The organism is Bifidobacterium breve DSM 20213 = JCM 1192, assembly GCF_001025175.1.
Lineage (GTDB): Bacteria > Actinomycetota > Actinomycetes > Actinomycetales > Bifidobacteriaceae > Bifidobacterium > Bifidobacterium breve.
Window position 1 is genome coordinate 1,722,559 of the sequence record NZ_AP012324.1, and the last position, 57,671, is coordinate 1,780,229.

A 57,671-nucleotide genomic window follows, 5' to 3' on the forward strand; every position below is an offset into this window, starting at 1 on the left:
TGGTGGCGTTGTTGTGGCCGGACTTCTTGGCATTCTTGGCGTTCGCCACGCCGGTGGTGCCGTCCGAAGTGCCATTCTTGTGGGCGACTGCGGCCTGTAGGTCGCGTTCGGCGGCACGCTTGGAGGCCTCACGCATCGACTTGGTGAGATTCGGGTTGGCGGCCATGGTCGTATCGAGCAGAATCTGACGGCCTGGAGTCGGCGCGGTGGAACCGGTCCTGCGGAAACCGATGGACTTAGGGCCCTGCACGGTCTTTGCGGCGGTAGCCTGAGACGTCTTGACGGCATCCTGCACGGCCTTGGCTTCGGCATCGACCTTCTTCTGCGCGGCTTCAACGGCGGCCTGCGCTTCAGCAAGTACGGCCTTGGCCGCTTCAAGATCGGACTCGGCCTTGACCTTGGCCTCTTCAGCGGCACGTTCGGCGGCGGCCTGCTTGTCTTCCAAGGCCTTGGCAGCAGCTTCTTCACGAGCCTTATTGGCTTCTCGTTCCTCGACGGCGGCCTTGAGCGAGCGCAGTCGAATCTTGGCTGCACCCAGGTTGGAGACCTCGTCAATCTTGAGCAGCGTGTACACGTCCGCCTTGTCGGCCAGAATCTCGGCCACCTGATCAGTGGTGATGGCGTCGAGGCCGCAACCGAAGGAATTGAGCTGCACAAGCTCGAGGCCCGGATACGAGGCCACGAAGTGTGCGGCCGCGTACAGGCGGGAGTGGTAGGCCCACTGGTTGGTGACGCGCAGCGGCATCTTGGTGACCGTGCGGTCTCCCACGTGGCGGAATCCGGCGGCGTTCTTGAAACGCGGATCGGCTTCGCCCTCGGAAAGGAATTCGGTGAGGTTGAGCTTCTCCCCCGGCTGCAATTCGCAGATGGAATCCTCGGAGAGTACCACCATGCCGAGCGAGCAGATGGTTTCGGGGATGCCGTGGTTGATTTCGGGGTCGATGTGGTAGGGACGGCCGGCGAGCACGATGCCTCGGCAGTTGTGCTCTTTCATATAGGCAAGCGCGGTCAAACCTTCCTGCTGCACGTCATGCTTGAAGACCTTGTCTTCGGCATAGGCGGCCTTGACCGCGGTTTCGGCCTCTTCGCGGGTCACGTTGGCCCACGCAAACTCTTCGACGATGCGGTCAACCATGAGCTCATGGTTGGCAAGGTTGAAGTACGGGTGCATGTAACGCACGTCATCCTCGCGCAGCTCAGGCATGTTGGCGCCGACGACGAGCGGATAGTTGGCCACAACCGGACAGTTGTAATGATTGTCCGTGTTGGGCACGAGGTTCTCCTCGTAGCTCACGCACGGGTAGAAGATGGTCTTGATGCCCTTGTTGATCAGCCACTTGATATGGCCGTGGACCAGCTTGGCTGGGTAGCAGATGTTTTCGGAAGCGATGGATTCGATGCCGGTCTCGAACAGTTCATGGGAGCTACGGCCGGAAATCATCACCTTGAAGCCCAGCGAGGTGAGCAGCGTGAACCAGAACGGATAGTTCTCGTACATGTTGAGGGCGCGCGGAATGCCGATCTCGCCACGAGTGGCCTTCTTGTCGGTCAAACGGCGGTAGGCGAAGCAACGCTTGTACTTGTAGTCGTACAGGTTCGGACGGTCGGAACGCTTCTTCTTGGCGTCACCACCGCGTTCGCAACGGTTACCGGTCACGAAGCGCGAACCATCAGAGAACGTGGTGATGGTGAGCTTGCAGTGGTTCTGGCACAGCTTGCACACGTCACGCTCGGTGGTCATGCTCATATTGTCGAGTGCGTCGCCGGTCAGGATGGAGCTGGCGGTGTGGGTCACACCGTCCACGACAACGACATGGACTTCGGGCTTGGCCGGCTCAGTCTTCTTGAAGGCTGCGACCTTGGGCTCGGACTTGAGTGCGGGCTCAGCCTCGGACTGTTCCTCGGACCCATCGGCCTTAACCACCACATCCAAGTGGTCGGCCTCATCCTGATAGTGCATGCGGGCGGTCAGGGCGGCACCGAACGCGCCCATGAGGCCGGCGATATTCGGGCGGGTGACCTGACGTTCGGTGAGCAGCTCGAAGGCGCGCAGCACGGCGTCGTTGAGGAACGTACCGCCCTGGACCACCACAGTGTCGCCGAGTTCGCCGGAATCACGCAGCTTGATGACCTTGTACAAGGCGTTACGCACCACGGAGTAGCACAGCCCTGCGGCGATGTCCTCGATGGACGCGCCTTCCTTCTGCGCCTGCTTGACCGAGGAGTTCATGAACACAGTGCAACGCGAGCCAAGGTCCACCGGATGGGTGGATGCCAAAGCCTTTTGCGTGAATTCCTGAATCGTCAGCCCCATAGACATGGCGAAGGTCTGCAGGAACGAGCCGCAGCCGGACGAGCAGGCTTCGTTGACGGCGATCGAGTCGATGACGCCGTCGGTGATGGCCAGATATTTCATGTCCTGGCCGCCGATGTCGATGACGGCGGTGACGCCGGGGCTGACCATTTCGGCACCACGATAGTGGGCCATGGTCTCCACCACGCCCTCATCCAGGTGCAGGCCGGTGGTGATGAGGCCTTCGCCGTAACCGGTGGCGCAGGAGCGTGCGATCCATGCGCCTTCGGGCAACTCGGATTGGATCTTCTTGACGATGTTGATGGCGGCGGTCAGCGGGCTGCCTTCGTTGTTGGCGTAGCTGGACCAGACGATTTCACGGTCGTCGTTAACGAGCGTGGCCTTGATGGTGGTGGAACCGGCGTCGATGCCCAGGAAGTGCGGGCCATGCGCGCCTTCGAGGGTGCCGATGTGGATGTGTTCCTTATGGTGGCGCTTGTTGAAGTCCTCGCGGTCGGCCTCGGTGGGAAACAGCGGCGGCATGGTGGGCGTGTTGGAGGGCAGGTTTTTCAGCTCGTCCAAACGCTTCAGGATTTCGTCGCAGGTGTAGGCCTTGAAATGGTGGCCCTGATCGTCGGAATCCGTGTCGGCCTGCAATGCCGAACCGTAGGCCACATACAGGTGGGCGTCGGTCGGCACGATGAACTCGTCGACCTTGCCTTCAAGGGCACGCTGGAAGGCGGCGCGCAGTTCGGACATGAAGAACAGCGGGCCGCCGAGGAAGATGACGGTACCGTGGATCGGGCGGCCAGAAGCCAGGCCGGCGATGGTCTGCGTGGCCACTGCGGTGAAAATAGAGGCGGCGAGATCAGGCTTGGCCGCGCCGTCGTTGATCAGCGGCTGCAGATCGGTTTTGGCGAACACGCCGCAACGCGAGGCGATCGGATACAGGTTCTCGTAGCTCTTGGCCATCTCGTTGAGGCCTGCGGCGTCGGTGTCAAGCAGCGTGGACATCTGGTCGATGAACGCGCCGGTGCCGCCTGCGCACGAACCGTTCATACGCTGTTCAGGGGTGGGTTTCAGGTAGGTGATTTTGGCGTCCTCGCCGCCGAGCTCGATGATGACGTCGGCTTGCGGGTACTCCTTATCAATCGCCTCGGTTTCGGCGATGACCTCCTGAATGAAAGGCACATGCAGATTGTCAGCAAGCGCCAGACCGCCGGAGCCGGTGATAGACAGGCGAATCGGTTCATCGCCTCGACCTAGTTCCACGAGCTTCTTATGGATGTCCGCGAGCAGGCCGGCAACGGTGGCACGCACATTGGCATGGTGACGTCGGTAATCGGAAAATAGGGTGTCTTTCAGGGAATCGGACTGATCAAGCACCACGGCCTTGACGGTGGTGGAACCGATGTCCAATCCCACACGCAGGGGCTTCGGGTGTGAAGCGGGCTTTACGCTCGCGTCAGTGACGATGTCAACCATGTGTTCCTCTTAATTCCGACTTCCGGGAGTGCACGTCACGAGGCATCAGGAACCGTTTCGGGACGGCTGGCAGATACCCTGCGGACGGCTTCGCCCGGCTACTTCTTACGGAATATTAGTCCGACCACCTACCCAACATGACGCGGGCAGAGGTGATTTCGCTCACGGGAAGGGCGTTTCCCAACAGTTTCGACGATATTGCTGAGTGCGAGTTAATGAAAAGCTACTACGAGGCTTGATGGTCTTCGCCGGCTTCGCGATCTTTCAGATAAATAGAAGGAATGTCGCGTTCCTGATCGTGCAGTTTGGCCCAGATGATGGGCTTGCCGGCCGCAAGGGATTTGGGCACGTCAAGGATGCGTTGGTTTCTGGAACCGCGGAATTGCAACAACGAGTCTTTTTGGTCTTTGAGATAGCGACCGTCGACAAGGATGTCGATAAGGTGCAGCAGTTCGAGTTTGTCTGGGGTTTCACCCGGCCGCATGAGTTCTTCCCACGTGTAGCCGGTCCATGACCAGATATCTTTGGTATGACCGAATTCCTTGCGAATGCGCTGTGCGAGAGGTACTAGCACAGGGGTGTTGAGGAACGGCTCGCCACCAAGAAACGTAATGCCTTGCACCCATGGGGCTTTGAGATCTTCGATGATCTTGTCTTCGAGTTTCTGCGTGTACTCGTGGCCGGCCTGGAAATCCCAGATGGAGGCGTTGAAGCAATTGACGCAGTGGAAAGGGCAACCGGAAACATAGATGGAGTTGCGCACGCCTTCGCCGTCGGTGACGATGAAGGTCTTGTAGTCGGCAATCATGCGCTTGGACATGCGCCGGCCATCCCATTGACCGGCTTTCGGATCATTGGCCAGGCCATTGGAAGGTACGGAGGGGCCGCGTCCGGTCTCGCCGGCCGCAAAGTCATGGCGCTTGGGTTCGGGCTTGGTTGTCACGGCCATGATTCCCTCCTTGCGGAAAATGCACTGGCTCCCGCTGGCGGGAGCTGTCCGTCATCAAACGGACTGAGGGTGGTCAACACTATAAGGATAACCACCCTCAGTCTCGCTTACGCTCGACAGCTCCCGCCAGCGGGAGTGAGTATAAACCTTACTTAGCTTCCTCGAACCACTCGCGGGTGGTGCCGTCGTCCAGGGTCACGCGGCCAGTTTCGCCGCTCATGTGCTTGACACGGTGGGCAATCTCCTCGTGACGGCCGTGCACCATCGGGCGCTGGACCGGGCTGCCGAGGTAGCCGCAGGTACGCTTGGTGACATTGCACTTGTCCGGGTTGGAGTTGCCGCACTCCGGGCACTTGAAGCCTTCCTCGGTCGGCTCGAAATCACCCTGGAAGCCACACACGAAGCAGTGGTCGATCGGGGTGTTGGTACCCAGATAACCGATGCCGATGTTGTAGGCGTAATCCCATACGGCTTCGAGGGCCTTCGGGTTGTCCTGCAGGCACGGGTACTCGCAGTAGTTGATGAAGCCACCGGAAGCGTAGTACGGGAAGTCCTTCTCGTAGTTGAGCTTCTCCATCGGAGTGGGCTGCAGCCATACCGGGTAGTGGAAGGAGTTGGTGTAGAAGTCGTGGTCGGTCACGCCCTCGATACGGCCGAACTTCTCGCGATCCATGCGGTTGAAGCGATCGGTCAGGGACTCCGCCGGGGTGGAGTACACGGAGTAGTGGTAGCCTTCCGACTTGCTCCACTGCTTGCACAGCTCGTTCATGCGCTTGACGATGGACAGTGCGAATTCCTTGCCTTCCGGATCCCAGCCATGGTCACGGATCCAGTTCTTGCCGTAGAAGACCGCAGTGGTCTCGGCAAGACCGATGTAACCGAGCGAAACGGTGGCGCGCTCATTCTTGAACAGAGCGTCTACGTTATCGTTGGCACCGAGACGACCGAAAGCACCAAAACGGAACAGTGTCGGAGCATTGACCGGGGTGGCTTCCTTGCAACGCATGATGCGGAACTGCAGAGCCTGGTGAGCCACTTCCATACGCTCGTCGAACAGCTTCCAGAAGCGGGCCTTGTCGCCGTGAGACTCGATGGCGATGCGCGGCACGTTGACGGTGACCACACCGAGGTTCATACGACCGTCTTCCTCGTCCTTGCCGGTCTCAGGATTGATCCAGCCCTGCAGGAAGGAACGGCAACCCATCGGGGCTTTGAAGGAACCGGTGATCTTGACGATGTTCTCATAGAACACCACGTCCGGGTACATCCGCTTGGTGGCGGATTCGAGTGCCAACTGCTTCAAGTCGTAGTTCGGGTCGCCCGGATCGGCGTTCACGCCGTGCTTGACGGTGAAGACGAGCTTCGGGAAGATGGCGGTGTGGTGTTCCTTGCCGAGGCCGCGGATGCGGTTGAGCAGAATGGCGCGCTGGATCTCACGGGAGAACCAGTCGGTACCGAGACCAAAGCCGACGGTGACGAACGGGGTCTGGCCGTTGGATACACGGTTGGAGTTGATCTGGTATTCCATGGTCTGCATGGCATCGTAGATGGCCTTGCGGGTACGAATCTTGGCGAGGATCTCGCGCTCCTGCTCCAGCTCGTCAACGTCAGTGTGGAACGGAGTGTCCATCGGCAGCGGCTCGCGGGAACCGAAGTGCAGCTTGGCCGGCTCGTTCTTCTTGGCGCTCTCGACCTGACGACGAGCGAATTCAACCGGCATGCCGTCGGGGATGGTCTCACGGGCTTCCTCAAGGAACTTCTCGTAGTCCTTCTTGGCGTACCGAGCAAGGTGCTCGTCGGCACGGTTGGCGGTCTGGCCACCATACTGGCTGGAAGCCACATCCTTCATGATCTGAGTGATCTGGGTGGCGGCGATGGCGATGGACTTCGGGGATGCCATCGGAGCGTTGCCCAGGGTGAAACCGTTGGCCAGCATGTCCCAAAAGTTCGGCAGGGAGCAGTTGGACTGGGCGGTGAACGGCGAGTAGTCGGCATCGTGGAAGTGGATGTCGCCCTTCATGTGGGCGTTGGACACGGCCGGCGGCAGCATGTTGAACGCTGCGGCCTTGGACACGGCACCAGCCAGCAAATCACGCTGGGTGGAGTAGACGTTGGAATCCTTGTTGGCGTTCTCGTGGATTAGGGTCGGATCGTGGTTGATGAAGCGGGAGACGGCCTCGTTGACATCGGTGGCCTTGGCACGCTGGATGTCCTTGTCGAGACGGTAATTGGTGTAGGCACGAGCCACGTCGTACAGGTGGGCATCAATGAGGGCGTGCTCAACGAGGTTCTGGATGTCCTCGATCTTGGCGGGACCAGCGTAACGCTCCTTGATCTCGCCTTCGACCTGATCGGCGAAGCCGCGGATCATGGCATCTTCCTCGGGACCGACTTCCTTGTTCAGGTCGCCGAAGGCGGACTTGATCGCAGAGATGATGTTGATGGGGTCAAAATCGACCACACGACCATCACGCTTCTCAACGAGAACGGTGGAGGCCTTCGCGGCCGCCTTGGTCCCATTGTTGGTGACGTTCTCCTCCAGCACCTGTGCGCCCATCGGGCACCCCTTTCCTCATCCCGCGCGGCCTTGCGGACCCCGCGTTTTCAGCCGCACTCGTCGTGGGCCATACGAAATTACATTGATGTCGTTTTCTTGAACCTCTAGAAGAATACGGCAAGCTCACCCCTATATCTAGTGTCCAACAAGGGTGTGTTGAACTATTTATAGTGGTTTTTGGCTATTTTCCGCCAAAACTACATTTGTGTGATTAGCGTAACTGTTTCTTCCCTCGCGTGTCGCACTCCACCTTCCATCGATTCCTCTCCTTTCGGCAGTACCCATCTTCTTGGACGGGACAACAAAGCGTCGTCACCGCCTCCATACGACAAGCATGACGCACCCATCACAGGACCGGTAGATTTCTACCGCCATCGCCCACCGCACTTATAGTTAAGGGCATGACTACTGCAATGGGTTACTCGAACACGGGCCAGTCGCCGACCGCCGCATCTTTGGCCTCGGCCGGTTTTGGGCCCAACACGGCCACCGAAGCCGGGCAGGGAACCGTCAACCTGCCCGACGGCCCGCGGCCGGTCGACCAGCTCCCAAGGCTTGCCGCAGAGACCACCGCGCAGAATCCCTGGCCGGTCAGCATGCTGAGCCAGAAATTCTATGGGGCGGTGGAGCGCTGGCCGTCCGCGTGGGTCACGGGCCAGATTACCCAGATCAACACCAGACGGGCCGGTTCGGCGTATATCACCCTGCGCGACGATTTCGAAGACATCGCAATGGAGGTCAATGGCTTTGGACGGTTTGCCGACACGGCCCGGCAATTCGTTCAAGGCGATCGCGTGGTCATTCACGGCAAGCCTAACCTGTGGATGAAGCGCACCTCCCTCTCTTTGCGCGGAGACACCATTCTCAAAGTCGGCGCAGGTGGCAGCCTCAAGGCCATGATCGACGAATTGCGCAAGCGACTCAAAGGAGAAGGCCTATTTGACGCAGACCATAAACTCCCTCTGCCCGAATTTCCCAAGACCATTGGCCTGATTTGCGCCCCACAGGCACGAGCCGAGGGAGATGTCATCACTAACGTGAATCTTCGCTGGCCCTCGGTCACCTTCAAGGTTGTTCATGTGCATGTGCAAGGTGAGCAATGCCCCGGCGAAGTCGCACAAGCGATTGCACGACTAGACACCGATCCAGATGTGGATGTCATTATCGTGGCTCGAGGAGGCGGCTCATTCGAGGACCTCATGGGCTTCTCGGATGAACGCGTAGTGCGTGCCGCATATGCCTGTACCACACCATTGATTTCCTCCATCGGACATGAAGACGATTGGACCCTCCTGGACCTGGTTGCCGACCTGCGTGCTTCAACCCCTACGGACGCGGCCAAACGTGTGGTGCCGGACGTCAACGAACAGACGCAGCTCATTACCGGAGCCATCGACCGTATGCGTCTGAGAATTCGCTCACGAGTGGATAACGAAGATCGCCTCATCGAGGGATACGCAAACCGCCCCAGCCTGACGCAACCTCTCACCATGCTGGAGCCGCATCAGCGCTTGATTGACGATTCCATACAGCGCCTTGATATCGGCCTGCGAAGAATCGTGGACGACGCTCAGCTCACCGTCGAGAAGGCGCATGCCTCACTGACCGCCCTCAGCCCCCAGTCCACACTCAACCGTGGCTATGCCGTGGTGCAATCCGCCGATGGCACCGTACTCGATGACGCTTCCACCGCTCATATCGGAGACGACATCACCGTAACCTTGAAGAAGGGTGTCATCACAGCCACAACCACATCCGCCGCAGCGTAAGAACGCTCGCAGAGCTGCTGCAAGAGAAACTCAATGCGTATATAGATAAGGAGCACACACCATGACCGACAACACCATCCCCGCGTCCTCACTATCAGACAAAGAACGCGAGCTCATTGCGCAGATGCCTTATGAGGAGGCTCGAGATAAGCTCATCCAAGCCGTTCAGTCGCTGGAAACCGGCGGACTGAATCTCGATCAATCCATGCGCCAGTGGGAAATCGGTGAAGCATTGGCCAAACGAGCCCAGAGCCTGCTCAATGATGTACGCGCCAAGCTCGATCAGGCTCAGGCCGATCAGGCTGCTAATGAAGCCACAGCAGGAACGCAATCCAATCTGGACTGATTCCAACATCAATTCATGCAATCGTACCGTCGGCAATACGCCGACCACATGAGAAAGAACAAATCAATGTCAACACTGATTCTTGTATTCCATCCCCACCTGCAGAACGGCTCCCGCGTCAATGCCCGCTTGATTGCCGAGCTGAAGGCTCAAGGCGAAGAAGACATCACCATCCGCGACGAGTACGCCGAATACCCCAATTTCGCCGTCAACGTCGATCACGAGCACGAACTGCTCGAGGCAGCCGATAGTGTGATTCTGCAATTCCCGTTCTACTGGTATTCCTCCCCCGCCCTGCTGAAGGAGTGGGAGGATCGGGTCATCACCGCAGGATGGGCCTATGGTGGCAGCTACGCACTGCGCGGCAAGGAACTCAAACTGGTGGTCACCACCGGTTCCGGTGCTGCCAAGTATCAGAAAGATGGCGAATACGGCCGCACTATGGATGAGCTACTGAGCCCATTTGAAGTTGTGGCATATAAGGTCGGCATGGAATACGCCAAGCCGTTCCTGGTGCAGGGTACGGCCACCATCACCGATGACGCCCTTGACCAAGCCGCCGCCGACTACGTTTCGGCGATTCTGGACTGAATGGAGCTGAGGCCAGGTGCGCGATACACCTGGCCTTATTGTTTTTCACGGATGAGCCGCAGCTCTCTCCCTCAGTCTCACTGCCGCTCGACAGCTCCCTCTTCAGAGGGAGCTTGTTTCCTGTAAACTTACTGGTTACTTCTTGAGCGGCACGTAGATTACGCTGTCGATGAGCTCCTGATAGTGCTTGACGATTTGCGCGCGACGAGTCTTCAGACTCGGAGTGAGCATACCGTTGGCTTCGGTGAACTCATCGGGCAGAATCTCGAACTTACGAATCGATTCGGCACGCGAGACACCTTCGTTAGCGGCATTCACCGCACGCTCAACTTCGGCATGAACAATGGCGTTCTTGGCCAAGGCATCCAAATCCGGCTCCGGCTTGGCACCTTGGGATTCCAGCCAATTGTTGGCATCCACCAAATCCAGCGTGACCAAGGCAGCCACGAACGGCTTCTTGTCTCCAATAACCAAGCACTGGTTGACCACCGGAGAGGTCATCACAGAAGCCTCCAGAAGGCCAGGCGACACGTTCTTGCCGCCAGCGGTGATGATGAGGTCCTTCTTACGGCCAGTGATGGAAATGAATCCGTCTTCGGAAATATCACCCAAATCACCGGTATGCAGCCAACCATCAGTGATCTGCTGGGTAGTGACCTCAGGGTTGTTGTGGTATCCCTTGCACACCAGCGGTCCCTTGACTACCAGCTCGCCATCCTCGGCGATGCCGGCGGTGATGCCGCACATCGGCATGCCGATGGTGCCGATGCGATTGTCTTCCGGCAAGCTCACGCACACCGGACCACAGGTTTCCGTCATGCCGTAGCCTTCCAGCACCGGCATGCCAATGCCGTTGAAGAAGTGAGAGAGCTCGGAATCCATCGGGGCTCCACCGGTGATGGCAAAGTCGGCGTTCGGGCCAAAGATGGTACGAATCTTCTTGTACACCACCTGCTCGTAGAAAGCGTGAGCAACACGACCGGGAAGCGGCAGCTTCTCGCCCTTCTGCTCGGCCTTGGACCATTCACGCGCGTTTTCGACGGCGCGCATGAACATCTTGCCCGCAAAACCGCTGCCGGCACGCTGGGAAGCGGCGTTGTAGACCTTTTCGTACACACGCGGCACGGCAAGCAGCAGCGTGGGACCAAAGGTCTCGAAGTCCTTGACCATGGTCTTCATATTGGAGCTCAGGGCCAGAGAAATGGTGCCGCCAAAACTGAAGAATTCCATGAATCGGGCGAACACATGGCTCAGGGGCAGGAACAGCAGCAGACGGCGGTTGGGCCATGCGCCGGCACGAGGCATGTACTGCAGGGCGGAGCGCACCAGGAACGCGAAGTTGCGGTGGGTGAGCTCCACGCCTTTCGGGGTGCCGGTGGAGCCGGACGTGTAAACGATGGTGGCGCGGTCGTCGCCGTGGGAGGCGTTCTTGTATTCCCAGAATTCGGCATCGGTGACGCTTTCGCCATAGGTCTTGATGGCGTTCAGGCCGCCTGCTTCGATGACGAACACGTTGCGCAGGGTGGGTACCTCGCTGCGCACGGATTCAATCTTGTCGCGCTGACCGTCATCCTCGGCGATGGCGAGCGTGACCTTGGAATCGTTGAAAATCCAGCTGACCTGGCTGGCGGAGTTGGTCTCATATACCGGCACGGTGAGTGCGCCGATGGACATGATCGCCATATCCAGAGCGGTCCACTCCCAACGCGTGCGAGACACGATGGCCACGGAGTCGCCCTTGTTGACGCCCAGACCAATCAAGCCTTTGGCCAGATCGATGACCATGTCACGGAAGACCAGGGCGCTGTACGGCTGCCAGGTGCCATCCTCAGTTTTATATTCGATCATGGCGCCATCGGGATCGCGCTCGGCTCGCTCATCGAGCAAATCGAACAGGTTGATGTCGCTGTCGATCGGCTCCTTGACGGGATTGGTGAACTGCTTGACGATACGAGTATCGTTATTGGCCTTATCGGCGATGTTTTCAGGCATATTCCCATGTAACTCCACGGAGGATACAAAACACGCCGATTGACGCTGCACGCCCAATGCAAATGGCCTCGCACACCGGCATCCACTGGAATGCGAGGCCATGCGGCAACTCAATGTTTACATGCCCAGTCCAGACTCAGCCAATGGAGCCGTTGCTCTTTTTCAGCTCGTCGCGAATCTCCTGCAACGTGGCGAGCGTCTGTTCTTCGACACTTGGGCCTTCTTCCTTGGCTTCGGCCTCATCTTGAGCGGCGGTCAGGTCACGCAACTTGTTGATAGGCAGAATCACGCAGAAGTATACGGCCACACCGATGAGCAGGAAGTTAATCAAAGCATTCAGAATAGCGCCGAACGAAATGGTCGAGTTATTGAACGTAATGGTCAGCAGACCAGACAAATCCGGCACGCCACCGATCATGCCGATCAGCGGGCTGATGAGGTTATCGACAATGGAAGTGACCACGGTGGTAACCGCGGAGCCTATAACCACACCAACGGCCATATCAATCATCGAACCGCGGGAAAGGAACTTTTTGAAGCCGGCAAGCGGGCCTTTATCGGTCAACGCAACGACCGCATGAGTGGCGCTGCCCGCACTTTTCATAAGATTGTCGGCAATATTGGATGGGGACTGATTCGCCATGATATCTCCTTAACAGCGCAAATCCGCGAACCGACCCGATGACCTGGGCTCGCCTTTCATTCGCCATTATGCTTCACGAGAAACCGTATGCGCGGTTATTCGACAACATATCGGCAGAAAACCAGTATTCATGCGCGGATTTACGCGGGCAATCACCACTGACCACCCGCGTTGCGACTCTCACGTTTCAGAACTGAATATAGTCGATCTCCGTATGTTCGCCGGTCTCCAGATACTTTGCCACGTCATCCGGCCCAGCGAATACCAGCTCGACCGCCTGCGCAATCATCAGATTCACGCGATCCATCGGCGTCAGGTTTTCGAAATAGCCGTATACCGGAATACCAAGCGCGTGAGCATACCCGACCTCGAACATGGTGCCGGGGTCTTCATCCATAAGATTGGCAACAACCGCTTGGGATGCGTTGATGCCCTGAATGTCATCGTTGAAGCAGCCCTCGGGGCCGACCTCCTCGATTTGGCTGGCGAATCGCGGCTTGAACAGTGTCCTGCCGTGATCCTCCAGCACCTTCTCCAACCGTTCCATGCTCGCCGTCTGTTCGGGATTGAAAAACGGGCCGGCCACATAGAAGTCATACTGCTTGTCTTCACTCATGGTTTCCAGTCATAGCGCAGCATCGTCCATTCGCGGGCCACAAGTTCAATGCATGGATAGCCGTCCGCATAATGACCATCAGGAGCGCAAGTGCCCGAGATCGGATTCGAACCGACGACACCCGCTTTAGGAGAGCGGTGCTCTATCCACTGAGCTACTCGGGCAACGACGTTTCATTGTACACGGGCAGTCGCCCAGCCCACAATTCGTGCCGGTTTGGTACGGAACCGCGATGCCGCCGCCGGCGCAATGCCGATTCACAAGTCGAACAAGGTACAGTGGCAGGTCATGGGACAAGCTGCATCACCATGCATCGACGTTCCTCACAAAGCAGATCAACGCAGGAAAGGCGATATGGCACAGCCACGGAACACCACCAGAGGAACCGCAACCAAAGGGAAGTCCGCACGCCCTCAAACCACCCGTTCGCAGTCCAAGTCCGCGCAACGAAACAAATCCCATTCCCGTCCCGTATCACAGTCGGCACCCAAACCTCATGAGCGTCACCATTTCTTCGGCACGCTGACATTGCTGCTGGCCATGACTGCCCTTATCTGCACCGCCGCACGCGCCTTGCCCTCGGATATCCAAGCCTGGCCGTTCATCCCAATCGTAGTGTCGGCAACACCATGGTTCACCTTGCTTGCCCTGCTTGCACTGTTGCTGGCCATGCCATTGCGCCGCCCATTGGCGGCATTGATTGCCGTTGCCGCCCTCGGACTGAACGTCTACTGGCAGCACCCGTTTTTCTTCCCGACCAACTCACTTTCCCAAGACGCACAGAACGCCGTAGCCGCGGCCGAAGCGCACACCGCCGACGCCTATGCCCGCGTGATGACCTTCAATGTCTACAAGGGGCAGGCCGACGCCCAATCCATCGTCAATCTGGTACGCGATCAGCGCGTGGAAGTGCTCGCGCTGCAGGAGACCACGGATGATTTCGTCAAGCAGCTGACCGAAGCCGGCATTGAACATTATCTGCCGTATGCGCACGTATCCTCGTCCGATGGCGTGTATGGCAACGGCCTCTGGTCTGCGGCACCGCTTAAGGACGTGGTCGACGACGAGGTGAATTCCAGCGCCTCATTCATGCCCTCCGGCACAGTGGACATGGGAGGCAACCAGATTCGTTTCGTCTCCGTGCACACCACCGCACCCGTGCCCGGATACTGGGGCCAATGGAAACGTTCGCTTGACGAACTTGGCCTGATGCGCAGCCACACGGACGCCCGCTATATTTTCATGGGCGACTTCAACGCCACCTACGATCACACGCCATTCCGCGAATTTCTGGGCAATCGATTCGTCGACGCAGCCCACCAGTCCGGACATGGCTTCACGTTCTCCTGGCCGACCAACCGCAGCTATCTGCCAACGTTTGCCGGCATCGATCATGTGGTGCTGGACACTGGTATGACGGCCGGGCAATGCCAAATCGCCAAAATCGCAGGCTCCGATCACGCGGCACTACTCGCTACGATTTCGGTAGGGTAATACTTGCTCCCGCTGGCGGGAGCAGAGAAAGCGTCAAAAACCGAGACGGGTGCGGCCGAACTGGTCGAGCCAACGCAGGATGGCGCCTTCGCGCAACGCCCACGGGCAGATTTCGACTTCCTGAATGTTCAGGGCCTTCATGATCTCGTCAGCAACCACGCCACCGCCCACAATCTGCATTGTGCGCTCAGGCGTGATACCGGGCAACGCCACGCGCTGTTCGGGAGCAATCGCCGCCAGGCGAGGAATCCAATCCTCCAGCTGCTCGCGGGTCATGATCCACGTATCTTCACGCCCAGGCGCACGCATCACCGCGCCGCACAAGCGAGCCAGCGAACGGAAGGTCTTGGACGTGCCAACGGCATGGTTCGGATGTTTGGATTGCGGGAACACCTTGACCATCGGCGCCAGAATCTTACGCACATCTTTGCGCACGCCCTCCAGCTCCTCGGGAGTAGCCATACCAGAAGGCAGGAACTCGGTGGTCACACGGCCGGCACCTGCCGGCACGGAAAGCGCCACAGTCGGCTCTTCATCGGAGCCCATCGCCACTTCGAGCGAGCCGCCGCCAATATCCAGCACCAGCAGTCGGCCGGCATCCCAGCCATACCAGCGGCGTGCGGCCAGGAACGTCAGACGCGCCTCATCATTGCCTGACAGCACGGTCACGCCCTGACCGACCATCTCTTCAATCTTATGAATCACCTTGTTGCCGTTCGGCGCCTCGCGCAAAGCGGACGTGGCCATGACCAGCAACTGAGTGATCTCATATTCTTCAGCCAGTTTCATGCACTGGGCAACGGCGGCCAGAATCGCCTCGATGCCGGACTTCTTGATTGAGCCGTCATCCTTGAGATACTTCATCAGGCGCACCGTTGATTTGGTACTGGCCTCGGGATCGGGACGCGCGCCCGGAGCTGCATCGACAATCAACATATGGATGGTATTTGAACCGATATCAAGCACACCGAGTCGCGTGGTATGCGAACGCAGATTGACCATGATTCCTGACCTTACCTAACACAAACGCGACTACTGTACACATCCACGCCCATTACAGCGATTCGACGAACCTGTCGAGTCGCTCCAAACCTTCGGACAACGCCTCGCGAGAAGCGGCATAGCTCAGCCGAACATGCGTATCGGCGGTGGCGGCGCCAAAATCACGGCCGGGAGTCAACGCCACGTGAGCCTCGTCCAGCGCACGCTCGCAGAACGTCCATGCATCCAATCCGGTACGGGAAATGTTGAAGTAGGCATAGAACGCGCCGTTCGGCTCCACTTCGACCGGCAGTCCGATGCGCTTCAAACCATCAATTACGATGCGCCGACGGCTCAGCAGCTCCTGACGGCGGGCTTCACACTCAGCCAGGCTCTCCGGCGTGAAACAGGCGAGCGCCGCATGCTGGGTGGGCGTATGCGCACACAGGTAATAATTGGTGGCCAGATCATCGACCGCCTCCAGCACGGTGGAATCATCCGGCAGAATGGCCCAGCCAAGACGCCAACCGGTCATGCCGAAGAACTTGGAGAAACTGTTGCACACGATGGCGCCAGGGTCACAAGCCAGCACCGATTTGACCTCAGTGCCGTCCGGCTCATGATCGGCCAGATCAAGATAGGTCTCGTCCACGATGCGCCATGCGCCACGCTTGGCGGCCAACTGGCATACTTCATCCAGCACGGCGAAGTCGATGGTGGTGCCGGTGGGATTGGACGGCGAGGTGATCATCACGGCCTTGGTGTCGTCCGTCCAATATTGGCGGCATAGGTCGGCGGTCAGATGGAACCGCGTGGCGGCCGATGTCGGCACATCGACAACCCGGCCTTCAAAGGAACGCACCAGCTCGCGGTTGCACGGGTAGGAGGGATCGGCCACGATCACGTCATCACCGGGATCCACGGTCAGGGCTGTGGCCAACAGCAAAGCGGCGGACCCACCGGCAGTCACGCAGATGCGTTTGGGATCGATATCCAGATCATGGCGTTCTCGATAGAAACCGGCGATGGCTTGGCGCAGTTCGGGCAATCCCATGGCTGCGGTGTAGGGCAAGGCACGGCCATCGTATTGTTCGCGCATGGCATCGCGTACGGCAGGCGGCGCACCGAAATCGGGCTCCCCCAGACTGAGCTTGATGACACTGACACCGGATGCGATCATCTTGTCCGCTTTCTCGCCAAATACCATGGCGCGGAAGGGATTGGCCTCGCGCGCGCGACGAGACATAACCGGGGACACGGGCTGCTGCACTGCTTCGTTTTCCATAGTTTGGTTCTATCCGCTCTCGGGGACAAGGTTTTTCCGTGGCTTTATAATCGCTGGGGAGACCGGTTACCACCTCAACCCAAGTTCAAGGAGGAATGATGAGCCGATTCAACGGCAAACGTGCCGAATTCGAGGCCAGCGGCGAGAAAATCAACGTTGCTATTCTGGGCGCAGGACGTATAGCTCACACCATGGCCAATACCTTGGTCGAAATGGCCACCGACCCGCTGTATTCCTCATGGATTCACCCGTATGCCGTGGCTGCCCGTGATCTGGATCGTGCACAGGCATTCGCCAATCAATGGCATCTCGACAAAGCGTATGGTTCGTATGAGGATCTGGTGGCTGACCCGGATGTTGATTTGGTCTATATCGCCACTCCTCATAATCTGCATGCCGAGCAGGCGATTTTGTGCATGAAGGCCGGCAAGAACGTGCTCGTGGAGAAGTCGTTCACCGCGAATACCGCACAGGCGCGCGAGGCTTTGGCCGTATCCAAGGAAACAGGACTGCTGTGCACGGAAGCGATTTGGACGCGTTACATGCCAAGTCGTCAACTCATCAATGAGGTCATTGCCTCCGGAGAAATCGGCGAGGTGAAATCCGCAAGCGCCAACCTGTGCTATCCAGTGTCCGGCAAGGCCCGCATGATCGATCCGGCCTGCGCCGGCGGCGCGCTGCTCGATGTAGGTGTGTATCCGCTGAACTTCTTGGATATGGCGGTGGGTGCTGATCACGGCCGCACATTGGATCATTTCAGCACCTCGATGGTGCCGTATGAAACCGGCGTGGACGCACAGAATTCCACCACGCTGTATTACAGCGACGGCACGATGGCGGTATCCACCAGCTCGATGCTGGTGGCCTCCGATCGCGGCGGATATGTGTGGGGCACCGAGGGATATCTGGAAGTTACCAATATCAACAATCCCGAGTCCATCGATATCTATGGCAAGGACCACAAGCCCGTGCGCAGCATCTCGGTTCCGCCGCAATTGACCGGCTACGAGTATGAGGTTGCCGCCGCGGCCAATGCCCTATTGGACGACAAGACCGAATGCGAAGCGATGCCTCATGCCGACACCATTCGCATTATGGAGCTTATGGATGCGATTCGTGGCAGTTGGGGCCTCAAGTTCCCGTTTGAGCAGTAGTTGTCCTCCCGCTGGAGGGAGATGGCACGCAGCGTCGGAGGGTGGTCCTGCAGACCAATCGATGTCGACCTCCCCTCAGTCACCTGCGGCGACAGCTCCCCTCCAGCGGGAATCCAGAAGGACACACAATCTGTTCGTATAGCCGTGCGAGACGCCCGTCTCGTGCGGCTTTTGTCAATTCGCACTCCCACACGGTGATCACACGCCAGCCGGAGGCCTCTAATTCGGCGCGCTGGGTGATGTCTCGATTGTGGTTGCGCAACAGTTTCGCCTGCCAGAATTCCACATTCGACTTCGGCATCGAATGTTTGGAACAACCTTCATGCATATGCCAGAAACAGCCGTTGACGAACACGATGGTGTGGTATTTCGGCAGTACCACGTCCGGATGGCCCGGGTAGCGCTTGTCGTTCTTGCGGAATCTCAGGCCCCTGCGGAACAGATAGCTGCGTACCAGCACCTCGATTTTGGTGTCTTTGCCGCGAATATGCGACATCGTGTACGAGCGGGTGCCCCGTTCATACTTTTCCACTGGCTGCTTCTTACGACTCACGCACTCCAGACTACCGTGTCATATCGCTACGAGACGATATCCGATCGAACGATCACCCATTGCATGCGGTCATCATCTCTTATTCCGGTCATTCCTCGCACGCTGGTCGAGACCGCGCACTTACACTTCACCTATGGCAGACATGACGATTCGCAGGGCCACGGCGGCCGATATTCCCCAGATTGATGAACTGTTGCGGCAAGTGCTCGAAGTGCATCACGCCGGCCGACCGGATCTGTTCAAAGGCGGCGCCAAAAAGTACACGGATGAAGAACTGAAAACGATTCTGGCCGACGATCAAACCCCTGTGTTCGTGGCAGTGGCACCGGCCGACACTGCCAATGCCGGCGATGCCGAATCAGTCAGCGCCGCACACTCAGCTGAAGAATCCAGCAACACCGGCTCCCTCGCCGTCGATCAAGTGCTCGGCTACGCATTCTGCGTATTCCAGCAACACACCAACAGTAATATTCTGACCAATATCAAGACTCTGTACATCGACGATCTATGCGTTGACGAGCGCTCTCGTGGTCATCATGTGGGCTCCACGCTGTATCATTACGTGCTCGATTTCGCCCGCAAATTCGGCTGCTACAACGTGACCCTCAATGTTTGGGCCTGCAATCCCAAGGCCCAGACCTTCTATGAGCGTATGGGACTGACTCCCTACCGCATCGGCATGGAGCAGATACTGTAACCCACTCATCCCAACAGATCGAGAAGGTCGTCCCTGGTGAGGGTGGCGATAGAGGCAGGGGCTTCGGCAAAGACAGTGGTGCCGGTGCCGGTTTCGTCGGCGAGCGGGGAGGCATCGGTGAACTGGCGGGCAAGTTCGCTCTTGGTGTGCTGAAGCTCCAAGATGCGTTCTTCAATGGTGTCCTTGGCCACCACCTGGTACACGTTGACGTCTTCGGTCTGGCCGATGCGATGGGCTCGATCGGCGGCCTGATCCTGGGCGGCGGCGTTCCACCATGGGTCGGCGTGGATGACCACGCTGGCGCCGGTGAGGTTCAGACCAGTGTTGCCAGCCTTCAATGAAATCAGGAAAGCGGGCGTATCGTCCGCGTTGAACTGGTCGACGAGTTCGAGGCGCTTCCTTTTGGGCGTGGAACCGGTGATGGTGTAGTAGCGCAGGCCTTGCGCGTCGAAACGTTCGGCGATCAGATCAAGGAAACTGGTGAACTGGGAGAAGATCAGCGCCTTCTTGCCTTCGTTCACGCAGGTCTCCACCAGCTCGGCGATGGCCGCGAGCTTGGCCGACTGGTCTTTGGCATCGGCGTACAGCAACCTTGGATCGCAGCAGATCTGGCGCAGTCTGGTCAGCTCGGCGAGGATACGAATCTTCGAGGTGTTGAACTCCGCCTCCTCGCTGTGTTCGAGCTGCATGCGCAGGCGCTGCTCGTGAGCCGCATACAGCTTGCGCTGTTCGCCGGCAAGTTGCACGGTCAGCGTGGTTTCCAGCTTGTCCGGTAGGTCGGTCAGCACTTGGGACTTCAGCCTGCGCTTAATGAACACGCCCACCAGCGACTGCAATTGGTGGGACACCCGTGCCGCCTCGGGATTGACCTGAGCAGCGGCACGGCCTTCTTCGGTACTGGAATCCACGGCTCTCGCGTTGGAGATGGGCAGTTCATACCGTTCATGGAACCGCTTGTACGTGCCGAGCAAGCCGGGCATGAGGAAATCGAAAATGCTCCACAATTCGGAAAGTCGGTTCTCGATTGGCGTGCCGGTCAAAGCAAAACGATGGTCCGCCGCTACGGCCTTAGCCGCTTTGGCAATTTTGGTGGTGTGGTTTTTGATGTATTGAGCCTCATCCAGAGCCATGACGTTGAAACGCCGCTCATCTGCGGTGTAGTCGTCTACATCCCGGCGCAGCAAATCGTATGAGGTGATGAGCACAGTGGGCTCATCCGCACGGAACGCACGGCCTATGGCAGTGCGACGCTCGGATTTGGTGCCGGCAACGACCATGGCATTACAGCTGGGGGCAAATTTGGCAAACTCGGCAGCCCAGTTGTATACCAACGATGCCGGGCAGACAATAAGCGAAGGTTCCACAATCGCGCCATCCGCAGTGCCATCCGCACTACCCGGCTTCCGATAGCGAGACAACAACAGGGCGATGAGCTGTACGGATTTGCCCAGTCCCATTTCGTCGGCAAGAATACCACCGAATCCTTTGTCGCACAAGGTGTTCAGCCACCGGAAGCCCTCGACCTGATATGGGCGGAGAACGGGCTTGAGGCTGTCCGGCACCTCGTATGATTTGGGGTCGATGATTTTGAGGTCGTCAATGTATTCGGTGAAAGATGCATCCTTGACCACATCGGAACCGTCATCCGGCAGTTCACCGTCCAGCAGAAATGCTCTGCCGCCCGGCAATTCAATCAGCCCGGAATTGAGCTGCTGCTCGTCCAAATCAAGATCGGCAACCAGCGTATCAAGCGTATTCAGGTTTGCGCCCTCAAGTTTGAGCAGCGTACCGTCCTTCAACTGGTGATAGCGCTGACGACGCCGATAGGATACGAGCAAGGCACCGACCTCGTCAGGCGGCACTTCATCGGCAATGGGCGAGATCTCCACCAGATTGCCCTTGATGGACAAACCGACTTTGACGCTCGGCGGCTTGGGTGCGATGAGCCGGTCGAACGCAGGCGTGGTGAACACCTCTCCCACCTCATGCAACGCCGGCAGACCTTCATCGAACAAGCGGATAATCTGTGTGGTGTCATCACGGTTGATGACGGCGGCCTCGGACGCACGCACGCGGGCCTTGGCGCGGGATGCCGGGGTCCTGAATCCGGCAGTCGCCTGTCTGGTTTCGGCCAACTTGCGCCGCTGCTCCTCAGGCATGGAGAAGAACTCACTTACCACGTCAAGAGCCAGATGTTCGGTATCAAGGTCACGGCCAGGCACCACGACCGGCATGCCGCCATCGTCGGCGCTCACAGCGGGCCCAGCCGGCAGCAGCGGCACCATTACATTCCCATAGCGGGCCTTGGCCTCGCATTCCACGCCGTTTTCCGTACGATCCAGATAGAACCCAACATGGCACTCGGCAGGACTCAGCTCAGCAAGTTCACGCGGGATATCATCGGCGGCAAGCATGTCTACATTCACCAGTTGCGGCAATAACGTGCGGGCGAACAGAGCCGAATCGTCTCCGGCGATGACCTGCCCCTCACTGTCTGGCGCAAACAGCTCACCGATAAGTTCCGCAATCGGACCGAATTGCTTCGGGCAACGGACGAACCGGTATCCTGCGGCACTTTTGCGCCGCGACTTTGCCATCATGGCGGAGGTGTAAGCCAAAGGCTCGGACGGTGCGAGCAACAGCCAAGATTCACGGTCGCCATTGATGACGGTCTCCACCGAAGGCGTTCCAGTCAGCAAATACCCGGCTTCCGACCCGAACATACGGGAATCGCGTCTGACGATATGCATAGTCAGGTTTGGTTCCCCGCCAACCGATACCGGCGAAGGCTGGCTGGAAAACCAGGTGTCCAGCACCAGTTGCACGCCTACGCTTTCACGCAAAACCAATAGCGAAGCCACTTCCGTCTCGGATAGCGTCAGGTGACGGTCAATGGCAATACGCCCGTAATACCGATCCTGTTGTTCGGCCGCGTGACGTATGGCGAGCGCGGATTTCAGGAATCTCAGCAATGGGCGGGAATCCGCATCAAGCATATCCGGCGTATGCGTGAACGCCAGTTTCTGCCCGTAATCCTCATGATCGCCGTTGGTCATGGCCCGCACGAATTGTGGGATGGATTTCAGCACATAGCTGGAGGAGTTTATGGCTGAGCCAATCTTGAATTCCACACTCCAGGTACCATCGATGAAGCTCAGGATGGGTGTAAGCCTGACCTGGCCAACCGAGACGGTTTCACGCAAACCCTGATATCCGCCCATTCCGGAACCATACCCGGTCCGATTGCGGTGGCTGGAAACACCGCGCCCAGCCGTACCGCCGCCATCAAACCGTTGCATGACGGCGCTGCGTCGACGAGCCCTGACCTGCGCATCCTGCTTATCCGCGCGTTCCATGTAGTCAAGCAACGCGCGCGAAGGCCGCACGGCACCGGCATGGTATCCCTTGAATCGTTGTGGCTCATCGCAGAACATCAAAGCGAGAGCCGCCATATGCTTGCAAATGCCATACCCGCGTCCATAAGCCGGGCAGGTGCAATCACCGCCAGCCACTTCCCCGGTGTCAAGGTCGAACTGCAGATTGACACGATACCGGCTGGAGGGACTGGTGGTGCCGCGCATCATGGCGCCGAGTTCGGCATATCCGGTACGCCGATTCTCGTCATAGGTGGGGTCGATGAGCATACTGGCCGCTTTGCGCGCGATGACGCGGGCACGGGCCAATACGGCGTTCGAGGTGGAGGTTTCCACATCACGGCGTAATGCCGCAATAGGCGCCTGCCGGACACCTTGCTCATTCAGGCCGTTAATCTCATCCTCATCATCGAACCACACGGAACGACCCGGCCGACGTGACTGGCTATAAGGAACAACCGCATCCTCCGCACTGAGTGATCCAGCCGAGCCGAATGCCACATCATCATTGCCATCATCATCAACACCAACGAAATCGCCGTCATCGGGCAACATGGATTCGTCACCATCCGCATTCGCGCTCTTCCACGGATTGCGACGCCTCAGCCCATTGCCCCAAGCCGCATTGTCATCTTCGTAATCGGAGTCGCCGCCGCCATGGGAGGCATCGTCAGGAACATGCCCGAATACGCCGTATCCGTTATTCATGGACCCCTCCCCCGATTATATGTTTCAGGCCAACATTTCCATCTTAGTCGAGTGTCTCGCGAGCCATTACGCGGAACCAAGCTCTCGGCTAACCAGACATGACGCTAAGGTGGTAACCAGCAAAACGCTGCGCATCGTTCAACGATGTGGAGCAGCAAGCGATAAAGGAGCATATCTATGAGCGAAGCGCGTACCGCATGGGGCTGGGGTCTGGCCAGCGTCGATGCTGCCGGCACCACCTTGGACGTCTGGTACCCCGAATTGACTCTCGGCGAGGCACCCGCCGAGTCCGACCGACCAAACCACAACTTCGGCACATTGGCCCACACGGAGGCCGACGCCCGCGGCATCCGTCGCGTGCCGGTGTTCGCCGTCAGCCAGCTGGATGAGCCAATCGTCAACGCAGCCGACGCCTACCTGAAGCTTCACCTGATGAGCATGCGCATGGCCAAGCCGAACACCCTGAATCTCGATGGCATCTTCGCTCAGCTCGCCAATGTGGTGTGGACCAATTACGGCCCGTTCGCCGTGGAGGATTTCACGTTGCGCAAGGCCGACGTGGAACGTGCCGCCACCGATGCGGCTCTCGCTTTTGCCACTCAGGCGGGCCTGTCGGCCGCAGCTCCTGCCACCACTGTCAACGTGTTCGGTGTGGATAAGTTCCCGCGCATGATTGACTACGTGGTGCCCACCGGCGTGCGTATCGGCGATGCCGACCGCGTGCGTCTCGGTGCCTATCTGTCTGCCGGCACCACTGTGATGCATGCCGGATTCGTGAACTTCAACGCCGGCACGCTCGGCGTCTCCATGGTCGAAGGCCGCGTCTCACAGGGTGTGGTTGTGGGCGACGGCTCCGACATCGGCGGTGGCGCCTCCATTATGGGCACCCTCTCCGGCGGCGGTAAGCTGCGCAACTCCATCGGCGAGCACAGCCTGCTCGGCGCCAACGCCGGCATCGGCATCTCTTTGGGCGACAATTGCACGGTTGAGGCCGGCCTATACGTCACCGCCGGCACCAAGATCACCATCTGGGATAAGGCCAAGGCCGCGGCCGGCGAACCTCTGGAGGTCGTCAAGGGTTCGGACCTCTCCGGCAAGGACAATATCCTGTTCATCCGCAACTCGGTGAACGGCCGTATCGAAGCCCGCTACCGCAAGGTGGGCATCGAACTCAACGAAAAGCTGCATAAGAACTAAGCAGTCAGCCCATATTGGGCGCCTAGCGGTTATGTAAACGCCTCATTTGGTATTCCAGTGAGGCGTTTTCTCTTACTACCCGAGGGTTTGCCCCGCTGACATGTTCTCAGCGGGGCAAACCCACCAGCAACCCTGGGTTTTGCACCGATAAGACGATATCAGCGAAGCAAAACCGCGACTAAGTCAACAAACCACCCCGCTAAAGCCCTCTCAGTGCGGCATAGTCACAACAAACTCGAGGGTTTGCCTCGCTAACACAATCTCAGCGGGGCAAACCCTCGGGTGAATCAATATTTCTTACGCAAATTATCATGTAGCGAGCAATCAGCTCCCACATATCGAACAAACCGGCATCACCGGACCACGCAGAGCATTTAGCGCTCGTCCATGGGCACGTAGTCGCGCTCGACCGGGCCAGTGTAGACCTGACGCGGACGGCCGATCTTGGTGTTCGGGTCGGCCAGCATCTCACGGTACTGGGCAATCCAGCCAGGAATACGACCCAACGCGAACAACGTGGTGAACATGGCCGGATCGAAGCCAATTGCCCGGTAAATCAGACCCGTATAGAAATCGACATTGGGATACAGATTGCGCGACACGAAGTATTCGTCATTCAGCGCAATGTCCTCAAGCTCCGTGGCCACGGCAAATAACGCCCGCTCATCGGAAGGCAGCTTCTGCGTATCCTCTCGTTCCATGATCTTTTCCAGATACTTCTTGGCAATCGCGGCGCGCGGATCATACGACTTGTATACGCGGTGGCCCAGGCCGGAAATCTTCTGACCCTTGGCCTTGGCATCCTCCACGAATTCGCGCACGGATTTGCCGGAGTCGCGGATTGCCTTCAGCTGGCGTAGCACGGCCTCGTTCGCGCCACCATGCAGCGGGCCGGACAGCGCATTGACACCGGCGGCCACCGCCGAATACAGGTTGGCATGAGCCGAGCCAGCAATACGCACCACCGAAGTCGAGCAGTTTTGCTCATGGTCGGCGTGGATAATCAGTAAGCGACCCAACGCATGTACATACAACGGGTCGGACTCGAATGGCTCATACGGCACGGCAAAGCACATACGCAGGAAGTCGTCCACATAGCCACGCGCATAATCCGGGTACAGCATCGGCTCATCACGGCGACGGCGGAAAATATACGATACGATCGTGCGAGCTTTGGCCATGATGATCTTGGCCGACTCATCAAGCTGATCGGTGTCGGCGATGTCAGTCGTATCCGGGTAGAACGTGGCCAGCGCGTTGATTGCGGAGGCAAGCACACTCATCGGATGCGCGGCACGCGGGAACGAGCCCATGAACGTGCGGAAATCCTCGCCAACCATGGTCTTATGGTTGATGTCGGCGCAGAACTGCTCGTACTCGGCCTTGCTTGGCAATTCGCCATGACGCAGTAGCCAGGCGACCTCAAGAAAATCGGAGTCCTCACACAGCTGCTCGATCGGGTAGCCGCGGTAGCGCAAAATCGAATGCTTGCCGTCGATATACGTAATCTTCGACTCGCATTGGGCAGTGGTCAGGAATCCGGGGTCAAGCGTCACCCAGCCGTCATTGCGCAGCTTGGAAACGACAATGCCATCCGGCCCCGCACTCGCCTTCACCACAGGCAGGTTGAACTTGCTCGAATCGACATCAAGCTGTGCCGTCGCCATGCGCGCGCCTTCCTCTTTATGAACCGCTTGCTCGAACACCAACATTTATGAACATTGGTGTTCGGTACTGTATGTCTTTTGTGTTACCGCCAACGAATGCCGGTCGATACACGAAAGCCGAAGTGCGCTCATGCTATCAAAGCAAATGCACTTCGGCTTGTTACGTCTCGAAATCGCGGAAAAACCGCGAACACTCAAGCGCTTGCGTCAATCAGAGGCTGGAGCGATCGGTGAAGATGATCGGACCGTTCTCGGTGATGGCGATGGTGTGCTCGGAGTGAGCACCGCGCGAACCGTCGGAGGCGCGCAGGGTCCAACCATCCTTCGGATCCTGGAAGATCTCGTCGGTGGTCTTGAGGAACCACGGTTCGATGGCGATGACCAGGCCTTCACGCAGCTTGTAGCCATGGTGGGCGCGGCCATCGTTCGGTACATGCGGATCGCCGTGCATGATGTGACCCACGCCGTGGCCGCCGAACTCAAGGTTGATCGGATAGCCGTATTCGCGCGCGATATCGCCGATGGTATTGGAGATATCACCGAGACGGTTGCCGGGCTTGGCCACGTCGATGGCGGCGGCGAGCGCTTCTTCAGTGCACTTGATGATGCGCAGGTCTTCGGGGTCGGGATCGTTGCCGACCACGAAACTGACGGCGGAATCGGCCACCCAGCCGTCCACGGAGATGGCGAGGTCGAGGGAGACGAGGTCGCCGTCCTTCAGGCTGTAGTCATATGGCACGCCGTGCAGCACAGCGTCATTGACGGAGGTGCAGATGTAGTGGGCGAACGGGCCAGTACCGAAGTCGGGAGCGTAGTCAACATAGCAGGATTCGGCACCCTTGCGGTCCACGATCTTCTTGTGGACGAACTCGTCGATTTCGAGCAGGTTGGTGCCGACCTTAGTGTTCTCTTTCAGTTCCTTCAGAATGCCGCCGACAAAACGACCAGCAGGCTTCATTTCCTCGATTTCACGAGGGGTTTTCAGTTCGATCATGAGGCTCTTTCTACCTTGTTGAGACTTGTTCTCAACTCTAGTCCAGCCCGGGGTCAACTGCCAGCGCCCGGCACCGCCAAGCGACGGCAGCGGGTGCGGCCAAGAAAAAGCGCCCGGGCAAGTATGGAACCCGCACGGACGCTTTGGCTTGATGACTTGGTGTCTACTTTCTGGGCTTGCCGAAAGTGAAAGCGCGGATAACCGCGGTGATACCCATGACGACCATGGCGCACCCTCCAAACACCACCATGAAGACCGCAGAGCTCAGTGGACTCATCAGCACGATAAAGCCGGCAACAATCGAGATAATCGCATAGGCGATGGCCCATCCCGAATGAGGGATACGCCACGATTCCACCAGCGACATCACACCTTCCATGATCCAGCCGAAGCCGACCATCATGGTGATGAGCAGCGCCAGCGTCTGCCCGGTCATACCGTAGTTTCTGACAACCACCACGCCGCCGAAAGTCAGCAAGATACCGACGAACACATCCAGCACACGCCAACCGGCCGGCAGGAACGGCTCCACCAAAGCACCCACGATGCGCACCACACCGGAGATGACGAAGTAGACACCAAGCAGCAGAGCCGCCAGAGCCAAGGTCTTGTTCGGCACGAGCAAAAGGGCCGCGCCAAGGGCGATGGCAGCAACGCCAACTACGCCGTAGATCACACGAATCCTGGTCTTGGCCTTTTCTGGCAACCATTCCTCAATAAGGCGGAACGGGTTGAAATCGCCGGTATACCAATTGGTCTGCTGCCAGCCGGACTGGTTGCCGCCATCCGCTTGACCGTTGTTTTGATATTGCTGGCCATCCGGGCCCCATGCCTGCTGACCGTTCGGACCATAATTCGGGTTATAGGCATATGGGCCGTACGGGTTCTGGTTCGCCCCGCTCTGCCGGTCATTCTGCCCTTGCGCACCTTGCGGCGGATATTGGCCGCCATGATTGCTGTCGTACGCACCGTATTGTGGATAGCCCTGCTGGTTCGGCTGATTCTGGTTCGGCTGACCATTCCACTGGCCGTCATTCGGATCGCCCATCATGACTCCTTTCATCAGGTCACATTCAAGCTTCATCTACCACACTAGACAGGTTATCCAATTCAGACCATCATCAAAACTAGGCAATATGTCTATTTCACTTACGGCGCAACGTTGCGACGACCGAGGAACGCTTCTCCCCCGCCGCGATTAGGCTTGAGGCCATGACCAACGAAACCGAAACGCTGACGTCGGGCATTGACCCGGCATCGTTCTCCTCCGTCATCAAACCGACCAACGACCTGTTCCGCTACGTCAACGGCCCATGGATCGACACCTACCGCCTGCCCGACGATCGTTCGCGCTACGGCTCCTTCGACAAGCTCGCGGAGGATTCCGAAAACCAGGTGCACGAGATTCTCGAAGACGATGACTGCCCGGCAACCAAATCACAGGCCTTGTATCGCTCGTTCCTCAATACGGATGCCATCGAAGCCGCCGGCCTCGACCCGATCCGCGATGAACTTGACCTTATCGATTCCTCCATCGACAAGGCCGCCCTCACGCGCGTGCTCGGCACCATCAACCCAACCGGAGGCCCCGACCTGTTCGGTCTGGCCGTATACGGCGACCCCGGCGACCCGGACCGCAACATCGCCCACCTCGAGCAGGCCGGTCTGTGTCTGCCGGACGAAGCCTACTACCGCGAAGACCACTACGCTCCTGTACGCGAAGCGTATGTGAACATGGTCGCCACGCAGCTTGTCAATGCCGGCTATGCTCCAGCAGCTGAAGACAACCCCAACGTGGATGACGAACTGCCAAAGCCGCAGGACGAGGATGAAGGCAATGAGCCGACCACCGCAACCCCCAGTGAGGCCGCCCTTGATATGGCTCGCCACTTCCTTGCCGTGGAAACTAAGATCGCCGCCAACCATTGGGACAATGTGGCCACGCGCGACTCGGTGAAGACCTATAACCCCACCGATTACAACGACCTGGCCGCCACACTGAAGAACTTCGATCTCGATTCCTGGATTAACGCCTGGCAGTCCGCCTATGATGCCACCGAGTCCGCCAAGGTCCAGCCGATTGACTTCAAGTCCGTGTTCGCACACGTCATCGTGCATGAGCCAAGCTTCCTCATCGGTCTTGATGCGTTCTGGGCCGAGGCCAATCTGGCCGATCTCAAGCTGTGGGCCCGTGTCCACATGATCCTGGGCTTCGCTTCCTCGCTGTCCCACGACTTCGACACCACAAACTTCGACTTCTACGGCAAGGTACTTTCCGGCGCCAAGAAGCAGCGCGACCGCTGGAAGCGCGCAGTCAGCCTGGTCAACGGCATCTGCGGCGAAGACGTGGGCCGCGAGTACGTGCGTCGTCACTTCCCCGAAAGCTCGAAGCGCCGCATGGAGGAACTAGTCGCCAATCTGATTGACGCCTACCGCGCATCCATCACCAATTCCGATTGGCTGGGCGAAGACACCAAGGCCAAGGCACTGGAGAAGCTCTCCAAATTCACGCCGAAAATCGGCTACACCAACCATTGGCGCGACTACTCGGCATTGAATCCATCCGCAGACGCGCTGCCCGCCGAGAACGCCAAGGCCGCAAACCTCTATGAGACCGGCTACCAGCTGGCCAAGGTCGGCAAGCCGGCCGACAAAGACGAGTGGCTGATGAACCCGCAGACGGTGAACGCCTACTACGAGCCGAGCATGAATGTCATCGTGTTCCCGGCGGCGATTCTGCAGCCTCCGTTCTTCGACCCGAAGGCCGAAGATGCAGCCAACTATGGTGGCATCGGCGCGGTGATCGGCCACGAAATCGGCCACGGTTTTGACGACCAGGGTTCGCAGTACGACGGCGACGGCAAGCTCAACAACTGGTGGACCGATGAGGATCGCAAGAACTTCGAGGCCCGCACCGGTGCGCTGATCGCCCAGTACAACGGTTTTGTGCCGCAGCAGCTGGCCGAGAAATACGCCGACGAACCGGACAAGGCACCGCATGTCAACGGCGCGCTGACCATCGGCGAGAATATCGGCGACTTGGGCGGCGTGAACATCGCACTGAAGGCGTATGCGTTCGCACTCGGCAAGGCGGCAGGTAAAGCGGATGTCGAGGAAGACGGTTCCCCCGCCGCCATCAAGGCGCTGCTCGATACCGCCCCCGAGATGGACGGCTTCACCGGCCTGCAGCGTTTCTTCCTGAGCTACGCCTCCATCTGGCGTACCAAGAACCGTGACGAACTGGCCGAGCAGTACTTGCAGATCGACCCGCATTCGCCGGCCGAATTCCGCACCAACGGCATCGCCAGCAATGTGGATCTCTTCTATGATGCGTTCAACGTCACTGAGGGCGACGCCATGTGGCTGGACCCTGACGCCCGCGTGCGTATCTGGTAATTCCTCCACCAATCAATATCGGCCTGTAATCCTTCGTAAGGGTGCAGGCCGATATCGTTTTGGCCGCATCTAGAACTCGTCCGTTTCCCCCTCTGCAGCATTCGCAGCACCACCGGCGAAAGCTTTCTGGCTTGCGGATTGTGATTGACCTGCATCGGCATTCGGCGCCGAAGCTTCACCGTCGGCATGTTCTTGGTCTCGCGCTGCATTGAATTGATCACCTTGATCGTTCTCGGTGATGCCGAATTCCACTGGCTTCGTTCCGGCTGCATTGGCATAGGGGTCGGCGCCCGGCCCGGACCCAGCATCATAGGACTGCCGATTCTGCAGATTTTGCCGGGATGCCTCATCAGTACCCGCATTGGCATTGGTGCCATTGCGCTGCGCCTTGGCAAGAGAAGTGGTGCCAAAAGTGAGATCATGGCCGATATTGGTGGCTTCCACAACGGTTTTGCTACGGGCCTCGCCCTGCTCGGTAGTCCACTGGTCCGTGTTGAGCACTCCGACCACCACAATGCGATCGCCACGTCGAACCGATTGTTTGGTATTTTTTGCCAACGCGCGAAATGCCTTGACCGTAATCCAGGCGGTGGCAAAATCCTCCCACTGCTGTGTGCTCTGATTAAACCTGCTACGGGTGCTGCCCATTCGGAAGGTCAGCACGGGAAAAGTGTCCGTTCCGCCTAGCACGGGATCGCCCGCCACAAATCCGGTAATAGTTACTGCTGCCTGTTGAATCGCCATGATCGGCCCTTTCTCACGTCACTGTTGTGGACCGCCGGGGCCTGTCTATGGCGTCATCACCAATGCACACCCCAACGGTATCTCCACTGTGAAGTGCCGCACCGTAGCAGCACAAGGGCAACCGACAATTGTGGATACCGTGACGGGGTTGCATTTTTTGTACTGTGGATAATTTTGGACTATCCACAATTAGGAGCAAAAAGCAAAAGCGCCACCCTGCAAAGAGCAGGATGGCGCTGTAATTATGGGCTATCAGCCACCCTCAGCCGAGAGCAGCAAAACGATCGGCCAAGGTACCGGCAGCTTCAGCAGCGGGCACGGCGACCTTGTTCTCGCCATTGCGATCGCGGATCTCAATGGTGCCATCGTTCACGTAATCGCGACCGACCACGGCGACCAGCGGCACGCCGATCAGCTCGGCATCCTTGAACTTGACGCCCGGAGAGACCTTCTTACGGTCATCGTAAATCACTTCAAGGCCCTTGGCCTCAAGTTCGGCGACCAGTTTCTCGGCACCTTCGAATGCCTTTTCATCCTTGCCGGTGGCCACCACATGAACGGCGGCCGGAGCGATCACGGACGGCCAGGCCAAGCCGGCCTCATCGTGATGTGTTTCGGCGATGCAGGCCAGCACGCGGGAGACGCCGATGCCATAGCAGCCCATCCACACCGGCACGGCCTTGCCGTTCTGGTCGAGCACCTTCAGGTCCAATGCCTTGGAATACTTGAGACCCAGCTGGAAGACCTGACCGATTTCCACACCGCGCTCAAAGCTCAGCGGGCCGGAACCATCCGGGCTCATATCGCCGTGGCGAACCTCAACGGCCTCGACCACGCCATCGGCCTTGAAATCACGGCCATAAACCAAGTTGTAGTAGTCAACCTCGTTCTCATCAGCACCGGTGAACCAAGCGGAGCCCTTGACCACGTGCGCGTCCACCAAGTAACGCACCGGGTTCTTCACGCCAGCGGCTTCGGCCTGCGGACCAAGCACCATCGGACCGATGTAGCCGGGCACCAGTTCGGGGTGGTTCTTCAGGTCTTCCTCGGTGGCCTCTTCGAGCTCGGCGGGAGCGAACTGGGCTTCCAGTCGCTTCATATCCACCGTGCGGTCACCGGGCACGCCGACAACGATCACTTCGCGCCACGGCTCGTCATGCTCCTCATCCTCAGGGTGCTTGACGGTAATCACCACGTTCTTGAGGATGTCGGAAGCCTGCCATTCGCGGCCATCGGTACGCGGGTGGTCGGCGTTGGCACGCTCGATCATGTTGTCGATGGTCTTGGCATCCGGGGCGGCTTCCTTGGAAGCGGCAGGAGTGTTGGAAGCATCGACTTCAGGCAGCTCCGGAGTGGTCAAAGCCTCGACGTTCCAAGCCTTGCCGGAAGGAGCCAGAGCGAAGGTGTCTTCACCGATCGGCATTGGGGCAAGGAACTCCTCAGAAGCAGAGCCGCCCATCGGACCGGACATGGCGAACACCGGCACGTACTTCAGGTCGAGACGCTGGAAGATGCGCTCATAGGCACCACGCTCGTCGTAGTAGGCCTTGCGCATGCCTTCCTCATCGATGGTGAAGGAGTAGGCATCCTTCATGATGAACTCGCGGCCGCGAATCAGGCCAGCGCGCGGGCGGAACTCGTCGCGGTACTTGGTCTGAATCTGGTACAGGGTGACGGGCAGGTCTTTGTAAGAGGAGTACATGTCCTTGACCAGAAGGGTGAACATCTCCTCGTGGGTGGGGGCCAGCAGGTAATCGGCCTCGTGGCGATCCTTCAAACGGAAGATGTTATCGCCGTACTCCTCCCAGCGGTGGGTGGCCTCGTAGGGCTCGCGCGGCAGCAAAGCCGGGAAGTGCACTTCCTGAGCACCGATGCCGTTGATCTCCTCACGAATAATATCTTCGATCTTGTTAAGCACCTTGAGACCAAGCGGCAGCCAGGTCCAGATGCCGGGCGCGGCCTTGCGGATGTAGCCGGCACGCTGCAGCAGTTTGGCCGAATCGACATCGGCATCGGCGGGATCCTCGCGCAGGGTGCGCAGGAACATGGTTGACATGCGAAGGGTATTGGAAGTCATAGGTTCCAAGATATTCGCGTGAACCGACAAGCTAAGTCGTCACAGGTTCCGTTTCCGGCCTTAATCTTGGCATACGGACGGTTCTCTATGGCAGAACGACTCGAGGCAAGGCTATGGCCTGGCTGAAGAGACGTTTCATCACCATCGCCCGGCGATTGCGGTGCCACATTGCGGGCAGTGACCGTTGCCGCCGGAGCTTGCTGATAGGCGGTCGGCGATAATGCGGTACCAGTCGCGCTCGATGAGCTTCGCATGGCACTGCGGGTTCGGACAATACGTAGTATCGCCCTCGCGGTCATGCACATTGCCGGCGTAGACATAATGGAGCCCTTCAGCGAGCGCGATGGCGCGGGTACGGGTCAGCGTCTCGTGCGGCGTAGGCGGCACATCCATCATCCGATAGCTCGGATGGAACGCGGAGAAGTGCAGCGGCACGTCCGGCCCCAGATGTTCGCCTATCCACGTGCATTCGGCGTGCAACTGGGCATCGTCATCGTTGAGACCGGGGATGAGCAGTGTGGTGAGTTCCACCCACACGTGTTCGCCTTCTGGGGTACGTGCCTCGTTGACCGCATAGTCGATGGTCGCGAGCACGTCGGCCAAATGCGTGCCGGTCACTTTCCAATAGAAATCTTCGGTGAAGCCTTTGAGGTCGATATTGGCGGCGTCCATGGCGGCATAGAAGTCGGGCCGGGCTTCGGCACTCATGTATCCGGCCGTCACGGCGATGGGATGGATGCCGAGTGCGCGGCAGGCTTGGGCGGTGTCGATGGCGTATTCGGCGAACACGATGGGGTCGTTGTAGGTGAATGCCACTGAGTCGATGCCACGGCTGGCCGCGATCTGCGCGATTTTCTCCGGGCTGGCCCCCACGCTGAGCTTATCGATGCTGCGCGCTTTGGCAATGTCAAAATTCTGGCAGAAGCGGCAGCCGGAATTGCAGCCGGCCGTGCCAAAACTCAGCACACTGGAACCAGGGTGGAAGTGGTTGAGGGGCTTCTTTTCCATCGCGGGTCTTGACGGTAATTGCCTTTGGCTCCCCCCCCCCAGCACCGACACCTCGATATTCAGCAGTGGGTATTCCGCAGCGGTGACCGGGTTGAAACGTGGGTCACGGGTGGCGGCATCCACCGCATGGGCGATCACATCCTTGCCAAGTGGTTGATGGGCAACCAGCGAGCCAATGCAGCCGCGCACCAACGTCATTCCGCCGCCTTTAAGTGTTGTCTACTTGGGCATCAGCCCCTCGAAACGGAGATAGATGTCCTGAAAACTCAAAATCCGCCCCTTGAAACGCAGAAACGCTTACATTAGTAGTCGTTCGGCATAGCAACCGTCAGAACAAGGCGTCTTGGGCGAATTCGTCATTGGGATCGGCGGCGAATTCGTCTGGCTCGGTGGGTTTGAATGCGCCTGCGCCTTCATCGGCCAACTGGTCGGAGGCCGAGGCCGAGGCCTCGCGCAGGTCGCCGTCAAGCACCACGGCATCGGGTGAGACAAGGAACATGCGCTCGTTGACACCAGCCAAATACAGTCCGCCCAATGATTCAACTCGGGAGAGCGCCACATATCCCATGCCCGGCGCGAAGGTCCTCTTCAAGTCCATAACCGCGCGATCGAGCGTCATACCCTGTGACTTGTGGATGGTGATGCCCCACGCGCAGCGCAACGGCACCTGAGCCACGGAAGCGAGCACCGTCTCGCCATCCATCATCTCCCACTTGGCCTGTTTCATGGTGACGATATTGCCGTTCTCGAATTCCACAATCGGCCAACCGCCTTTGTTCTCCTGCGCAAAACCGCGCACAGTGCCGAGCGAACCATTGACATACTGGCGGTCGGGGTCATTGCGCAGAGCCATGACGGCCGCGCCTTCCTTGAGCACGAGCCGCTCGGGGGCGAGCATGTTCTTCTTGAGCCGATCGACCAGATTGGCCGGTCCTGCAGTTTCGGCATGGAACTCATGAGGCTCGAGCATGATCTGGTTCAGCCGCATGTCGTTGAGATTGTCGGCCTGACGGTTCACGGGGAAGAGATGGACGGCCACTTGGCCGGGCTCGGGCAGCTTGCCCAAACGCGTGACGAGTGCGTCACGGTCGGACTGGGTCACGTCGCCTTCGCGAATGTCAGTAAGCACGGTCAGAAGCTCACCGGTGTCTTGACGATGCTGCTCGGTGAGGTAGCAGATCACCGGGTTGAGTTCCTGCCACACCAGCGATTCGGTGATAAAGCTTTCCGGATTAAGACCGGCACGGGCATACCGTTCACGGCTGGCGATGAATTCCGGTGTGGGTTCGATGAGGTCGCGGTTGCGGCCGGATACCGAGACCGGAGGCAGCTGAAACAAATCTCCGGACAGCACGACCTGGATGCCGCCGAACGGCCGTGGATCGCGACGGACCTCGCGGCAGACTTGGTCAACCATGTCAAACAGCCAGGCGTGCAGCATGGAGACCTCGTCAATGACGAGAATATCCGTGGCCTGAATCTTGCGTTTGCGGCGGGATTTGATGAGCTTGAGCAGACTGGAGGTCAGACTTGTCGCCACACCCACACCACTCCATGAGTGAATGGTCTGGCCATTGATATGCGTGGAGGCTATGCCTGTGGACGCAGTGACGGCCACGCTCGCCCCGTCGGCACGCGCCTGCCGGATGAACTCGTTGAGCACGTAGGTCTTACCGGCACCGGGCGCACCGGTCAGGAACACGTTCGCGCCGGCGTTCAGAATGGCCAGGGCTTCGGTTTGGCGCATATCAACCTCTCTAGGCTCCACTCTTTGAGCGGAGCTGACTGAGGGGAGTCGTACGCATCCGTGACTCCCCTCAGTCTCACTTCGTTCGACAGCTCCCCTCAGAGAGGGAGCCAAGTACGGCGGACTACTTATTGAGGATGCTGGTGGAGACGATGTCGGCAGAGATGGCCTTGGCTGCGGCCTCGTCCGGGCCGGGGGCCGGAGCCATGAAGGCCTTGCGGTAGTAGCGCAGCTCATCCAAAGATTCGATGATGTCGGCGAGAGCACGATGACCGCCATTCTTCGGCGGGCGGTTCTCGTAGACGGCCGGGTACCAGCGGCGGGCGAGCTCCTTCAGGGTGCTCACGTCCACGCTGCGGTAGTGCAGGTGACTCATGAGGTCCGGCATATAGTGGTCGAGGAACTTCTTGTCGGATCCAATGGTGTTGCCGGCCAGCAGCGGGCGCACGCCTTCCGGCGTGAAGCGCAGCACGTATTCGGTGACCTTCTGCTCGGCCTCGGCCAGGCTCAGGCCATTCTCCCACTCGTTGATCAGGCCGGAACGGGTGTGCATCTGGCGCACGAAATCGTTCATGTGGTTCACGGCCTTCTCGGACGGCTTGATGACGTAATCCACGCCCTCGTCCAGCACATTCAGGTCAAAGTCGGTGGGAACCACGGACACCTCGACGAGTTCGTCGCCGCCGAAGATGTCAAGTCCGGTCATCTCGCAATCGATCCAAATCAGGCGCGAGTCCTTCGCGCTGTACGTTTCCGCGTCATGGCTGTCGACCATGGTGTGCCTCTTTTCTTCGCTGGTCATCGCTTATGCAGAACAGTTCAGACTATACCCCAGCGCATACAAGCTATCTCGAGCCACATACGCGAAAAGGGCCTGCATAAGCAGACCCTTTTCACAAGGAATCAACCCCTAACTAGCGCAAGCTAGCGGGCATCAACCGATCAGTTGTTGTGGAAGCCGGAGTAGTTCGGTGCTTCCGCGGTCATCACGATGTCGTGCGGGTGCGATTCACGCAGGCCGGCGTCGGTGATGCGGATGAACTTGCCACGTTCCGGCATTTCGGCGATGTTGTGTGCGCCAATGTAGAACATGGACTGGTGCAGGCCACCGAGCATCTGGTAGAGCACAGCGTTGAGCGGGCCGCGGTACGGCACTTCGCCTTCCACACCTTCCGGCACGACCTTGTCGCTGGAGGTCACGTCGGCCTGGAAGTAGCGGTCCTTGGAGTAGGACTTCTTGCCGCGCGGAGCCATGGCGCCGAGGGATCCCATGCCTCGGTACAGCTTGTACTGCTTGCCGTGCAGGAGCACCTTCTCGCCCGGGGCTTCCTCACAGCCAGCGAGCGTGCCGCCGAGCATCACGGAGGAGGCGCCAGCCACAAGGGCCTTGGCGATGTCACCGGAGTAGTGGATGCCACCGTCGGCGATGCAGGGCACGCCAGCGGCACGGCAGGCCTGGGCGGCCTCGTACACGGCGGTGAGCTGCGGAACGCCAACACCGGCAACGATACGGGTGGTGCAGATGGAGCCAGGACCAATACCGACCTTGACGGCATCGGCACCGGCCTCGATCATGGCCTGGGCACCGGAACGGGTGCCGACGTTGCCGCCGATGATCTGCACGCCATCGAAGGCGGAATCGTGCTTCAGACGGGAGATCATGTCGAGTGCCAGGCGGGCCTCACCGTTGGCGGTGTCGACCACGAGCACATCCACGCCGGCCTCCATCAGGGCGGAGGCACGCTGCCATGCGTCGCCGAGGAAGCCAACGCCGGCGGCCACGCGCAGGCGACCCTGCTCGTCCTTGGTGGCGTCCGGGTACTGTTCGGTCTTGACGAAGTCCTTGACCGTGATCAGACCAGTCAGATGACCTTCCGCATCAACCAGCGGCAGCTTCTCAACCTTGTGCTGGGCGAGCAGGCGGTGGGCGTCGTCCTTGGAGATGTTGGACGGACCGGTGACCAGGTTCTCCTTGGTCATGACATCCTTGACCTTCAGGGTGTCGTAATCCTCGGAGGCGATGAAACGCATATCACGGTTGGTGATGATGCCGACGAGCTTGTTGTCCTTGTCCACCACCGGCAGACCGGAGATGTGGAACTTGCCGCACAGCTTGTCGAGATCGGCCAGCGTGACCTCAGGGTTGACGGTCAGCGGATCGGTAATCATACCGGACTCGGAGCGCTTGACCACATCGACCTGAGCAGCCTGATCGTCGATAGACAGGTTGCGGTGCAGCACGCCGATACCACCGTTACGAGCCATGGCGATGGCCATCTCGGACTCGGTCACGGTATCCATGGCGGCGGAGAGCACCGGGGCCTTCATCGTGATATTGCGGGTCAGATGGGTGCTGGTGTCCACTTCGGAAGGAATGACATCCGTCTCGTTCGGCAACAGCAACACATCATCATAGGCAAGGCCGAGCTTGGCGAAAATCGGGGGAAGGGGGGCATACGCCGACTGGGCGTTTAATTCATCAAGGTTTGTAGCCATGTAAACACTATATGAAAATGCGCTGACCTTCACGACACACGTGTGAGAACCGTCCAATCACATATGGCTCAACGCGTGCGGACTGCTATCAGGAAGGGTTTTCCTGTCCGCTCGAATCAGCGCCGGCAACCGGCAGCGATTCGCTTCCGGAACGCGTATTTTCTGGGGTTACGTCGTCATGCACTGCCGTGGCATGCTGCGCGTTGTGGCGCGCCGCTTCCAACGTAGCGTTCTCTTCCTGTATCTCCGGAATACGATGCTTCAGGTACGGGTACATGGTGGCGATGGTCAGTACGACCACGGCAATCGCCATACCAAAGGCAACGTGCTGCGCCTTGAAGAAAAGAATGGTCAACGACCCAAACGCGATCAACGCCGCCCAACCCCAAAGAATCAGCACGGCTCCACGAACCGAATGGCCGATGCGCAGCATGCGATGATGCAGATGCATACGGTCCGGATGCATCGGCGACTGCCCCTTGGCCAGACGCCGCACAATCGCCAGGCACATGTCGAGCACCGGCAGGAACAGCACCAGAATCGGCAACAGAATCGGCATGAATACCGGCAGATAGATACTGGCGTGAATCGATGCCGGATCAAGACGGCCGGTCATGACGATTGAGGCGCAGGTGATGAGATAGCCGAGCAGCATCGAGCCGGAATCACCCATGAACAATTTCGCCGGATGCCAGTTATGCAGGATAAAGCCCACACAGATGCCCACCATCATCACGTCGATCAGCGTGGCCAGCGAGGCGTAACTGGGCGAGTATCGGGCGATGATGTACGAATAGATGGCGAACGCGATGCCGCCGATGGCCACGATGCCCGAAGCCAGTCCGTCAAGACCGTCCACGAAATTGACCGCGTTGATCGAAGCGACAATAAGGAATGCCGTAATTGCCATGGACAGGCTCGGGGATGCGGTGATCAGAGAGCCTCCCAGCGGCAGCGAAATAATCTGCAAACCACCCCAGGCCACGAAAACGGAAATCAGCAGCTGACCGGCGAGCTTCAACATCCAGTCAAGATCCCACAAATCATCGGCCATGCCCAGCAGACTGATCATAATGCCGCCGGCAAGAATCACCCACATCTGGTAATTGCCTTGGAACAGACCCGCAAGGAACGGCGTTCTGCTGGCAAAGATGGTGGCCACGGTAAATCCGATCAGCATGCCAAGGCCGCCCATACGCGGGGTGGGAATGGTATGCACATCGCGGGCGCGCACTTCGCCAACCGCGCCGATCTCGATGGCCACGTGGCGAATCAGCGGAGTCACCAGCCAGGTGACGCCACCCGCGATGGCCGCGACCAGTAAGTAAATCCTCATGCGCCTAATCCCCCGCCATTGAGGTGGAGGGCTTTGCGAATCATGGATTGGGGAATGACTCCCTCACGAAGAATCTCAATGCCGTCTCTCGCATACGGATCCGCTTTCACCACGGTGCTAGATATATGGCCTTGTGTGGGCCCGCCATCCAGATACAAATCAATCTGGTTCCCGAACGCTTCCACGGCCTCATCCACGGTCTGCGCGCTTTCATCGCCGGAACGATTGGCGCTTGAAGCGGCCAGAGGACCAGTAGCACGAAGAATCTCAAGGCAGAGCGCCGAGTTGGGGATGCGAATGCCTTGCGTGCCGGGCCTGCCTTCCGCGGTGTCGGCCAACGTCTCCAACGTGCAATCGGGGCGCGCGACGGCAATCGGCGAAAACGCCCCCGGCAGGAAGGCGGCAGAAAGACGGTTCAGCGGCGAAGGTAGTTCGAGTCCGAGCTCGTCAAGTTGGTCAGTGGAATCAAGCAGAACCTGCAATGCCTTGTATCGGGGACGCCGCTTGAGTTCGTAGATGCGGGCGATGGCAGCCGCATTGCGCGGATCACAGGCTACGCCATACACGGTATCGGTGGGAATGACGATCAGTCCGCCATCATGAATGATGCGTGCGGCCTGAGCCAACGACTCATCCGTGACCTTCCGCGTTGCGCTCATACCGTCTCCGTTCACCTGATTCATCACAATCTATCATTGCACCATTGTGCCCCGACTTGCACAACGACGATGACCGGGTTTCGTTCCGAACGGCATGCACCGTCCCGGGCGAAACCCGGTCACCATCAATTCGAAAGCAACCTGTGCCAGCCTATGCGTCACGCGCCGAGGTATGCCTTGCGCACCTTCTCGTCGTGCAGCAGATCCGAGGCCTTGCCTTCCATCGTGATCTTGCCGGTTTCGAGCACATAGGCGCGATCGGCAATGGATAGGGCCATCTTCGCGTTCTGTTCGACCAGCAGCACGGTGATGCCGCTCTTGCGCAGAGTGACGATGATGTCGAAAATCTCCTTGACCAGCAGAGGCGAAAGACCCATCGACGGCTCATCCATCAGAATCGTCTTCGGATGGCTCATCAGGGCGCGGCCCATGGCCACCATCTGCTGCTCACCGCCGGAGAGCGTGCCGGCCAGCTGGCGGCGACGTTCTTTCAGACGCGGGAAGTAGTCGAACACCATCTCAAGATCCTTGCCGAGATTCGACTGGTCCTTGAGGCTGAACGCACCCATCTCCAGGTTCTCCTGCACACTCATGCGGGTGAACACATGGCGGCCTTCCGGCACGTGGGCCATGCCCAGGGTGACGATCTTGTTCGCATGCGTCTTAAGCAGGTCATGACCGTCATAGGTGATGCTGCCGGACTTGGCCGGCACCAGGCCGGTGATGGTGTGCAAGGTGGTCGTTTTACCGGCACCGTTGGCTCCGATCAGGGAGACGATCTCACCGTCGTCCACCTTCAGACTGATGCCTTTGACCGCGTCGATGGCGCCGTACGAGACACACAGATCCTTGATTTCCAGCATCAGCGTGCCCCCTCTTCTTGAATCGTCTTGGCGATGCTTGGCTCCGGCTCGACCTTGGCGGTCGAGTCGCCATCCACATCATCATTGCTGTCGCTACCCAGATAGGCCGAGATGACCTGCGGGTTGTTGGCGATCTGCTCCGGCGTACCGGATGCGATGGTACGACCGTAATCAAGCACCTGAATGCGCTGGCAAACACTCATCACCAAGCTCATGTCATGTTCGATGAGCAGGATGGCGATGCCGAAACGATCACGGATCGTATTGATGCAGTGCAGCAGATCCTCGGTTTCCGTGGGGTTCATGCCTGCGGCCGGCTCGTCGAGCAACAGCAGCTTCATGCCGGTGGCCAAAGCGCGCGCGATCTCCAGCTTGCGCTGCTGGCCGTATGGCAGGTTGGCCGCTTGCGTGGCCGCCAAGCCTTCGAGGTTGAAAATGCGCAGCAGGTCGATGGCCTTCTCATGCATCTCATGCTCCTGCTTCCAGAAGCCCGGGGTGCGGAAGATGGCGCCGCCCATATGGTAGGAGAACGATTCGTCAAAGGCGACGAGCACATTCTCCTCAACGGTGAGCTGCTTGAACAGGCGGATGTTCTGGAAGGTTCTGGCGATGCCGGCACGAACCACCTGATAGGTCTTCTTGCCGTTCATGTGTTCGCCATCCAGCCAGAAATCGCCCTCGGTGGGCTTGTACACGCCGGTCAGCAGGTTGAACACCGTGGTCTTGCCGGCACCGTTGGGGCCGATCAGACCGACGAGTTCGCCTTTGTTGATGGTCATGTTGAAGTCGGATACGGCCTTCAGACCACCGAAGGTGATGCCGAGATGTTCGGCTTTGAGGATGGGCTGGGTATCGTTGCTCATCGTGCAGCCTCCTTCTCGGTTGCATCGGCCGGTTCGTTGACGGCTTTATCGGACTTATCAGCAGCCCTGTCGTTCTTGCCGTTTCCGCGAAGCAGCAGCCGGTTGATGAGCTTGGGCAGCGAGAACTCCCATGAACCAAAGATGCCCTGCGGGCGGAAGATCATGACAAGCACCAGCACCACCGAGTAGGCGAGCATACGGTAGTCAGCGAAGGCACGCAGCAGCTCGGGCAGGATGGTCAGGCCGATGGCGGAGACGATCGAGCCGGTGAGCGAACCCATGCCGCCGAACACCACCATGATCACGTAGTTGATGGAGTTGAGCCAGCCGGCCATGGTGGGGTTCAACGAACCGATGTACTGGGCGAAGATGCCACCTGCAATGCCTGCAAAGAATGCGGAAATCGCGAAGACAAGCACCTTAAGGTACGTGGTGTTGAGTCCGGAAGCGCCCGCAGCGATCTCGTCGTCGCGAATGGCCTTGACGGCGCGCCCGTAACGGGAACGGCCGAACATGAAGAGCACGACCACGGTGACCACCATGATCCAGAACACGACGTACAGGTTGGCGGTGCGTTCGATGCCGATCAGGGCCTGTCCCGCGGCACCCTTGTCAAGGCCCATGCCGCCGGCAACCTTGAGGTTTTGGATGATCACACGAATGATCTCACCGAAGCCCAGCGTGATGATGGCCAAGTAATCGCCATGCAGTCGCAGTGCCGGGATACCAATCAGGATGCCGAACACACACGCCACAATGCCTCCGATCAGCGTGGTAATCAGGAACCTTGCGGTGGGGTCAACGCCGATGCCGGCTGCAACCATGTACTTGGACGCCAGTGCGGCTACATAGGCGCCGATGGCCTCAAAGCCGCAGCAACCCAGCGTCAGCTGGCCAAGCACACCGATGGTGAGGTTCAGGGACGTGGTCATGATGATGGCGATGCATGCGGTCATCATGATGCCCTTGATATAGGAATCGGCCAGACCGGATTCGCACAGAGCCATCACGATGCCGAACGTGGCAAGGATGCCTAGGAAGCACACCACATAGGATTGTGTGGTGGAAAGCATTGTCTTCTTCATACGATCAGACCTTCTCCCCTTCGTTCTTGCCCATAATGCCGGACGGCTTGACGAGCAGCACGATGATCAGGATGGCGAACACGATGGCATCGGAGAATGCCGAGGTGATGAGGCCTCCGGTGACAGTGCCGATATATGCCTTGGTCAGACTCTCGATCAGGCCGATGGCAAGACCACCGATCATGGCGCCCGGGATGGAGCCGATGCCACCAAGGACTGCGGCGACGAATGCCTTCAAGCCCAACATGGCACCCATCATAGGCGACACCTGCGGGTAGGCGGCGCAGTACATCAGCGAGGCGACTGCAGCCAGACCGGAACCGATGGCGAAGGTCAGGGCGATGGTGGAGTTGACGTTGACGCCCATGAGCACAGCGGCCTCCTTGTCTTCGGAGACAGCGCGCATGGCCTTGCCCTGCTTGGTGAACTTGACGAACAGCTGCAGGCCCACCATAATGACCAGGCCGATGACGATGGTCAGCAGTGTGTCTCCGGAAAGCTTGAGCTTGCCGAAGGCAATGGACGGCAGGTGGAAAATGGTCGGGACTGTCTGGAAGTCGGCACCGAAGATGGCCTGAGAGCCGTTCTCCAGCAGCAGGGACATGGCGATGGCGGTGATCAGGGCGGTCATGGAATTGCCCTTCTCGCGCACCGGCTTGTATGCGGCTTTTTCGACGATGACGCCGACGGCCACGCACACCAGGATGGCGGGAATGACCGCCACCCAGGCGGGCAGGCCCATGGCGACGATGGCGGGAATGGTGAGCATCAGCACATATGCGCCGACCATGATGAAATCGCCGTGGGCGAAGTTGATCAGGCGGATGATGCCGTAGACCATGGTGTAGCCCAATGCCACGAGTGCGTACACGCTACCGATTTTCAGGCCATTGAATAGCTGGCTGACAAACATGATGATCTGATCCATCACTGCTCCCCCTTTCTAAATCTCATTGTGTGTTGAATGCGTTTATTGAATGTCTGATGATGCGCCATGAAAACGCGAAAGGGAGAGGGCCGGGAAACCGGCCACTCTCCTATATCGCGCACTCATACTAGAGCGCATGGATTGGAATCATGCAGCGGTGATTCACTTGGGCTGCACGGTGGTGTTGTAGACAGGCTTGCCGTCCTTCATCTCAAGCACGATGACGGACTTGGTCGGGGAGCCGGACTTGTCCATCGTGAACTTACCGGTCACACCGTCGAAGGTCATGCCGGCCACGGCGTTGCGCACATCCTCACGGGTGGCGTTCTTGCCGGCCTTTTCGATGGCCTGCTTGATCATGTAGATCGTGTCGTAGCCCAGAGCGGCGAAAGTGTTCGGCTCGGCGTTGTTCTTGGACTTGTAGGACTTGATGAAGTCCTGCACCTTGGAGTTGGTGTTGTCGTCGGCGGAGTAGTGGGTGGTGTAGTAGGTCTTGTTGTACTGGGCCTTGTCACCGGTGAGCTTGAGGCCGTCGTAGCCGTCAGGGCCCATCACGTAGCCATCGAAGCCCACGGAACGAGCTTGCGGGATGATGTACGGACCAGCCACGGAGTAGTAGTACGGAGCGTAAAGCAGCTCAGCACCGGAGGCCTGGATCTTCTGCAGCTGAGCGGAGTACTCGGTGTCGTCGGCGGAGGAGGAGCTTTCCTTGTCCACCACTTCAAGACCAAGCTTCTCGGCGGCCTTGGCGAAAGCCTCACCCACGCCGGAGGAGTACGGATCACCGGTACCGTAGAGCACGGCGACCTTCTTGACCTTCAGGTTCTCGGCCGCGAAGCGGGCGGCGACCTCACCCTGGTAGGAGTCCTTGAAGCAGGTGCGGAACAGGTAGTTGCCGGTTTCGATGGAATCGGAGGTGGCGGCCGGGGCGATGGTGACCAGCTTGGACTGGTCGGCCAGCGGAGCCACGGCTGCGGTGGTGGCGGAGATGGTCGGACCGGCCACGGCGAGCACGTTGTTGTCGCCAACAAGCTTGTTGTAGGCGTTGGACGCCTCGGTGGCGTCGCCCTTGTCATCCATGGACTCGAGCTTGACCTTCTTGCCGTTGATGCCGCCCTTGGCGTTGATCTCGGAAACGGCCAGCTCGAAGCCCTTGACCTCGGCCTCGCCGTAAGCGGCAGCGGTACCGGAGTTGGTGGTCACGGTGCCGATGGTGATGGTGTCACCAGATGCCTTGGCGCTGGAGCTGGAGGAGTCATCCATGCTGCCGCCGGAGCATCCAGCAAGGGACAACGCCATAACTGCGGCCGCGCTGGCCGCAATGAACTTAGTGGAGAACTTCACGTTCATCCTCTTCCTTCTTCCTTGGGATATTGCAACATCGTTCATCAGTCAATCAACGCGCGGGATATGCGCGTGAGACGTTCCGTTCGCATAATTCACATACCACAGAACTGCATCACACGGCTTGTGACCGTCATCTACGTCTCTCTCATTCGATGTTTGTCGCGGACTGTTATAACCAGACCCGCTTTGAACCCGCAATAAATTGTTCTTATTATGAGACAGCGCAATTACGGAAACGAGAATGCAAGCCCAAGGAAATGTGGGATTCGTGAGGCTTAGGAAACTGCAAACAGGTAGCGGTCACGACCCGTCCAGTCCTGGCCGGTCGATGCGGCAGCGAATCCGGTGGCCCTGGCAAAGGCCACGAGACGATCCCCCTGGGTCACGTCATGTTCCATGACAAGCGCGCCCCCAGGCTTGAGAAGACGGCAGGCCCGCTCGATAATGCGCTCGGGAATCAACGTACCGTCCATCGAGCCGCCATACAAAGCCAATTCCGGATCCCAATCACGCACTTCCGGCTGCTCGGGAATATCGGTCTGCGGCACGTAGGGAGGATTGGTGATGACGATATCGACGGTGCCGTCCAATTGGGCCAATGTGGCGAAGGACGTGGCATCCGCGATTTCCAGATGGTAATTCGAGGCAATGGATGGGTACTTTTTCGCGGTTTCCGACAGATTCCTTCGCGTCCATTCGGCGGTGTTCGGCGACAGCTCCACCGCCCACACCTGGCTGCCGGGCACCTCGCTGACAACGGACAGCCCAATCGCGCCGGAGCCGGCGCACAGATCGACCACACGAGGATGGATCATGCCGTTTCTTGTCAGCCAGTCAAGACCGACCTGCACCACGGTTTCGGTTTCCGGACGCGGAATGAACACGCCAGGGCCGACCTTCAGGTCGAGATAGCGGAACGGCGCATGACCGGTGATGTACTGCAACGGCTCACGCTTGGCACGGCGGGCAAGCATGGATTGGAAGCGGGCAAGCTGTTCGGCTGTGCCAAGCTCCTCCCCCATCAACAGAGCTTTGTCGACATCGCGCAACTCAACACCTGCCGCCTCGGCAAGGAGCAGTTTGGCATCATGCTCAGGCGTCTCAATGCCCGCCTCACGCAATTGCACGGCGGCATCACGAATCACATCGGCAGCAGCCATCACATCCCTATCTTCCGGTGCCTTAATTATCACATAATGTAAGGGTTTGGCCGGTAAATGCGATGCTCGACCGTAGGCTTGACCGAACGGCCTAGAGTGTGTCGAGCATTGTATCTACCGGCCAAACCCGCTCACGCTACTATCACTTCTGATTGGCCAGACGGTCGGCTTCGTCGGCTTGGATGTCGGAGTCGATTACGGCCTGCAGGTCGCCGTCAAGCACGGCATCCAGGTTGTATGCCTTGTAATTCGTACGATGATCGACGATGCGGTTCTCCGGGAAGTTGTAGGTACGGATACGCTCGGAGCGATCCAACGAGCGTACCTGCGAGTGGCGCATATCAGCCGCCTCAGCGGCCTCCTGCTCGTGCTTCATGGCCAGTAGTCGGGACTTCAGCACGCGCAGGGCGGAGGCACGGTTCTGAATCTGCGACTTCTCGTCCTGCATGTTCACCGTGATGCCGGTAGGCAGGTGGGTCATGCGCACGGCGGAATACGTGGTGTTCACGGACTGTCCGCCAGGACCGGAGCTCATGAAGATATCAATCTTCAGGTCTTTCGGATCAATCTCAATTTCGTCATCGTCCTCGTCGGCTTCGGGGAAAACAATCACACCGGCCGCAGAAGTCTGGATGCGCCCCTGTGATTCGGTGACAGGAATGCGCTGCACGCGGTGCACGCCGCCCTCGTATTTCATCGAAGCCCACACGCCGTCTTCGGGAGCAGGCGTGCCCTTGGCCCGGATGGCAATCTGCACGTCCTTGACGCCGCCGAGCTCGGTGGTGTTCTCGGACTGAATGTTCACGCTCCAGCCGCGCTTCTCGGCGTAGCGGGTGTACATACGCAGCAAATCACCGGCAAACAGTGCAGCTTCCTCGCCGCCGGTGCCGGCCTTGATTTCCATAATGGTGTCTCGCGCATCATCCGGATCACGCGGAATAAGCGCGGTGCGCAGCTTTTCTTCCGCGCCCGGCAGTTCGGATTCGAGACGCTTAGCTTCCTCGGCGAAGTCGGCATCCTCGCCGGCCATCTCCTGAGCGGCTTCCAAGTCATCCTTCAATTGCAACCAAGCTTTGTAGGCTCCCACAATGGCACCTAGCTCGGCATGACGACGGCCTAGTTTGCGCAGCTTGTCCGGATTGGACACGACTTCGGGGCTCGCCATCTGCTCTTCGATGGACTGGTACTCCTCAAGTGCGGTCGCCGCCGCGGGGAACTGTTCGTCTGCCATGACACGCTTTCTGGTTGTGTTGTAATCAGGTCAAAAGAATACAAAAACGCCAGTCCTCGGGCGGGCATGCCGAAGCATGCCGGGCCGAATAGGACTGGCGCGAAGTATGCTACTTGCTCTTCTTGCCGTAGCGCTTCTCGAAGCGAGCAACGCGGCCACCGGTATCGAGAATCTTCTGCTTGCCGGTGTAGAACGGGTGGCACTGAGAGCACACGTCAACGAACATGTGATCTTCCTTGCCAGCAGTGCGGGTCACGAAGGTGTTGCCGCACGAGCACGTCACCTCAACGGGGTGGTAATCAGGATGGATACCCTGCTGCATTTTGCGTCTCCTATGGATTCGGGGGACCCGGGTCGTCATGCCCCTATGGCAGACGTGAACCGGAACCTTACGGATTGTACGCGCCTATATGGACGGGGAATACGTTGCGCTGTCGGAAAAGAGTGGGGCCGCAGGGGCTTGAACCCTGGACCGGGCGATTATGAGTCGCATGCTCTAACCGACTGAGCTACGGCCCCACGATGACGTACTGCGATTGCAGAGTAGTCAACTTGCCAAAGTGTAGCACGACCCCGGTCGCAGGAACGGATAACAAACGACCACTCCCGTATGATGTTGTACGCGCCGCCCACCCTGATGCGCGAGTTCAACGTGCCCAGCAGCACCGTGCAATGGCTGACCACCGGATTCATGCTCACCAACGGCATCATGATTCCGGTCACCGCATTCCTCATCGAGACCTTCACCACACGTCAGCTATTCCTGTATGCGATGGGCATGGTCATCGCCTTTGCTCCGGCACTGGGCCCCACCATCTCCGGTCTGCTGGTCGAATGGCTGAGCTGGCGTTGGATGTTCGCGCTGCTGGTGGCAATCGCCGGCGGCGTGATCGCGGCCGCCTGCTTCACGGTGCACAACGTGGGCGAGCCGACCCACCCGCATATCGACGTGCTGTCCGTGGTACTTTCGACCTTCGGTTTCGGCGGTGTGCTCTTCGGCCTCTCCACTGCCGGCGGAAACGGCTGGGGCAGCATGGACGTGCTGGTATCTCTAGCCATTGGCGTAATCGCCCTGACACTGTTCATCTGGCGCCAGATGCGGCTGGAACAGCCAATGCTTGACTTCCGCATTTTCCGCATGGTGGCCATCGTGTGCATCATCTGTCTGGTGGCACCCTTCTTCATCCGAGACCGCGGTCTTCATCCCGGTCAGAAGCGCTGAAAACATGCTCCAGGGCCGCCAGCACACACCGACGGCCCAAGCCCCCCCCCCCAAAAAAAAACAGAGACTACAACTCAGGACGGCAGCCTCGCGAAAGCCCCATCAATCGCGCGCCTGCTCAATCAGCTGATTCAGCATGCCGGTCTTCTTGGCGGCAACCGCCTCCTCCCAATCCAGCCCGGTATCCTTGGCCCGGCCGTAGAAGAATCTGACCAAACCGGGAAAGTCGGGCCGGTATCCACTGTGGCGAAAACTTCGCGCTATGGCCTCGCCCGTCTTGGGATCATCTGGCCGGTGAGCCTCATAGATCGGAATCGCGCAACCCTGCCACCTGCCTCGCACACGGGCAATGCGGTTGACGATCAGGCCGCCGCGTGCGCCGTCATATTCTGCAGCTTGCGGGCTTGCTACATCATAAATACCACCATTAATGAGATCTTCGACCGTCATTATCCCCTTCACCGCATTGGCATCCTTGATCCAAAACATCGAGGCGAAATTGGTGTCATCAATATCCCGGAAATCCTGCAGCTTCCGTTCCCCGACCTGCGGGTCGACGGCGTACACGTATTCCGCCATAGCCCGGAACGGTGAGATGCCGTTATCTTTGTTATGCACCAGCTCGACGCGCATATCCGAGCTTTCATCTCCGGTCAGACCGATGTCGCTGATCGAGCAATCAAAGGAAAACCAATCCCAAAACTGCCACTCGATCATCCGGAGCAGACCCTCGGGATGTGGCTTGAATGGGTTCAAACTGACTTCACGGTAAAACTCACGCCGCGCCTCGGCATACACGGCAAGATTGCATTGCTTGAACATATCAACGACATCCTTGGTATCCAGGATTGCCGGTGCTCCGGAATCTTCAACGGCGGCAGTGGCTTCGGTCATGGTCGGTCCTTCCGGTCAAGTGTGGACGGCAGGCCGCATCGCCCGCCGTGAGACACACTGTACGGAAGCCGGCGACCCGCCGCAACCCGTTGAAACAAACTTGTGGATATGTGGAAATCCAATGATTCCAAGGGATGCCGATTGTGCATAACCATGCCATCGATAGGTGGATAACCGCCGGTTCGACGCACCTCATGCACGAGGTTATCCACCATCCACAGGCTCTACGGCGTGTCATCCACAGTCGGCGATCGAGGCGTATCCGACCCTTGCCAAACACCCTGCCGCTTCGAACGACGCCTGCCAATACGACAAGTGGTCTGCCGCCATGATGAGGACGACCGGCCACCGGTTGCAACGAATCCGTCAGCCGGATTCAGTCAGATAGCTAGATGATAATGCCGTTGCAGTGGTCGACCTCATGTTGGATGATCTGCGCGGTCCATCCAGTGAACGTGGCGTGACGCGCTCGGAAACGACGGTCTTCGTAATCGACCTCGATACGACGGTAACGCAGCGTGCGTCGTTCGCCGGCCAAAGACAGGCATCCTTCCTGGGTGTCGAAGGCACCATCCGAAGCGGTGATTACGGGATTGAGCATCACTGTGACGCGACCGCCAAGGTCCTCGTCCACGAAGGCTATGATGCGCTTGCCCACGCCGATCATATTGGCGGCCATTCCCACGCAGCGCGAACGGTTGGCCTCCAACGTGTCCACGAGGTCCTGCATGGCTGCCTCGTCGCTAGGCTCGGCTGGTTCGGACGGCGTGCGCAGGAACGAGCGCGATGTCATAATGGGGCGTTGCATCAGGCCTCTTCGTGCCAGTGGGGATTCTGGCCGAAGGTGTAGCCTTCGGGATTATCCATCGCGGCGATGTCGGCCATGTCCTGCTCATCCAGCTCAAAGGCGGTCAGATCGAGGTTCTGGCGCTGACGCTCCGGGTTGAGGGACTTCGGAATCGCCACGTCGCCGTACTGCAGATGCCAACGTAGGATGGTCTTGACAACGGAGATACCATGCTTGGCGGCGATACGCTTCAAGTCCGGATCGCGCAGCATCTGGTTGGCACGGCCCAGCGGGCTCCACGCCTCAGTGATGATGCCATGCGCGTTGTCGTAGGCCAGCTGTTCGTGCTGCTGGAAGTACGGATGCAGCTCGACCTGGTTGACGGCAGGGGTCACGCCCGTATCGCGAATAAGCAAATCAATGTGACCGGGCAGGAAGTTGCTAACGCCGATATGCTTGACCAGCCCACGTTCACGGGCTTCGACCAGCGCCTCCCATGCCTCGACGAACTGACCTTGGCTCGGGTTCGGCCAGTGAATCAGGTAGAGGTCGATGTAGTCGAGTCCCATGCGGCACACGCTCTCCTCGATGGTGAGCAGCGCCTCGTCATGGGCGTGGTGGCGGCCAGGCAGCTTGGAAGTGACGATGATGTCTTCACGCGGCACACCGGATTCGCGGATAGCGCGGCCCACCACGCCTTCGTTCTCATAGTTGAAGGCGGAATCGATGAGTCGGTAGCCCTGATGAATGGCAGACTTGATGGCGTCCACACCGGTCAGGCCGTTAACCTTATAGGTGCCGAATCCGGTGGCGGGCAGCTCAAGGCCGTCGTTGGCCTTGCGAATCGGAGTGACTGGTGGCTCAAGCATGATAGTCCTCCTGCTTCTCCTGTGATGGAATATCGATTCCATCATAAAGCCAACCGATACGCGGCAGGCGAACTATTTGACTTCCCGCAATTCCGGCGGACGGCGAGTGGAGAAGCGGAACATGAGTGCGGCGAGAATCACGCCAAGCACCGCCATGCCGGTGAACACCATCATGCTTTGCGGGAAAGCGGTGAAATAGGAGTCGGCGGCATCCGCCCCATTGTTCACGGCGGCGGCCGAAAATCCAGAAATCAGCGCGCTGGCCACAGCAGTGTCGTTGGCTGCGTTGCTGACTGTGTTGTTGGTCGCGTTGTTGCTGGCGTTGCTGACTGTGTTGCTGCATCGTTCATAAGATTTGCCCTCCCCTCCATTCGTTCGTTTTCGGTGTTGCCGATGGGCTGGCCGCCGGTTGTACCGATTGTTTTCCGATTGTTACCGGTTGTTGGCGTCCTGCTGCATGAGTCGCAAGGCTTCGGTCAAGGTGCGTACCGTGGTTTCGCACTGGTCCGAGGTCAACCCACCCAGCAGTTGGCTCAAACGCGCGTGATATTCCTCCACATAGATGCGGCGGATATCTAAGCCGCGTTCGGCGAGCGTAAGCGTCACCGCGCGGCGGTCGGTGGAGTCGGCGTGCTTGACGACCAGCCCGAGTTCCGCCAATTCGCCGAGGAGTTTGGTGATGCTCGGCGTAGTGACGCCGAGGAATGCGCTGACGTCGCCCACGCGCGCGGTGCCGGTATCTTGCCCATTCGGTTCGTTGATATGCCAGACGGCGTCGATCACGTGGACATAGCGCGGTTTCATGCCTTTCGGCAATGCCGGCATCAGTTCGGTGATGGTCTTGGCCTTCCAGCAGGCGTCTATAAGACTGCGTACGTCATCCACCGGCAGCTGGCCGGGCTTGGACTTGGTCGCGGACTCAGTCGCGGACTTGGTTTCGGTCTGGGATTCGCTCATCGCTGACCCAACCTCCATTTAGTTACCAATAGTCATTACCTTTAGTAAGGGTATGTGACCTCTAGGCAAACCCAACGACCCATTCACTCACGTTGGGTTTCGCCATTTTCGGGAGAAAAACAACAGTGCGGTGATTCCCATAACGAGAATCACCGCACTGTACTGTTCGCGATTGTTTACGCGTTGCTATCTGCGTCGTGCGCGTTATCTACGCACCGCCATCTGGGTCACCGCAAGACCGGACGCCTTGCGGTCGGCTGCGTCAGCGAAGAGCCAGATTGGCGGCACCGATGAGGCCGGCGTCCTGGCCGGCGGTGGCGGCGACAATCTTGGCGTGAGCGCGGTAGGCGCTGCCTTCCAGGAAGCGCTGGTAGTTGTAGCGGGCCGGCTCCAGCAGGATGTCGCCGACGGCCACCACGCCGCCGCCGATCACGAACAGGTCCGGGTCGAGCACGGCGGAAACGGCGGCCATCGTGCGGCCGAGCCATTCACCGATCTTGCCGAATGCGTACAGGCCGAGTACGTCGCCTTCCTGAGCTGCCTGGGAGACCATCGGGCCTTCCAGCTTGGCGATGTCGCCGCCGCACAGCTCCATGAGGCGCTTGGCATCCTGCGGGCGACGGCGCACGGCAGACTTGGCGAAGTTCTCCAGTGAGGTGCCCGAGGTGTAGCGCTCAGCGCAGCCGCGCAGGCCGCAGCCGCAGTGGTCGCCGTCCGGGACCATCGGCAGGTGGCCGAGCTCGGCGGCCATGCCGAAGGAGCCACGGTAGAGCTGTCCGTTGAGCACGATGGCGCCGCCGAGGCCGGTGCCCACGGTCAGCGCGACCATATTGGAGCTGCCCCGACCGGCACCGTGCACGAATTCGCCCCAGCCGGCGCAGTTGGCATCGTTCTCGACGACGACCGGAACGGCATGGTCGATCAACGCACCGACGTGCTCAGACAGATTGTAATTGATCCAGGCCGGAATGTTGGCGGAGAAGGTGAGCGTCTTGCGATCCGCGCTCACATTACCGGCCGCGGAGATGCCGATGGCCTCGATATCGGCGTGGCCGGCGGCGACGGCTTCGCGGTAGATCTCGGCGATGTGCTTGTTGATGGCGTCGGCGTCCATCGGCGTGGGGACGCGCCAACGCTGGATGATGCTGTCGTTTGCATCGCAGACGGCAGCGGCGATCTTGGTTCCGCCGATATCGATGGCGAGCGTGGTCATGGCTTACTCCTTGAAGACTTTCGTAACGTACGAGATAGCGAAAATAGTAGTGAGCCGCCATGACCTCCCACCGCGGATTTTCCGTGGTTCGTCATGCGTCGCAAACATTCCGCCGATGCGCTTCCTCATGCATTTCACCCGTTGCAAACGGGCGCCTCCCTTAACGCCGGCATCGGTGCGGACGGCGTGTCGAATCGGATGCATTCACTTTCACCGTCCTTGCGGACGGCATCGAAGAACGGCAGGAAACAAAAAACTCCCGACATGCATCGGGAGTTTGGTGGCGACCCCGGCCGGACTTGAACCGGTGACCTCCGCCGTGACAGGGCGGCGCTCTAACCAACTGAGCTACGGGGCCGTGCGTGCCTCGATGAGGCACAAAAGGATATGCTACAGCATCATCGAATCATGACACGCCGTCTGATACGTCGTTCCTTCCACCGGCAAACCGACCACAGGTGCGGTGGACGGTATGCGGACCATATCGTTCGACCGCGCACGACCGCACTCCCCATAAGACAGTAGCCGTCATGCGTCAACGCACGTTGTGCGACGACGCGGCACGACGCACGGCCACCGAGGCCAGTAAACCGATGAACAGCATGATGCCGGCGACCAGAAGCGTCCACTGACCTCCTTCGATGAACCCTGAAGTCATCGCATCGGCAATCTTCGGCGCCTCGTCGCCGAACCGGGCCGCCGGTCCATCACCGCTGCGGAACACGCCGATCACTCCACCCGCCGAACCGCTGACCGCCTGGGCCAGACCGTCGCCGACCTTGGCGGGCAGCCCGAGGGATTCGAGCCGCGCCGGCAATGTTCCGTTGACGGCCATGGCCAACGACGCGCCGGAGATGGCCGAACCGACGGCGGTGCCGAGCTGTCGAACCGTGGACTGGGTGGCCGACCCTTCGCCGGACTGCATGATCGGCACTTCGGAGAGCACCACGCTGGTCAGCTGCGCGGAGGCGAAGCCCAGACCCAGACCGTATGCGGCCATGGGAATAAGCTGCCACCACACCGACAATCCCACAGGCATAAGGACCGCGACCAGGGCGACGGCGATGATCTCGATCACAAGACCGAGTTGAATCACGCCGGCCGGGGTGAGCTTGGCGGCCATGACATGGGCCTGCGCACCTGCGACGATGGACCCCAGACCCATCACGGCCAGCATCGCACCGGCCTGCAGCGTGTTGAGCCCACGGGCGTTGATGAGGTACAGCGGCAGCATGAACACCAGCGCGAATTCGCCGGCGGCGATGGCCGCAGCCGCCAGATTGCCCCACGAGAACGTCCTGATGCGAAACAGGGTCATGTCCAGCATGACCGGCCAACCGGCTTTGCCCCGCGCCGACTCGAAGACGATGAAGGCAGCCAGCAGAAGCGCACCGGCGATCAGGCAGATCGGCACCGGCGACAACCAGTCTCGATTCCAGCTCAACCCGCCCAGCTTCAACTGCGTTGAGGTCTGCTTCCACCAGCCGTAGGTCTCGCCTTCAATAAGACCGAACACCAGCAGGGCCGAGGTCAGGGCAGACAGCACCACGCCCGGAATATCCACACCGACACGATGGGATCGGGCATCCCGTGCGGCATCCGCGGCGCCGGCGACCGAGGCGTCCCCACCGGTCTGCGGTACCAGGAAGATGGCCGACACAAAGACCGCGATACCCAGCGGCAAGTTCACTAGGAAAATCCAACGCCATCCCAGAGTCTCGGTGAACACGCCACCGAGCAGCGGGCCGAGGGCGGCGGCCGAACTCATCACCGCACCCCAGACGCCGAACGCCGCGGCACGGTATCTGCCGCGGAACAGGGCGGACACCGTGGACAGGGTGTTCGGCATGATCATCGCGCCTCCGATGCCCTGCAGCACACGGGCGGCAAGCAGCATCCCCGCACCCTGCGAGGCGGCGGCGAGCGTCGAACTCGCCACGAAGATCACTGTACCGACTTGAAACACCAGTTTGCGCCCCCTGGCGTCGCCCAACTTGCCGAAAGGCAGCAACAACGCGGCAAGCACGATGTTGTAGAGCGAGGTGACCCACTGGGCGTCGGTCAGGTTAATGCCGATGTCGGCGATGATGGTGGGAATGGAGACGTTGACGATCGAGCTGTCGAGCACGATCATGGCCAATCCCAGGGCCATCACCCACAGCGCGCCCCACGGCGGCGTCTGGGTAGGCAGTGGCGACGAGGCCGTCGGATTCGTTGAAGAGATCGAAGACGCATCGGCCTGAGTCTGATGCTGAGATCGGGATGCATGATCCATAACGGGGTTTCCTCTCATTGCCATGATTGCGGCGACCGACACGCCTATGCGCCATTCACGGTACATCCGCGGCCTAGACCGTCTCACCGGATTTCGCGGGACATTCCGGGCGTTCAGCCATGGGCGTAACCTCGGCGGATCACTGAAGAGAGGAGCACCAAAGACGGCCGCACTATTCCAGATGCGTCATTTCGAAATGAAAGCCCGGCAGAACGCCGGAATCGCAACGATCGACAAATCGCCAGACGATACAGGGCCGGGCTCTCGCTCAGGAAACAGGGCATGCCCAGCGCCCATTTACCGGCGTCGGCAATGACGGCATCGCCGCCACCTTCCACGTCTCCTCCTGATGACCGAATCGCTAATTCCCGCCCGCCAGAACCCCATTGCATCGTGTAGACGGGATATGGGATAATCCACAAGGTGCTTTTGCTTGGGACCGAGGCGCCGCGATGACACGGAAATCCAGGGACGGGCGGCATCAAACGGGTCGTTCGGAAACCCTCGAAACCGGCCGCGTCGTTCCACAGTGTGTCATCACGGAATCCAAGCCCGGCAAAACGTTGAAATTGCAACGATAAGACAGGATAAGACACTTATATGGCTGAATTTGTGTTTCAGATGATCAAGGCCCGTAAATCCTACGGCGACCGAGTGATCCTCGATGACGTGACCCTGAGCTTCCTGCCCGGCGCGAAGATCGGCGTCGTGGGCCCGAACGGTATGGGTAAGTCCACCCTGCTCAAGATCATGGCCGGCCTCGAGACCGTGAGCAACGGTGAGGCCACGCTGACCCCGGGCTTCACAGTCGGCATCCTACAGCAGGAGCCGCCGCTGGATGACACCAAGACCGTGGGCGAGAACATCAAGATGGCATTCGGCCCAATCGCCGAGAAGGTCGCCCGCTTCAACGCTATCGGCGAGGAAATGGCTAACCCGGACGCCGACTTTGACGCGCTAATGGAAGAGATGGGCAAGCTGCAGACCGAAATCGACGCCGCCGACGGTTGGGATCTCGACTCCCAGCTCGAGCAGGCGATGGACGCTCTGCAGTGCCCGGACCCGGATACCCCAGTGAACGTGTGCTCCGGTGGCGAGCGCCGCCGTGTGGCTCTGTGCAAGCTGCTGCTCGAGGCTCCAGACCTGCTGCTGCTCGACGAGCCCACCAA

Annotated in this window: 46 protein-coding genes and 3 tRNA genes (2 of these 49 only partly in view); 10 read left to right on the top strand and 39 right to left on the bottom strand. The window is 59.2% G+C overall.

Annotated elements, in window-relative coordinates:
• From BBBR_RS07525 to nrdD, 3 genes are all read right to left on the bottom strand, one after another.
• On the bottom strand, positions 1 to 3,778 hold the 5' portion of the coding sequence (locus BBBR_RS07525; RefSeq protein WP_003830185.1) for an acyl-CoA dehydratase activase-related protein. 1,337 nt of this gene lie to the left of the window's left edge; 3,778 of the gene's 5,115 nt are visible here — the first part of the coding sequence; its start codon is at positions 3,776 to 3,778; its stop codon lies off the left edge, out of view.
• A 226-nt stretch (positions 3,779 to 4,004) separates the two neighbouring features.
• Positions 4,005 to 4,727, bottom strand: a complete 723-nt coding sequence (gene nrdG, locus BBBR_RS07530) for an anaerobic ribonucleoside-triphosphate reductase activating protein (RefSeq protein WP_003830184.1) — start codon at positions 4,725 to 4,727, stop codon at positions 4,005 to 4,007.
• A gap of 148 nt (positions 4,728 to 4,875) precedes the next feature.
• Positions 4,876 to 7,284 (bottom strand): anaerobic ribonucleoside-triphosphate reductase, encoded by a 2,409-nt coding sequence (gene nrdD, locus BBBR_RS07535; protein ID WP_003830182.1) that lies wholly within the window; start codon positions 7,282 to 7,284, stop codon positions 4,876 to 4,878.
• 413 nt (positions 7,285 to 7,697) lie between these two features.
• On the opposite strand from nrdD, the gene xseA reads away from it, so the two are divergent.
• The 3 genes from xseA (at position 7,698) to BBBR_RS07550 (ending at position 9,990) form a co-directional block, all read left to right on the top strand.
• A complete protein-coding gene (xseA, locus tag BBBR_RS07540) occupies positions 7,698 to 9,053 on the top strand; it encodes an exodeoxyribonuclease VII large subunit (RefSeq protein ID WP_025263154.1) in 1,356 nt (451 codons plus the stop codon).
• A gap of 61 nt (positions 9,054 to 9,114) precedes the next feature.
• Positions 9,115 to 9,399, top strand: coding sequence for an exodeoxyribonuclease VII small subunit (locus BBBR_RS07545; protein ID WP_003830177.1), 285 nt, complete (start codon positions 9,115 to 9,117; stop codon positions 9,397 to 9,399).
• Between the two features lie 66 nt (positions 9,400 to 9,465).
• Complete coding sequence (locus BBBR_RS07550; protein WP_025301366.1) at positions 9,466 to 9,990, top strand: NAD(P)H-dependent oxidoreductase; 525 nt, start codon at positions 9,466 to 9,468, stop codon at positions 9,988 to 9,990.
• A gap of 135 nt (positions 9,991 to 10,125) precedes the next feature.
• Here the strand turns inward: BBBR_RS07550 and BBBR_RS07555 are convergent, their stop codons facing one another.
• The 4 genes from BBBR_RS07555 to BBBR_RS07570 form a co-directional block, all read right to left on the bottom strand.
• Positions 10,126 to 11,982 carry an AMP-dependent synthetase/ligase gene (locus BBBR_RS07555; protein ID WP_003830174.1) on the bottom strand — a complete coding sequence of 619 codons (1,857 nt, stop codon included), beginning with the start codon at positions 11,980 to 11,982 and terminating at the stop codon, positions 10,126 to 10,128.
• Positions 11,983 to 12,118: 136 nt separating this feature from the next.
• Positions 12,119 to 12,625, bottom strand: a complete 507-nt coding sequence (gene mscL, locus BBBR_RS07560; protein ID WP_003830172.1) for a large conductance mechanosensitive channel protein MscL — start codon at positions 12,623 to 12,625, stop codon at positions 12,119 to 12,121.
• Between the two features lie 187 nt (positions 12,626 to 12,812).
• Positions 12,813 to 13,241 (bottom strand): nucleoside 2-deoxyribosyltransferase, encoded by a 429-nt coding sequence (locus BBBR_RS07565; RefSeq protein ID WP_003830170.1) that lies wholly within the window; start codon positions 13,239 to 13,241, stop codon positions 12,813 to 12,815.
• Between the two features lie 91 nt (positions 13,242 to 13,332).
• A tRNA-Arg gene (locus BBBR_RS07570) sits at positions 13,333 to 13,405 on the bottom strand.
• A 190-nt stretch (positions 13,406 to 13,595) separates the two neighbouring features.
• On the opposite strand from BBBR_RS07570, the gene BBBR_RS07575 reads away from it, so the two are divergent.
• Complete coding sequence (locus tag BBBR_RS07575; protein ID WP_016462494.1) at positions 13,596 to 14,735, top strand: endonuclease/exonuclease/phosphatase family protein; 1,140 nt, start codon at positions 13,596 to 13,598, stop codon at positions 14,733 to 14,735.
• A gap of 33 nt (positions 14,736 to 14,768) precedes the next feature.
• Here the strand turns inward: BBBR_RS07575 and BBBR_RS07580 are convergent, their stop codons facing one another.
• Together BBBR_RS07580 and BBBR_RS07585 are read right to left on the bottom strand one after the other, a co-directional pair.
• Positions 14,769 to 15,737, bottom strand: a complete 969-nt coding sequence (locus BBBR_RS07580; RefSeq protein WP_025222020.1) for a Ppx/GppA phosphatase family protein — start codon at positions 15,735 to 15,737, stop codon at positions 14,769 to 14,771.
• A gap of 52 nt (positions 15,738 to 15,789) precedes the next feature.
• Positions 15,790 to 17,001, bottom strand: coding sequence for a pyridoxal phosphate-dependent aminotransferase (locus BBBR_RS07585; RefSeq protein WP_003830166.1), 1,212 nt, complete (start codon positions 16,999 to 17,001; stop codon positions 15,790 to 15,792).
• A gap of 98 nt (positions 17,002 to 17,099) precedes the next feature.
• Here BBBR_RS07585 and BBBR_RS07590 point away from each other — a divergent pair, with 98 nt between their 5' ends.
• Positions 17,100 to 18,155 (top strand): Gfo/Idh/MocA family protein, encoded by a 1,056-nt coding sequence (locus tag BBBR_RS07590; RefSeq protein WP_016462497.1) that lies wholly within the window; start codon positions 17,100 to 17,102, stop codon positions 18,153 to 18,155.
• Positions 18,156 to 18,234: 79 nt separating this feature from the next.
• Here BBBR_RS07590 and BBBR_RS07595 read toward each other — a convergent pair whose 3' ends face one another.
• Positions 18,235 to 18,708: a very short patch repair endonuclease gene (locus tag BBBR_RS07595; RefSeq protein ID WP_025301368.1), complete on the bottom strand. Its 474-nt coding sequence runs from the start codon at positions 18,706 to 18,708 to the stop codon at positions 18,235 to 18,237.
• A gap of 133 nt (positions 18,709 to 18,841) precedes the next feature.
• On the opposite strand from BBBR_RS07595, the gene BBBR_RS07600 reads away from it, so the two are divergent.
• Positions 18,842 to 19,405: a GNAT family N-acetyltransferase gene (locus BBBR_RS07600; RefSeq protein WP_003830159.1), complete on the top strand. Its 564-nt coding sequence runs from the start codon at positions 18,842 to 18,844 to the stop codon at positions 19,403 to 19,405.
• Positions 19,406 to 19,410: 5 nt separating this feature from the next.
• On the opposite strand, the gene BBBR_RS07605 is transcribed toward BBBR_RS07600, so the two are convergent.
• Complete coding sequence (locus BBBR_RS07605; RefSeq protein ID WP_003830157.1) at positions 19,411 to 23,487, bottom strand: DEAD/DEAH box helicase; 4,077 nt, start codon at positions 23,485 to 23,487, stop codon at positions 19,411 to 19,413.
• Positions 23,488 to 23,664: 177 nt separating this feature from the next.
• Between BBBR_RS07605 and dapD the strand changes: the two genes are divergently transcribed.
• Positions 23,665 to 24,684 carry a 2,3,4,5-tetrahydropyridine-2,6-dicarboxylate N-succinyltransferase gene (dapD, locus tag BBBR_RS07610; protein ID WP_003830155.1) on the top strand — a complete coding sequence of 340 codons (1,020 nt, stop codon included), beginning with the start codon at positions 23,665 to 23,667 and terminating at the stop codon, positions 24,682 to 24,684.
• Positions 24,685 to 25,058: 374 nt separating this feature from the next.
• On the opposite strand, the gene BBBR_RS07615 is transcribed toward dapD, so the two are convergent.
• From BBBR_RS07615 to BBBR_RS07625, 3 genes are all read right to left on the bottom strand, one after another.
• A complete protein-coding gene (locus BBBR_RS07615; RefSeq protein ID WP_032738312.1) occupies positions 25,059 to 26,351 on the bottom strand; it encodes a citrate synthase in 1,293 nt (430 codons plus the stop codon).
• A 211-nt stretch (positions 26,352 to 26,562) separates the two neighbouring features.
• Positions 26,563 to 27,345, bottom strand: a complete 783-nt coding sequence (map, locus tag BBBR_RS07620) for a type I methionyl aminopeptidase (RefSeq protein ID WP_003830150.1) — start codon at positions 27,343 to 27,345, stop codon at positions 26,563 to 26,565.
• A 163-nt stretch (positions 27,346 to 27,508) separates the two neighbouring features.
• The gene (locus tag BBBR_RS07625; protein ID WP_025341874.1) at positions 27,509 to 28,393 is read right to left on the bottom strand and encodes an HdeD family acid-resistance protein; all 885 of its coding nucleotides are present in this window, start codon (positions 28,391 to 28,393) and stop codon (positions 27,509 to 27,511) included.
• A 164-nt stretch (positions 28,394 to 28,557) separates the two neighbouring features.
• Here BBBR_RS07625 and BBBR_RS07630 point away from each other — a divergent pair, with 164 nt between their 5' ends.
• The gene (locus BBBR_RS07630) at positions 28,558 to 30,741 is read left to right on the top strand and encodes a M13 family metallopeptidase (RefSeq protein WP_003830142.1); all 2,184 of its coding nucleotides are present in this window, start codon (positions 28,558 to 28,560) and stop codon (positions 30,739 to 30,741) included.
• Positions 30,742 to 30,810: 69 nt separating this feature from the next.
• Here the strand turns inward: BBBR_RS07630 and BBBR_RS07635 are convergent, their stop codons facing one another.
• From BBBR_RS07635 to BBBR_RS07715, 17 genes are all read right to left on the bottom strand, one after another.
• A complete protein-coding gene (locus tag BBBR_RS07635; RefSeq protein WP_003830140.1) occupies positions 30,811 to 31,485 on the bottom strand; it encodes a single-stranded DNA-binding protein in 675 nt (224 codons plus the stop codon).
• Between the two features lie 262 nt (positions 31,486 to 31,747).
• Positions 31,748 to 33,562 carry a proline--tRNA ligase gene (locus BBBR_RS07640; protein WP_015439100.1) on the bottom strand — a complete coding sequence of 605 codons (1,815 nt, stop codon included), beginning with the start codon at positions 33,560 to 33,562 and terminating at the stop codon, positions 31,748 to 31,750.
• A gap of 138 nt (positions 33,563 to 33,700) precedes the next feature.
• Complete coding sequence (amrS, locus tag BBBR_RS07645) at positions 33,701 to 34,768, bottom strand: AmmeMemoRadiSam system radical SAM enzyme (RefSeq protein WP_003830136.1); 1,068 nt, start codon at positions 34,766 to 34,768, stop codon at positions 33,701 to 33,703.
• Between the two features lie 130 nt (positions 34,769 to 34,898).
• On the bottom strand, positions 34,899 to 36,317 hold the full coding sequence (locus BBBR_RS07650) for a DEAD/DEAH box helicase (protein ID WP_003830135.1): 1,419 nt from the start codon (positions 36,315 to 36,317) through the stop codon (positions 34,899 to 34,901).
• A 124-nt stretch (positions 36,318 to 36,441) separates the two neighbouring features.
• Positions 36,442 to 37,092 (bottom strand): oligoribonuclease, encoded by a 651-nt coding sequence (orn, locus tag BBBR_RS07655; protein ID WP_014484149.1) that lies wholly within the window; start codon positions 37,090 to 37,092, stop codon positions 36,442 to 36,444.
• 167 nt (positions 37,093 to 37,259) lie between these two features.
• On the bottom strand, positions 37,260 to 38,813 hold the full coding sequence (guaB, locus tag BBBR_RS07660; protein WP_003830131.1) for an IMP dehydrogenase: 1,554 nt from the start codon (positions 38,811 to 38,813) through the stop codon (positions 37,260 to 37,262).
• 88 nt (positions 38,814 to 38,901) lie between these two features.
• A complete protein-coding gene (locus BBBR_RS07665; protein ID WP_003830129.1) occupies positions 38,902 to 40,149 on the bottom strand; it encodes an MraY family glycosyltransferase in 1,248 nt (415 codons plus the stop codon).
• Entirely contained in the window at positions 40,146 to 40,808 is a 663-nt protein-coding gene (locus BBBR_RS07670) for an L-threonylcarbamoyladenylate synthase (RefSeq protein WP_015439103.1), read from the bottom strand. Before BBBR_RS07670 ends, BBBR_RS07665 begins: the two co-directional genes overlap by 4 nt.
• Before the next feature lie 158 nt (positions 40,809 to 40,966).
• Positions 40,967 to 41,671 (bottom strand): ABC transporter ATP-binding protein, encoded by a 705-nt coding sequence (locus BBBR_RS07675; RefSeq protein ID WP_003830126.1) that lies wholly within the window; start codon positions 41,669 to 41,671, stop codon positions 40,967 to 40,969.
• Positions 41,671 to 42,534: an ABC transporter ATP-binding protein gene (locus tag BBBR_RS07680; protein ID WP_003830124.1), complete on the bottom strand. Its 864-nt coding sequence runs from the start codon at positions 42,532 to 42,534 to the stop codon at positions 41,671 to 41,673. Before BBBR_RS07680 ends, BBBR_RS07675 begins: the two co-directional genes overlap by 1 nt.
• Positions 42,531 to 43,619: a branched-chain amino acid ABC transporter permease gene (locus tag BBBR_RS07685; RefSeq protein ID WP_003830122.1), complete on the bottom strand. Its 1,089-nt coding sequence runs from the start codon at positions 43,617 to 43,619 to the stop codon at positions 42,531 to 42,533. Before BBBR_RS07685 ends, BBBR_RS07680 begins: the two co-directional genes overlap by 4 nt.
• 4 nt (positions 43,620 to 43,623) lie before the next feature.
• Positions 43,624 to 44,547 carry a branched-chain amino acid ABC transporter permease gene (locus BBBR_RS07690; protein ID WP_003830120.1) on the bottom strand — a complete coding sequence of 308 codons (924 nt, stop codon included), beginning with the start codon at positions 44,545 to 44,547 and terminating at the stop codon, positions 43,624 to 43,626.
• Between the two features lie 162 nt (positions 44,548 to 44,709).
• Complete coding sequence (locus tag BBBR_RS07695) at positions 44,710 to 45,897, bottom strand: ABC transporter substrate-binding protein (protein ID WP_015439106.1); 1,188 nt, start codon at positions 45,895 to 45,897, stop codon at positions 44,710 to 44,712.
• A 272-nt stretch (positions 45,898 to 46,169) separates the two neighbouring features.
• Positions 46,170 to 47,054 carry a peptide chain release factor N(5)-glutamine methyltransferase gene (gene prmC / locus BBBR_RS07700; protein WP_015439107.1) on the bottom strand — a complete coding sequence of 295 codons (885 nt, stop codon included), beginning with the start codon at positions 47,052 to 47,054 and terminating at the stop codon, positions 46,170 to 46,172.
• Positions 47,055 to 47,196: 142 nt separating this feature from the next.
• On the bottom strand, positions 47,197 to 48,285 hold the full coding sequence (prfA, locus tag BBBR_RS07705) for a peptide chain release factor 1 (RefSeq protein WP_003830112.1): 1,089 nt from the start codon (positions 48,283 to 48,285) through the stop codon (positions 47,197 to 47,199).
• Between the two features lie 109 nt (positions 48,286 to 48,394).
• Positions 48,395 to 48,607, bottom strand: coding sequence for a 50S ribosomal protein L31 (rpmE, locus tag BBBR_RS07710; RefSeq protein WP_003830110.1), 213 nt, complete (start codon positions 48,605 to 48,607; stop codon positions 48,395 to 48,397).
• A 123-nt stretch (positions 48,608 to 48,730) separates the two neighbouring features.
• A tRNA-Ile gene (locus tag BBBR_RS07715) sits at positions 48,731 to 48,804 on the bottom strand.
• A 91-nt stretch (positions 48,805 to 48,895) separates the two neighbouring features.
• Here BBBR_RS07715 and BBBR_RS07720 point away from each other — a divergent pair.
• Positions 48,896 to 49,507, top strand: coding sequence for an efflux MFS transporter permease (locus tag BBBR_RS07720; RefSeq protein ID WP_003830086.1), 612 nt, complete (start codon positions 48,896 to 48,898; stop codon positions 49,505 to 49,507).
• A 102-nt stretch (positions 49,508 to 49,609) separates the two neighbouring features.
• On the opposite strand, the gene BBBR_RS07725 is transcribed toward BBBR_RS07720, so the two are convergent.
• From BBBR_RS07725 to BBBR_RS07765, 8 genes are all read right to left on the bottom strand, one after another.
• Positions 49,610 to 50,401: a hypothetical protein gene (locus BBBR_RS07725; RefSeq protein ID WP_003830084.1), complete on the bottom strand. Its 792-nt coding sequence runs from the start codon at positions 50,399 to 50,401 to the stop codon at positions 49,610 to 49,612.
• A 388-nt stretch (positions 50,402 to 50,789) separates the two neighbouring features.
• The gene (locus BBBR_RS07730) at positions 50,790 to 51,209 is read right to left on the bottom strand and encodes a peptide deformylase (RefSeq protein WP_003830078.1); all 420 of its coding nucleotides are present in this window, start codon (positions 51,207 to 51,209) and stop codon (positions 50,790 to 50,792) included.
• Entirely contained in the window at positions 51,209 to 52,057 is an 849-nt protein-coding gene (locus BBBR_RS07735) for an aldo/keto reductase (protein WP_015439109.1), read from the bottom strand. The genes BBBR_RS07730 and BBBR_RS07735 overlap by 1 nt, the downstream gene beginning before the upstream one ends.
• A 72-nt stretch (positions 52,058 to 52,129) precedes the next feature.
• A complete protein-coding gene (locus BBBR_RS07740; RefSeq protein WP_003830075.1) occupies positions 52,130 to 52,324 on the bottom strand; it encodes a hypothetical protein in 195 nt (64 codons plus the stop codon).
• 165 nt (positions 52,325 to 52,489) lie between these two features.
• Entirely contained in the window at positions 52,490 to 53,032 is a 543-nt protein-coding gene (locus BBBR_RS07745; protein ID WP_003830074.1) for a MarR family winged helix-turn-helix transcriptional regulator, read from the bottom strand.
• A gap of 244 nt (positions 53,033 to 53,276) precedes the next feature.
• On the bottom strand, positions 53,277 to 54,227 hold the full coding sequence (locus BBBR_RS07750) for an ROK family glucokinase (RefSeq protein ID WP_003830071.1): 951 nt from the start codon (positions 54,225 to 54,227) through the stop codon (positions 53,277 to 53,279).
• 281 nt (positions 54,228 to 54,508) lie between these two features.
• Positions 54,509 to 54,585: transfer RNA gene (locus BBBR_RS07760), tRNA-Asp, on the bottom strand.
• A 177-nt stretch (positions 54,586 to 54,762) separates the two neighbouring features.
• Positions 54,763 to 56,568 (bottom strand): MFS transporter, encoded by a 1,806-nt coding sequence (locus BBBR_RS07765; protein WP_003830067.1) that lies wholly within the window; start codon positions 56,566 to 56,568, stop codon positions 54,763 to 54,765.
• A 534-nt stretch (positions 56,569 to 57,102) separates the two neighbouring features.
• Here BBBR_RS07765 and ettA point away from each other — a divergent pair.
• Positions 57,103 to 57,671 carry the start of an energy-dependent translational throttle protein EttA gene (gene ettA / locus BBBR_RS07770; RefSeq protein ID WP_003830062.1) on the top strand. The gene runs 1,111 nt beyond the window's last position, so only the first 569 of its 1,680 coding nucleotides appear in the window; the start codon lies at positions 57,103 to 57,105; its stop codon lies off the right edge, out of view.

Excerpts from the sequence above, each read along its gene's own strand:
- nrdG (WP_003830184.1), bottom strand. The coding sequence starts at position 4,727 with ATGGCCGTGACAACCAAGCCCGAACCCAAGCGCCATGACTTTGCGGCC.
- nrdD (WP_003830182.1), bottom strand. The coding sequence starts at position 7,284 with ATGGGCGCACAGGTGCTGGAGGAGAACGTCACCAACAATGGGACCAAG.
- xseA (WP_025263154.1), top strand. The coding sequence starts at position 7,698 with ATGGGTTACTCGAACACGGGCCAGTCGCCGACCGCCGCATCTTTGGCC.
- BBBR_RS07545 (WP_003830177.1), top strand. The coding sequence starts at position 9,115 with ATGACCGACAACACCATCCCCGCGTCCTCACTATCAGACAAAGAACGC.
- BBBR_RS07550 (WP_025301366.1), top strand. The coding sequence starts at position 9,466 with ATGTCAACACTGATTCTTGTATTCCATCCCCACCTGCAGAACGGCTCC.
- BBBR_RS07555 (WP_003830174.1), bottom strand. The coding sequence starts at position 11,982 with ATGCCTGAAAACATCGCCGATAAGGCCAATAACGATACTCGTATCGTC.
- mscL (WP_003830172.1), bottom strand. The coding sequence starts at position 12,625 with ATGGCGAATCAGTCCCCATCCAATATTGCCGACAATCTTATGAAAAGT.
- BBBR_RS07565 (WP_003830170.1), bottom strand. The coding sequence starts at position 13,241 with ATGAGTGAAGACAAGCAGTATGACTTCTATGTGGCCGGCCCGTTTTTC.
- BBBR_RS07575 (WP_016462494.1), top strand. The coding sequence starts at position 13,596 with ATGGCACAGCCACGGAACACCACCAGAGGAACCGCAACCAAAGGGAAG.
- BBBR_RS07580 (WP_025222020.1), bottom strand. The coding sequence starts at position 15,737 with ATGGTCAATCTGCGTTCGCATACCACGCGACTCGGTGTGCTTGATATC.
- BBBR_RS07585 (WP_003830166.1), bottom strand. The coding sequence starts at position 17,001 with ATGGAAAACGAAGCAGTGCAGCAGCCCGTGTCCCCGGTTATGTCTCGT.
- BBBR_RS07590 (WP_016462497.1), top strand. The coding sequence starts at position 17,100 with ATGAGCCGATTCAACGGCAAACGTGCCGAATTCGAGGCCAGCGGCGAG.
- BBBR_RS07600 (WP_003830159.1), top strand. The coding sequence starts at position 18,842 with ATGGCAGACATGACGATTCGCAGGGCCACGGCGGCCGATATTCCCCAG.
- BBBR_RS07605 (WP_003830157.1), bottom strand. The coding sequence starts at position 23,487 with ATGAATAACGGATACGGCGTATTCGGGCATGTTCCTGACGATGCCTCC.
- dapD (WP_003830155.1), top strand. The coding sequence starts at position 23,665 with ATGAGCGAAGCGCGTACCGCATGGGGCTGGGGTCTGGCCAGCGTCGAT.
- BBBR_RS07615 (WP_032738312.1), bottom strand. The coding sequence starts at position 26,351 with ATGGCGACGGCACAGCTTGATGTCGATTCGAGCAAGTTCAACCTGCCT.
- map (WP_003830150.1), bottom strand. The coding sequence starts at position 27,345 with ATGATCGAACTGAAAACCCCTCGTGAAATCGAGGAAATGAAGCCTGCT.
- BBBR_RS07625 (WP_025341874.1), bottom strand. The coding sequence starts at position 28,393 with ATGGGCGATCCGAATGACGGCCAGTGGAATGGTCAGCCGAACCAGAAT.
- BBBR_RS07630 (WP_003830142.1), top strand. The coding sequence starts at position 28,558 with ATGACCAACGAAACCGAAACGCTGACGTCGGGCATTGACCCGGCATCG.
- BBBR_RS07635 (WP_003830140.1), bottom strand. The coding sequence starts at position 31,485 with ATGGCGATTCAACAGGCAGCAGTAACTATTACCGGATTTGTGGCGGGC.
- BBBR_RS07640 (WP_015439100.1), bottom strand. The coding sequence starts at position 33,562 with ATGACTTCCAATACCCTTCGCATGTCAACCATGTTCCTGCGCACCCTG.
- amrS (WP_003830136.1), bottom strand. The coding sequence starts at position 34,768 with ATGACGTTGGTGCGCGGCTGCATTGGCTCGCTGGTTGCCCATCAACCA.
- BBBR_RS07650 (WP_003830135.1), bottom strand. The coding sequence starts at position 36,317 with ATGCGCCAAACCGAAGCCCTGGCCATTCTGAACGCCGGCGCGAACGTG.
- orn (WP_014484149.1), bottom strand. The coding sequence starts at position 37,092 with ATGGTCGACAGCCATGACGCGGAAACGTACAGCGCGAAGGACTCGCGC.
- guaB (WP_003830131.1), bottom strand. The coding sequence starts at position 38,813 with ATGGCTACAAACCTTGATGAATTAAACGCCCAGTCGGCGTATGCCCCC.
- BBBR_RS07665 (WP_003830129.1), bottom strand. The coding sequence starts at position 40,149 with ATGAGGATTTACTTACTGGTCGCGGCCATCGCGGGTGGCGTCACCTGG.
- BBBR_RS07670 (WP_015439103.1), bottom strand. The coding sequence starts at position 40,808 with ATGAGCGCAACGCGGAAGGTCACGGATGAGTCGTTGGCTCAGGCCGCA.
- BBBR_RS07675 (WP_003830126.1), bottom strand. The coding sequence starts at position 41,671 with ATGCTGGAAATCAAGGATCTGTGTGTCTCGTACGGCGCCATCGACGCG.
- BBBR_RS07680 (WP_003830124.1), bottom strand. The coding sequence starts at position 42,534 with ATGAGCAACGATACCCAGCCCATCCTCAAAGCCGAACATCTCGGCATC.
- BBBR_RS07685 (WP_003830122.1), bottom strand. The coding sequence starts at position 43,619 with ATGAAGAAGACAATGCTTTCCACCACACAATCCTATGTGGTGTGCTTC.
- BBBR_RS07690 (WP_003830120.1), bottom strand. The coding sequence starts at position 44,547 with ATGGATCAGATCATCATGTTTGTCAGCCAGCTATTCAATGGCCTGAAA.
- BBBR_RS07695 (WP_015439106.1), bottom strand. The coding sequence starts at position 45,897 with ATGAACGTGAAGTTCTCCACTAAGTTCATTGCGGCCAGCGCGGCCGCA.
- prmC (WP_015439107.1), bottom strand. The coding sequence starts at position 47,054 with ATGGCTGCTGCCGATGTGATTCGTGATGCCGCCGTGCAATTGCGTGAG.
- prfA (WP_003830112.1), bottom strand. The coding sequence starts at position 48,285 with ATGGCAGACGAACAGTTCCCCGCGGCGGCGACCGCACTTGAGGAGTAC.
- rpmE (WP_003830110.1), bottom strand. The coding sequence starts at position 48,607 with ATGCAGCAGGGTATCCATCCTGATTACCACCCCGTTGAGGTGACGTGC.
- BBBR_RS07720 (WP_003830086.1), top strand. The coding sequence starts at position 48,896 with ATGATGTTGTACGCGCCGCCCACCCTGATGCGCGAGTTCAACGTGCCC.
- BBBR_RS07725 (WP_003830084.1), bottom strand. The coding sequence starts at position 50,401 with ATGACCGAAGCCACTGCCGCCGTTGAAGATTCCGGAGCACCGGCAATC.
- BBBR_RS07730 (WP_003830078.1), bottom strand. The coding sequence starts at position 51,209 with ATGCAACGCCCCATTATGACATCGCGCTCGTTCCTGCGCACGCCGTCC.
- BBBR_RS07735 (WP_015439109.1), bottom strand. The coding sequence starts at position 52,057 with ATGCTTGAGCCACCAGTCACTCCGATTCGCAAGGCCAACGACGGCCTT.
- BBBR_RS07745 (WP_003830074.1), bottom strand. The coding sequence starts at position 53,032 with ATGGAGGTTGGGTCAGCGATGAGCGAATCCCAGACCGAAACCAAGTCC.
- BBBR_RS07750 (WP_003830071.1), bottom strand. The coding sequence starts at position 54,227 with ATGACCACGCTCGCCATCGATATCGGCGGAACCAAGATCGCCGCTGCC.
- BBBR_RS07765 (WP_003830067.1), bottom strand. The coding sequence starts at position 56,568 with ATGTACCGTGAATGGCGCATAGGCGTGTCGGTCGCCGCAATCATGGCA.